Origin of the sequence: Oligoflexus tunisiensis (assembly GCF_001748245.1) — a bacterium.
Taxonomy (GTDB): Bacteria; Bdellovibrionota_B; Oligoflexia; order Oligoflexales; family Oligoflexaceae; genus Oligoflexus; species Oligoflexus tunisiensis.
Genome location: NZ_BDFO01000001.1, coordinates 399266 through 456936, shown reverse-complemented (window position 1 = coordinate 456936; position 57671 = coordinate 399266). Strand labels below are relative to the sequence as shown.

Genomic DNA, 57671 nt, shown 5'->3' with positions numbered 1-57671 from the left:
GGCGTCACTGGAAACTGCAGGGCTTTGGCGATGAGCAAATTGCTGCTGTAGTCCTGCGGGCGGGCGGACGGCCTTCCGGTTCATCGGAAGTGCGCAAGGCTTCGATGATGGTGCGCAAACTCCGTCTTGAATTTGGTGTGAAGCCTGTCATTAAAAAGATTGATACCACGGCGGGAGAATATCCTTCGCCTTCGAATTACCTTTATATGTCCTACGGCGGCCTCTTCTCAGACCCGCTGCCGGATGATCAAAAGGTTTTCTCGGCGGTGGTGCTGGGTGGTGGTTCCTACCGCATCGGAACCTCGGTGGAATTCGACTGGTGTGCCGTGAGCTGCTCGCGCAAGCTGCAGGAATCGGGCTGGCGTTCCATCATTGTGAACTGTAACCCTGAAACGGTTTCCACCGACTATAACAGTTCCGATCGTCTGTACTTTGAAGAGCTGTCCCTCGAACGCATTCTCGATATCGCCGATGTCGAGCGCCCCGTGGGTGTCGTGTGTTCGATGGGGGGTCAGCTGCCGAACCGTTTGGCCAAACCCCTGGCGGACGCCGGCCTGAAGTTGCTCGGTCACAAACATGACAGCATCGACCGGGCGGAGGATCGCAGCCGCTTTTCCGCCTTGCTGGATGAGCTGGGCATTGGCCAGCCGCGGTGGATTGCAGCCAAGGATAAAAAGGACATTCAGAAGTTCATCGAGGAAGTGGGTTTCCCGGTTCTGATTCGTCCGAGTTACGTCCTCTCCGGGGCGGCGATGAGCGTGGCCTATGATGATGAATCGCTGCAGCTCTGCTTGACCAACGCCAGCGACGTATCCCCGGATCATCCGGTGGTGATTTCCGAGTTCATCGAGGGCGCGCGTGAAATCGAGCTCGACGGTGTGGCGAAGAATGGTGAAATCCTGACGGCGATTGTCAGCGAGCATATTGAGAATGCCGGTGTGCATTCCGGTGACGCCACCCTCGTGGTGCCGGCGCAGAAACTCTATGTGGAAACCGTGCGCCGTGTGCGGAAAGCAGGCCGGGCCATAGCCCAGGGCCTGAATCTGAACGGTCCCTTCAACATGCAGTTCCTCGCCAAGGAAGGCGACATCAAGGTGATCGAATGCAACGCGCGTGCGGCCCGTTCCTTCCCCTTTGTGTCGAAAACCGTGGGTCTGAACCTGGCGGATGTGGCGACCGATGTGATGATCGGCGGCAAGCCCAACCTCGCCCGCTTCAATGAGGATGATTTGCCTTACGTCGGCGTGAAAGCAGCGATGTTCAGCTTTAAGCGTCTCGGTGGAGCAGATCCGATTCTGGGCGTGGAGATGGCCTCGACCGGTGAGGTGGGCTGTATCGGTGAAAACGTCGATCATGCTCTGCTTCTCGCGATGGAAGCGGCCGGTGTTTATCGTCCGGAAAAAGGTGTGCTGGTGAGTTCCGGAAGCGAAAAGGAAAAACTCCGCTTCCTGCCCGCCGCTCAGGTGCTCGTGAACCTCGGTCTGTCTTTGTTTGCAACCAAAGGCACCGCGAAGTATCTGCAGGATCATGGCATTCCCGTGACCGCACTCGACTGGCCAGGTGAAGGTCCCAACGATGTGATCCAGGCCATCAAGGATGGCAAGGTCGACTTTGTGATCAACATTCCGAAGAGCAGTCAGCGGCGTGAACTGACCCGTGGTTCCCTGACCCGCCAGGCGGCTGTGAAGTTTGGCTGTTCGCTGCTGACGAACATGGAAATTGTTAGCGCCTATGTTCAGGCTCTGGATCGTTGTCCGGATTTCCTGTCCAGGCATGAAGTTCTTTCGCTGCCGAGTTATCGGAGTTAACTGAAGAAAGGCCCTGATACCCATCGGGGCCTTTTTCCCCTCAGCATTCTTACCGTTTGCGGCCTTCCGGAAAGTTCCCGAAAAATCATGAAGTCTGGTTTTGCGGTCAGTAAATAGGCCTCTATTTTTATCAATCATATTAAAGCATTAAAAGACTTCCTGGAGTCCTCGGACCGCACCCCGATAACTTGAAATGTATGGAGCAAGGCATCAATTTGAAGGAAGGGCGCGGGCCCTGATTCAGGAGGAAGTATGACTCTGCAAACTATCCGTAAGATATTCTTCACTCTCATGGCCCTGTTTGCGCTGGAGGCTTATGCCGGTGAGCAAACCATCAACGACTGCGGTACGAAACAAACTGCAAAACTGCCATTGGATCAGAGTGGAGATCTCGGTCAGCAGGCCTCCGTAAGTACAGCCGCAACTGGAATGGCTCAGGGCATATTCCAGAGTGCCAGTCTCAATCGCATCGCGGGTGAGACCAATGCCTCCTGCTGCAAGATTTGCCGCAACAGTCAGGCTTGTGGCGATGACTGTGTGAACTGGTCGAAGATTTGTCATGTCGGACCTGGCTGCGCCTGCCAGCAGTAAGTGCGCCCGTCGCGTCCTTGTGCAGCCCGGATCATCCGCATGGGGTCCGGGCTTTCTTTTTTGCACCATTTCTTGCTTTTTCAGCCCGGGAACGGCAAAACTTCCCTGCAGTTCACGCATTTTCAGGGAATTTAACACCGTGGCCCATAAGATATCCGCAGCCTCCGCTCTCGATCTCCTCGCCGCTTCATCCTGCGACATGTTGGATGTGCGCTCGGAAGGGGAATTTGCCGTCGCGGCTATTCCCGGTGCGCTGAACGCGCCCATCCTTCGTAATCCCGAGCGGCATGAGGTCGGGCTTTGCTATCGGCAGCGGGGTCAGGCGGCTGCCATCGACTTGGGTTACCAGCTGGTGGGCCCGGTTCAAGAGACCAGGGTCCAGGAGTGGCTGCGCCATGTTCGCCCGGATGCGCCGCTCGTTCTTTGCTGTTGGCGCGGCGGCCTGCGCTCCAGCATTGCTGCGGAGTGGATTGAAGCCACCGGCCGCGAGGTCTGGGTGGTGGAGGGCGGTTATAAGGCTCTCCGGCATGAACTTCTTGAAGTCCTGGCGCGACCGCAGGAATTCCGGGTGATTTCGGGTCTGACCGGTGCCGGCAAAACCCGGCTGCTCGACGCCCTTCCGCTGCATGAGAAGATCAACATTGAAGAGTGCGCCGCCCATCGCGGCAGCAGCTTCGGCCGCTTTATGCACCGCACCCAGCCCACCCAGACGACCTTTGAAAACCGGCTTGCCCTTGGCCTGCGTTTTGGGCAGAGGCCAGTCCTGGTCGAAGATGAAAGCAAGGTCATCGGCAGTTTGCATCTGCCGGAAGCGATTTACGCCGCCATGATCAAAAGCCCTCTGATTATATTGGAAGCGAGTCTTGCGGAACGCTGTGAGAATATTTATCGCGAGTATGTCGCGGAGGTTTTGGCGAGCGGGGTGGAGCCTCAAAGTTTGGAACAATCCCTGATGGCCAGTACCTATAAATTGCAGCGCCGCCTCGGGGGGCTTCTGACCTCGAAGATCATCGATCAACTCCAGACCGCGTTTGCGAGTGGTGATCCGGAAGCGCACTATCGCTGGATTGAAATGCTGCTGAGCGAATACTATGACGGTCGCTATCGCCATTCGCAGGTTCATGGGTCCCGTCCTCTGCTTTTCAGAGGGACTTATGAGGAGTGTCGGGAGTGGATTTTGGAGCAGTATGTTTGATTGGGCTATGAGTCAGGGCGATGCAGCATTTGAAAGTGGAGCGCTACGTTGTCATTGTGGCAGGAAACTCTTGGATTTTCCTGGCTTTAGCCGTTGACAACCCAGGGCAAAGCCTCTAAAAATGGTGGCCTTGGCTCGTGGCGAGGTAGCTCAGATGGTTAGAGCGCACGATTCATAATCGTGAGGTCGGCGGTTCAATCCCGCCTCTCGCTACCACTAAATCTACAGAATATTTCAGCTTTTAACGTTGGAAAAAATTCTCCAGGTTAAGTAGTTGGGTTAGCCGAAAAGCTCTCCGTGTCGTATCGAAAATCGACTGGAGGGCTTTTTCATGTCTGTAATTTGACGAATCGCGAGGAATCGTTAAGCTCGCAATCGGTTAGCTTTCAAATCCAAGGAGACGGCTGGGACAGCCCACGCTGACAAACCGGAATTGACACCACCCTAAAAACGCAGGTGGGAAGTATTCCTTCCACCCACACCTTTGATGAAATTAGCGCGTCGCCGCGGAAGTGAAAAAGAGTGTTCGCCTTCTCGTGAACCATAGCGTCAGCGGAAGAACGACCAGAGCAACGAAGGCCGAGCCGAAGATAACCGTATCGGCGATGTAAGTGTGTTTTTCGGCAAACAGCCCAACCATGTTAACCAGGAAGTGAACAAGAAGCGCTGCAGCCAGACCGCTTCTCACGAACGCCACGCCACAGCCAACACCGATGGCAAACGTCGGAGCGAGAGAGAGCAATCCAATGTCAGGCACGCCGCCGACAATCGGAACGACGGTATGCAACAAAGCGAAGAGCACACTCGAAAGCACAATCGCCCATCCGGGCGACATTACCATCAGCAAAGCTCCAAGTGTTATCCACCTGGAAGAAACTTCTTCCGCAGAAACAGAGACGAGCATCTCCGCCATTTTTTGCACCACGCTCGGGGGGGCAGGAGCTTCAACCCCTACGACCCCAACCTTGGGCTCCGGGTCTGCATAGGATGAGGTATACGCGCGACCAAAGGCCTTAAGCTGGAGCGCCTGCAAGCCTACGTTCGAGCCGAGCGTAGCGAAAACAATACTTATCGTTATCACCAACTCTCTGAAGCTAAGCAGAGGCCTATCGCCTGCGGTTCTTTTTTGCATAATGGTCTTTGCAAGGGCGATGGCCAGCAAAGAACACAGAACAAGTTCTGTTAACTTCGGGATGAATTCGTCCACGAAGCCCAACTTGAAGAAAACGATCAAAATGAGCGCCGACAGAGTTGTCGTTCCCATCGCAACGCCAATGTACCGCATTGTCCGATCCCTCTCTGCTTGGCTTATCGGCCGTCTATCCTGTCCAGTTGCCAAAACAAGTCAGCTTCTGTTTCAAATACAATAGTAAAAGTCTGCCCGTCCACAACCTTGGGGTACCATCCACTTGGGTTTGCGTCGTAGTGCTTCGGATTATATGCAGGCTCGACCACCGCCAGCGTGAAGGCCCATCGCTCCACACCGTCCGTCGGATCCGTGAACAGCTCGAACTTCTGCATTGTACAGTTGTGAACCTTGGGATTAAGTGGCCCTGATGGTTCGCAGTCCTCAATCAAAAGCTCCTCGCCTGTATTCTTATTTGTGTATTTAAGTTTGTACGAACCGCCGGACTTGAACAGATCTCGCCAGCTCTTGCCAACCTCGCGATACAAAGCATCGTTGTTTTGCTCTCCGTCGGTGGCCTTATCGTACTCGTTTTTCTCCTCTTCCCTCTTCTCTTTTTTGGTTTTCTGCTTGATGGCTTTCTCGACAGCAGCCTTGAGCGCAACATCTTTTAGCGATGCAGAACCGGAAGCGGCCCCCGATGCGCCGACCCAGCCGGCAAGCATGCCGAGTCCGCCCGGTAGTGGCGCAGCGCAGCATTCGTTCGGCGCGGTGACTTCCATGTGCTCTTCTTCGTGTGCGAGGAGAAAGCTGGAACTCAGAGAAATCGACAAGACCGACATAGTGATCAAAGTTCTCATATGTAACTCCTTAGTGTCTGAACGAAAGCCTTGCAAGGACTAACTTTGGAAGGGCTCTTATAACCCGCAAGGAGAGGCCGCAGAAGCACCTAAATTGGCGCTGGGTAACTTCCTCGTTCTCCACTCTAATGAAAAACACCAGTTCGGCATGTCCGAGGCAGGGCCAAGAAGGAAAACGCAAGGGAAAACGAGCACCTCAAGTGTCGCGTTAAGCAGCTGGAGCAGGAGAGCGCAAAGAGGCGATCGGCAATGGCCGACCTAAAACTCGCAAGTGAGCATGGTTATATCGCGTCTGTATCGGAAGCTGCCGTCTTTCAGAGTTTGCAACTCGACAAAATAGCGAAGGGCAAAGACATCGCGTGAGTCGGCCTCGATGAGGTCGGCGGTTCAATCCCGCCTCTCGCTACCACTCAATCCCCAGAATTTCTTAATGGACTCAAGCAGCCTTCAATGAATGAGAGGATCCGTTTTGGGCAGCCCGAAACACGGATGACTCCTCACGGCCACCCAGTTTGAAGTAGGATAGACTGCGTTTCAATTCCTGTGATTGACCATCCAGTTCTTCGGCGGCAGATGCCGTTTCCTCAGCACTCGCGGTATTCGATTGCGTGACCTTGTTGATTTGATCGATGCCGGACGTCATTTGAGTCATGGCTACGGCCTGTGCTTTGCTTGAATCAGCAATTTGTTTGACCACCGTCGCAACGTTCAAGGATTTCTTCACGATCTCACTAAAAATTTCGGCTGTTTTCTGGGCTTCTGTAAGTCCGAATTCCACCTTATGAGTGGACGTTTCAATCAAATGGGTCGTCTCACTTGCTGCTTTCGCACTGCGATTGGCCAGGTTTCGCACTTCTTCTGCCACGACGGCAAAACCCTTGCCATGTCGCCCGGCTCGGGCCGCTTCCACGGCAGCATTCAAAGCAAGAAGGTTCGTCTGAAAAGCGATATCGTCGATGACTTTGATAATCTTTGAAATTTGCTGACTCGAGTGATTGATCTCACTCATGGCTCGCAGAGTGACCTCGATCTGACGATTGCCCTCTTCCGCAGCCGTCTGCGCAGTCAATGCCGTCTGGCTCGCCGCGACAGCGAGATCGGCGTTGATGCGGATATTGCTGCTGACTTCCGTCATGGTGCTGGATATTTCCTCCACTGCGGCGGCCTGCTCGGAAGCCCCCTGCGAGAGGGTTTGGCTCGCGCTGGATACCTGCCCTGCCCCTGCGGAGACTTGCCCTGCTGCAAGATAGGAGCGGCTGATCACATCACGCAGTGCGCTCGACATTGTCTGAAAGGATTTTCCAAGACGATCCCATTCCGACAGGATAATGATCTCCTGGCTCAGGTCACCCTTGGCAATAGCTTCCGCTTGAGAAGCCTTTTCGTTAAGCCCTTGAAGCATCTTAACAATGTCAGCATAGGCTCCCCGGATGGGACCTTGCTTTTGAAAGTCCAGTTCAAGTTTGCCGAGGCAAACCTGCTTCGCGATGGAGGCAACGTCGGCCGGTTCGCAACCCAGCTGCTCAGTTATGGATCGGGAGAGTCTGAGACCCATAACGATCGATACCAGAATGGAAGCCAAAACGATCAGGAGACTTATAATCAAGCTGAGTTGAGCGGAATGCGTCACGGCTTCGGATCTTTGGAGGATGACGGAAGAGAGATGAACCGCGACCTCGTTGAGAAGATTGATTCTTCGCGTCGTGGCATCAACCCATGTCTCGGGCGTCACAGTGAATTTTCCCGTGCTGGCCTCACTGAGGACTTTTTTTCTGATTCTTTCCAGCTCGTCAAATTCCGGCCTGGCCATGGTTTTTTCGAGGCGACCAAGTTCCTCTTTCCGGGCGACGATGGAAAATATGTAGAAAAAATCCTTCTGCGAACTAATTAAGCTGGCTGTTTTCAGCAGAGACTCACTGCTGAATCCGCCGCTGGTAAGACTCTCATTGACAAAGGCTCGTTCCTGACCCGATCGCTCCGCAAAACTCAGGAGAGCGAAATAAGCCAGCCCTTCCTTGGTCATATCGGCTTCAGTATGGAGTCTCGATATATCCGCAATCAACGCAATATACAGGCCGATCGTGTCTGTAAAAAAGTTGTATGCATCCATCCCATTGACAGTCAATGCGTCCGCATCACGACGAAATTGGTCCAGGCCACTCAGCTTGCTGTTGGCGACCTGAAGTTTCTCTTGAATATCGCCGAAATTCGCTGATTCAGCCTTGATAAATGCCGTCAATGCATTCATCTTCTCAGTCGTTTTCTGGCGTTGCTGATGCATCGCCTCCCTAAATCTCACACCTCGTGAGCCGACGAAACCTACCGAGACCGCCCGCTCTTTCTGCAGTTCGTGAACCTGATCGCTCACATGGACCGCCAGCGTTGTCAGCAAACCCGAGGATCGCGCATTCTGTAGATCCTCGTAGCGGTTGAACATCTCTTGCGTCGAAAAATAGAGTAATCCGAGAAGGGGAATCAGCATGATGATCAGGAGTTTTTGCGCCATCGTCATTCTTTTGTTCCTTCCTAGCCTTAACCAAAAAAGCGATTTGGCCTTGTCAGAGGTATCGGATAGAAGGCGCGAACTTTAATGCCCAGCCCGGGGATGGGTGAAATTAGTGTGGAAGGCAAATCATAAAGCCAGAACGTCAGAAAACTCAGAGCCTGAAGGCGGAACATCTGTCAGGACGCCCGCCATGGCCAGCATGGTCGAGGATAGGGCCATGTAGAATTTATAAGGAATGCTTGTTATCCAGACTGCCCTTACCCGGACCTGTGCTTTTGCAAACTCTGCACCCAGGCCTGGCGAAAACCTGATCGAATAATATGCCCGCCCGGAAAGGTATCGAGAGTGCATTGAAAGTGCCGGGCCAGTATTCGCGCCTGACTCATGCCCGTGATGCCATCCCGCTCACCACCGATTACAGAGATGCCGTCGGCTGGCAGGAGAGGCTCGCGATTCAGAGGATTGACGCAAGCATACGCCTGCTCCAATGCGTCCCGCTGTGCCCGCTGCTCGCTGGCAGAGCCGATGAAGCGGCTTTGCTGATCCGTTAGCGTCGCCATGCAGCCCAGAGGCGTGACGTGGATCACACAGGACAAATTCTTTTCCAGAGTCGCAATCAATGCCGAGCAGTAAGCACCCAGGCTGACGCCGGCGAGACCGACTTGTACAGAGCCCTCCCCCCGCAACCAATCATGAAGGGCAGCCACATCAAAATAGATCTGGCGCAAGGCTTCAATGGTAAAGCGAATATCCCGGGACGGAAAACGAGGTGGCAGATAGCGTCGACGCGCTTCAATGCGTGGTCCATGATAGGGAAGGACCAGAAGGATGAGGTCGAATCCAAGGTCGATGCTTTCGCGAATGGGCCACATCAATTCTTCTGCGGTGAAGTGTCCACCTGCATAACCATGCAATCCAATCAAAACCGGGCGCGGTGTGGTCGATCTTTTAAAGTAGCGGCGCGCCTGGCAGCGACGGTTGGCGACCTCCTGCCGGAATTTGTCATGAAAGCTGAGATTACGATCGAAACCAAGACGCTTCAGCTCGGGGTGAGACTCGGCCTCAGGCCAGGCCAGTTCGAAGCGGCTTTCCCAGCTCAGTTCTTCCACTTCCATCGGCCCATTCGCAACAATACGGCGTCGGGACAAGGAGGTGATCTCGCCCCTGGGGAAGAACGCGCTTTCGCCCATAGATTGAAAGACACGTTCATAGGTCTGTCCCACTGCGTTGAGATACAGTATGCGTTGCTGGGGATCCAATCCCTCGATAAACGAGGACTTCCGCATCGGGACAGGGGGCTTGAGCAGGTATTGAAAAATCCCTGTCTCGAGCCAAAGGATGGGCTGTCTTGCCAGGTTCTGGATCATGACCGAAGCACCTCCGCCTTCTTTGATTCCCGTGCAAATCACCTCATCGGACATTGGAAAAGTCTGATCGGCTGCCGGATGAGGGTGTCAGTGGAATTTCGATTTTTTTCAATACTAATTCTAACATTTCTCACTCAGATCGACATTAAAGATTTCAAAGAGCGAGTGTACCCATCCAGGACAGACTTAGCCCTTGATTTCCTGGAAGATGGCCTTACATTAAAAATCAGGAGGTTTCATGCCTGGCATTCGCACACTTATCGCATTCCTTTTTCTATTCGCAGGTCTGGAAAGCGAGCTGCGTGCGGATGCATTCCAAGTTAAGACTACAAACTATACGACCCCATCAGACCTGCCGAGCAACCTGAACAGAACCTCCGTCTTTAAAATGACAGAACCCGCGTCTGAGAGGATTCTCGGGGTTCTCTTTACGCAGATCATCGATGCGGCGCCGCCTGGCAGCACTCCCTTTGATCTTATATTTTTTACAGATTTCCCTTCCAACACCTCGAGGCGAGATGCCTGGCGCAGCTCTGGTCTTAGTCCACCCATGTTGCGTGACAGCTGAAGCATTCAACTGAAACACAACCATAGGAGGATTCCATGAAAAAGCTTTCCTGGGGCGCTCTGTTTGTCGAGCTTTCCTTGATGAGTCCATTACTGCTGGCGAAGGCATTACCCTTGAGTTTTCACCTCACAGAAGAGAGTGAACCTTCGGTTCTTACCGTGCTCGACTATGAGATGAAGAAAATGGGCGATCACGAGCTCTCGGTTCGACTGAAACCCGAAGATGCCAAAGCACTGGGGCAGATAACGTCTCAAAACCTGGGTCGCAGGTTGATTCTGAAACAGGGCGAGCGCGTTCTGGCCTCGCCGGCGATTAAAGCGGCGATTCAGGGTCCGGATTTTGTGGTGAGTACGAAGAAATAGCAAGCAGGAGAGGAACGGGCGTCTGTTGTCGGGAGGACAGCAGACGCCGGCTCTGTGACGACCGTTACGGGACCCAGCCGGGCAGCTCAGATGCCTGCTTAATCCAACTCGCCAGGTGCTCCTGGTCGAGCTGCTCGTCCTCGTAGATATCGAGGTAGCGCACATGCTTGTCCTTGGATTCGCCGGGGGGGAGTGGGCTCAGCGACGCTCCGCGGAAGAAAGCTATTTTGATATATTTCGTGAAGCAATGATAACTGAGGAACCAGCCCTGACCCTCCACGCCATAGAAAGGCGAATTCCACTTCACCGCCTTGCGCACGTTGGGCACGATGCGCACGATGAGGGCATCGAGGCGGCGACCGACGTCGCTTTTCCAGCCCGGCATGGCCGCAATATAGGCCTGCACGGGAGCATCGCCGTCACCCTTCGCGATCTGAGGGTTGCCGCCTGAGAGCAGGGTTGGCTTCGCAGATTTCTTTGCGACCTTCTTTGTGGCCTTCTTCGCAGCTTTTGCCGAATTCTTTGCAGGCTTCTTTGCAGGCTTCTTTGCAGGCTTCTTTGTGGCCTTCTTTGCAGACTTCTTCGCAGATTTTGCCGACTTCCTGGACGTTTTTTTAGCCATGGCGTTCACTCCAACAGATAGACTGGGATATTTTCAATCATTTTCCATGGAAGTAAAAGTCCGAACTTGACCCGAGAGGGTCGAAGTTGAGCCACGGCCTTGTTAGTCGCCGCCGGGTTTACCTAAAACCTCAATCGACAGGCGATCAAGGTTCTGCTCATTGGCGGGGACGACGATGCGTTCCATACGGTTGGCAACTTCTGAATTCTCGAAAGCCTGCGACCAGGATACAACAGTTCCCTCTGCCGACGGAGCCAGGACAACGGTTAAGCGATACTTTGGCTCCGAGACGTGCTGAACAACGATCCTCCTCGGTGCTTCTATTTCTGCAAACACATTTTCGTTTGGATAGTTCCTGCCATCCGGTCCGTGCATGATGAAAGACCAACGCCCACCATTCTTGAACTCGCAGACACTGAAAGTATTGGTGAATCCCGCGGGCCCCCACCACCGGGCCAGGCGTTCCGGATGGCTGAATGCTGCAAAGACTTGTTCCACGGTTGCCGGGATTTCACGGGATGTATTGAACGTCGTCATAAGCTACTCCGTTTCGGCAGGTTTTTATCAAGGTCTGGAGTTTTCCTGTCGGATGAGGGCTCAACCAATTTTAAAGAACGTCAGATCAAGTGTAAACTGTGGGTTTTACTTCATCGAGGGTATCTCTCAAACGCATGCTCTGAACTGGTCAAGAGTCGCATGAATTTCGGATGAAGGAAAATTTTATCCCGCCCAAATTTTTCTTCATATAACACTCCGATTTCACAAAGCTGCTTAAGGTACATAGAAGCCGTCTCTCGCTTTGCAATCTTTTGATCGACCAGATTCCCTATTCTGCAGTAGGGCTGCACAAAAATAGCATCCACGAGCTCTCTCGTGTAAATCTTGGGTAATCGGTGTCGAACATAAGACACGGTTTCATCGATAAGCTCTCTAATTGCTGTGATTTTTCTGGCAGTCCACTGCGCTGTCTCCGCAACCCCTGTTAGCATATAGAGTATCCAGGGCTCCCATTCCTGGTTTCGAGTGACTTGAAGCAGGAGAGAGTAATAATCCAATTTGTGTGCCAGTATGTAACGACTGAGATAAAGAATAGGCTGAGCAAGAAGTCCTTCATACGTCAGGAACAAGAGGTTCAAGACTCGACCTGTCCGACCATTACCATCCGTAAAAGGATGGATGGCTTCAAATTGATAGTGCGTCACAGCCATTCGAATCAGCGGATCTATATTGACTTCATTGTGCAAAAATTTTTCCCAGTTACTCAACTTCTCCCGGAGTAAAGCTGCGCCTGCAGGGGGGGTATAAATAACTTCACCGGTCTTATCATTGGCCAACGCAGTCCCGGGAACATTTCGGATATCCATTGGGCTTGCCTTGATAACTGAACAAACTTCTACAGCAGTTGCGACACTCAGCGGACGAACTTTGAGCGAATGATAGCCTTCGAAAAGCGCGGTTCTATATCGCAAGGCTTCTTTTGTTGCATGATCAGTTTTCTCTTCATTGTCAAAGGCAAAACAAAAAAGCCGATCTGTCGTGGTAACGATATTCTCTATTTCTGAACTATCTTTTGCTTCCAATAAAGGGATGGTATTGATGAGGACGGCTTGGTTTGGAATTGATTCACCAAGAATCTTCAGGTCTGCCAGTGCCCTTCGTGCGTCAATGCATTTTTTCAAGATACCTTTGGTTTCAATATCTGTTGAGAGTGGAAGCAATGGAAGCGAGTTGTAAAGGGACGCCGGATCAAATGACATATCTCGATAGCATCGACATATCAAGAAAATATGTCGATTAAATCAGCTTTTGTCGACATATGAATATCACTGCATAATCATTGATATATTATAAGATGGAAGGTTTCCATGGGGCCAAAGACAGAAACCGAGCGAAGCAACCAGCGAGCGACAACAAAAAAGGTGGGACACCCCACCTTCCGATAACATCAATGAAATACACACCACTCGAATCAAAGACTCAGATGAATCAACACATTCCCATACGGACTCTTGTCGCCCGCATTTAGAAGCGGCAGATTCAACACAACTTCATCATGATCATTCAAGCTGCCAAAGGCCAGGCATCCATAACGCAGATCCACCAGAAACAACTTGTCATGGATGGACAGGGCTTCAGCAGTACCAAGAACCAACTGAGCAGGCCCATTCTCCTGACTCACATAGAAACCAATCTCACCTCCCGCATTCCTGGCTTCAAACAGGATGCGACCGGACACGGAAACATCCAATACAGTCACACCACTCAGATTGTCCTGGAGCCCAATCTGCCATGTTTTTCCACTGCCATCCATGGTCGTGACATAATAGTGAGTGGCTCCCGCACTATCCTCCGCTTCGTAGACCACATGATCTGCGTCACTGATCCAGAATGGACGATAAGGAATAATGTTATAACTCCCCGTGCGCTTGACCTGCGACCAGTTGCCTTCGGCGTCCACGGTATAGATATCCGCGGTGTTTTGCCAGCCCGGCGTTTGCCGATCGGCCCAGGTTCCCTCCTTGCCCATGAACACAATCCTGCCGCTATTGTTGATGCGAACATGTCCAACATTGATGAACGGCGACTCATTGAGTCCGTCCTCGTCCAACGTTTTAACCAGCAATTTTGAAGCCTCGGGATTCTCGACATCGGTGAGCCGTATCTCCTCCAGAAGGAAATCGTAGCCGTCCTGCTTTCCGAATACGACCTGATGCTTCGTGTTGAAGTCATGAACAGACGCCATGCCATTGGCAGGGCTACTCAGAGGCTTGCTCTTGCCGAAAGCATCCAGATAAAGCGCACCTTCAGCCCAGACAACGGCTTCATTCGCTTCATTGAAAATGAAGTTGTTGATCCTGTTTTCAGTTTTCAATGAGACTTCCGGACGCCCATCTTTAAATGTCAGCAGCATATTCGCCCCACCATTCGGAGCGTAGGTGCTCGCGGCCACTTCACCCTTGTTAGTCAGGGAAACCCATCCTGAGATCGGAGCTGCCTCCAGCTCGCCAACTTTAGCGTGATCTTTCGTACTGTCGTAGAGCACACGGAAACCTGTTGCCGCTGGCGCTGTCGTTGCAAAGGCCGCGAAGGTCCAAAGCAGGAAGCGATAAGATCCAGTAAACATTATGAACTCCTTCGAGATTGAAATTGATTCTCATTCTCAGTAACACCCGAATACAAAATTTGGCAAGAGAAATTCGCCTGCAGCAGGATTCCTATCCGAATGGATCAATCTACCTGATGGAGTGATGAGTGTTTTTGACGATAATCGATGTGATGAGCTCACCTGACGCTTACGATAAAATTCGGGCGACCAGTTCAGCCTTCTCCCGGGAACAATCCAATCCCGTGAAACTTTCCAACTCCTGCATGACGAACTGAAGATGTTTCTGATAGGAAGGCGCCTCGATACGAAGCGGCCGGTGACGCAAGGTATTGAGCACCAGAAGCCAGCGACGCAGAAATGTTTTGGTTGCGTCGGTAGCATAAGCTTCCGTGAATTTTTCCCAGATGTATTCGATCGCCTCGGCGGAGGGATGGATCATATCCGGCTCATAGAAGCGGTAATCGCGCAGATCATCCAGCATGATCTCGTAGGCAGGGAAATAACGGACACGATCCGGGTGCTTTGTGACAAACTCGTGGATATGAACTAACAACAGGCTTTTGCTCAAAGAGTTTCCAATTAGAGTATCCCGCGTATGCCGCACAGGACTCAAACTGATAATGAGTGGTGAAGATCGGGGCAGAAGATTCAAAATATCCTGCAGCGCGGCACGAATTTCCTCAGCTTGCAGCAGACGCTTATGGAAGAGTTGCAACGGCTGCTTATGACAGTTGGCGACGGGTTTCCCATCCAGCTTCCGTTCATAAACCCAGGCTGTCCCAAGTGTTAAAAGAATGAAGGGTTCCTTCTCCAAGACCTCCCGTACATCAGCGGAAAGAAGACGCCATTGTTCCTGCAGCGCCGCCGCATCCACCGCATGAAACCGGCTGTGCAGATCATGATGAAAAACAGCTCCATCATGTTCCACAAACAAAGCCTCATCCAGATCCTTCCCCTCCACAGCCAGCCGCAGAAGTTTGCTCAAAGCCAAAGGATGAAAAAGTGTCCCAAAGGGGGCGTTTAAACCCGACCATTTGAAATCCAGCAGTTTTTGCCCCATATGCTCGGCAAAGCAGGAACCCAGCGTTAAAATGAGCCGGCTTTGGTCCAAAAAAAGATCAGGCGGCAGGGTTAAATCCGTTCGAAATGACTTCATAAATCCCCTCAAAATTAGCAGCGTATTATGGCGGACCCAAGTTCACATTGCAAGCGCCCGCAATCAGCCGCTAGAGTGCTGCAGACCCTTTAATCAGGAGTTTTTCTCTATGCGAAGTCTGAAGTCTATTTCTTTTCTGGCCCTGGTCGTCCTCTGTACGTCGACCGTACAGGCAGCCAGCAGCAAGGACGTGAGCCGACGCGAGGTTGGCAATCTGGTGATGGAAAATATTCCCGAGATTCCTTCCGCTTTGAAAGAGCGCTTGAACCAGTATGAAAATATCCGTTCCGCATCGGTACGTGGCTGGCTTCCAGGCGATCAGGGGCTGGTGATTAGCACACGGTTTGCCGAAGCGACTCAGCTGCATACCGTGAAAGGACCGCTGCAGTATCGCAAGCAGGTGACCTTCTTCGATGAACCGGTGGGTGCGGCGGATGTGAGTCCGGTGGCTCCGCGACTGCTTTTCCTGAAGGACAAGGGTGGCAACGAATATTCACAGATTTATCTGCTCGATTTGGAATCAGGCCGTTCCCGCATGCTGACCGATGGTGAATCACGCAATGAATCAGCCATGTGGGATCATCAGGGCCGCATGATGGCTTTTGCGAGCACCAAACGCAACGGCAAGGATACTGATGTCTATATTCAGGATTTAAGCGACCCCAACAGCCAGGCTCAGATTGTGGTGCAGGAAGGCGGCACCTGGGAGCCGGTGGAATTCAGCTGGGACGGTTCCCTTTTGCTCGTGGCGAAAGCGGTCTCAGCCAACGAAAATTACCTCTACCTTTACGATATGAAAAAGAAGAAGCTCGAGCAGCTTTTCCCGGGAGTGAAAATGGCCTTTGGGACGGCGGCGTTTGCGAAGGACAATCGGCAGATTTTCCTTTCGAACGATGGGCAAGGGGAATTCAAGACGCTTTACACCTATGACATTGCCAGGAAAACAGCCAAGCCCATCACGGCCAATATCAAATGGGATGTGAATGCGGCCCGGCTTTCCCCGGATGGCAAGACCCTGGTGTTTGAGACGAACGAAGGCGGCATCAGCAAGCTCTACAACATGGATACAAAAAAACTGTCCTACAAGGAACTGAAAGGCATTCCGGTGGGACAGATTGGAAGCTTTTTCTTCCACCCACAAAAGAACAACCTCCTTGCCATGACTCTCTCCTCGGCGAAATCACCGGGTGATACCTTTGTATACGATCTGAAGAGCAATAAGCTGCAGGTCTGGACCGAGAGTGAAGTCGGTGGTTTGAACAGGAATAATTTCGTGGAGCCCCAGCTCTTCTCCTATCCTACGTTTGATCAGGAGGCTGGCAAGCCACGTTTGATCCCGGCCTTCATCTATAAACCAGAAAATAACAAAGGCAAGCTGCCGGTTGTCATCAACATTCATGGAGGTCCGGAGTCGCAGTTCCGTCCTGGTTTCTCGGCCACCTTTCAATACTATGCTACGGAAATGGGAATCGCCGTCATCGCTCCCAACGTTCGCGGCTCGGCAGGATATGGCAAAACCTATTTGACTCTGGATAACGGCTACAAGCGCGAAGACTCCGTGAAGGACATCGGTGCGCTGCTGGACTGGATTGCAACGCAACCGGATCTGGACGCGAACAGGGTGGTGGTGATGGGTGGCTCCTATGGTGGCTACATGACCCTCGCGTCGATGACCTATTACAGCGATCGCCTGGCAGGTGGTATCGAAAATGTTGGCATCAGCCACTTCATCAGCTTCCTGACCAACACCAAATCCTATCGCCAGGATCTGCGCCGCGTCGAATACGGCGACGAGCGTGATCCCGATATGAAGGCCTTCCTCGACAAGATTTCGCCTCTGACCAATGTGAAGAAGATTCAAAAGCCTCTCTTTGTGGTGCAAGGTCTGAACGATCCGCGCGTTCCTGCTTCGGAAGCGGAGCAAATTGTAAAGGCTGTGCGGGCGAGCGGCAACGATGCCTGGTATCTGTTGGCCAAGGATGAAGGCCATGGCTTCCGGAAGAAGGCGAATCAGTCGGTTTATCTGCAGACGACTGTCATGTTCCTGGAAAAGCTCCTTTTCTCTTCGAAGGCGGCTTCAAATCCGTGAATCAGTCCCGAGGCCGGGCGACTCTAGCCTGGCCCCTTTTTCCCTTCCTTCTTCATTTCCGCATCCAGTGCCGCGATGAGTTCAGCATAGCGGGGATAGGCCTTGGAGATGCCGATCTTGGCTGGCAGCTCCTTGACTTTCACACGCTGCAGCTGCCTGGCCTGGTCGGGAGGCAGACTCATCATCAAAGGCCTTTTATAATCGAGAAGAATATCCGCACGGCCACGCTGGAGAAATTTAAAGGCCTGTTGGCGATCCGATAAATCGATCCAACGATAGCCGGACCCGGAGGCCCGGATCGTCGCCCCCCAGCCGCCGTAACCATAGCCCCCTATCAGAGCCAGGCGATAGGGCTTGAGGTCCTCCACGGTTTTGACGACAGGCTGTTTCGCATCCTTCAGCGTCCAGACGTTCAATTCCAGCACGGCCAGCGCATGCTTCGTATAGGCGATATGCTCGGGATGGAGCTCAATCCCGAGCCACATTCCCACTTCACCGCTCTTCAGCATTTTAAAGAGCCGCGCCGCAGGGTATAGCTCCGTGCTCGCCCACCGCAGACCGACCTTATTCATGACCCTTTTTGCATCATTGATCAGAAGACCGGCAGGTTCACCTTTATGCTTATACGTAAAAGGAGGGAAATCCACATAGCCGAGCTTGATGGACCGGAATTCAGTAGACGACGACAGGGTAAAACCCAGGAGAATCACAACACAAAGCGAGCACAACAGAAGGGTGATTCTGTTTCCTGGTATTCGGTTATCCTCTGCTCTCTTCATGGGCTTGCTCAGGTTGGTGCCAAGGCAAACGTCCGGCATAGACTAGCATGGGCTCCCGCTGGCTGCTGGATTATTTTTCGTGCAATGGGTTGTTGTTTCCTGGGTAAACTTTGCCTGAGTGGGCAGGAAGGAAAGGGAGCGGCTATTGCCGATTCCCGCAGCAAGCCTCAAACTTAGAGCAGGCTATGGAGCTGCCTCAGCCATGCGCTCTGCCTATGCAGCAACATCTGGAGATCCCGCGTGATCGGATGCATGACAACGAAAACCCGGCATGAGTCGATCTATTATGCATTACTTATTGCCTTGTTTTCTTTTGCCTTCACGACACCGGTCCGCGCGAACCTGATCACAATCACGGACTCCTTTGAGACAGCCGAGGTTGGTGGGCCTGATGTTGAGTATTTCGAGGACCGGGATGGCAGCCTAAGTCTTGGCGACGTCACTCAGGTTATCGCCTGGAAAAAAGTGCAGGAGCAGATTCCAAACTTTGGGTATTCGCGCTCAGCTTTCTGGTTCCGATTTTCCGTGCGGAATGAAGCCAGTGTTCCATTTCAGGGTCTGATCGAAGTTCAATACCCCATTCTGGACTTTGTCGATTTTCATGTTCTTGATGGCAACCGGCTTATCAAACAAAGCAAAAGCGGGGACATGATCCCTTTCACGATCCGCGAGGTCTTCTATCGTAATCCTGTTTTTCCTGTTCTCTTATCTTCCGAGGAGGAAGTCACGGTTTACGTTAGAGTTCAGACCGAGTCGTCGGTTCAAACGCCTTTTATTGTTTGGAATGAAAAATCATTCTGGACTGAAAATCAGCTGCCTTTCGCCATGCAGAGCCTTTATTTCGGTGTCATGCTCGCGATGGTTGTTTACAACTTCTTCATATTCCTTTCTCATAAATCGGTCAGCTACCTGCTCTATGTAGGTTTTGTTCTTTGTTACGCGCTCTTCCAAATATCACTTCAAGGTTTTGGTTTGCAGTTCCTATGGCCTGAAAGTCCTGATATCAACCGACTGAGTTTGCCACTCACGATCTCCACAGCCCTCTTCTTCGCCTCGACGTTTGCCATCAATTTTCTCAAGATGAAAGAGTGTTCCGTCTGGCTTTACCGGTTTCTCCTGGGCTTTGCCTTATTCATGGCGCTTTTGACTTTGGCGTCTTTCTTCCTGGCAAGCTCTTTGTCTGTCAGGATCGGGGTTGCATGTTCCATCCCCGTAGCAAGCCTTTGCATACTCTCAGGACTAAAATCCTGGCGATCCGGAAACCCCCTTGGTCTTTATTTCATGCTGGCCTGGATCAGTTTCCTGGTTGGGACATTTCTAGCGGCCTTGAATAAATTCGCCATCCTTGATCGCAACCTCATCACGGAATCCACCCAACAGATTGGGTCCTATCTTGAGGTGACCCTTCTTTCCTTCGCTCTGGCCTATCGAATGAACCTGATGAGCAAGGAGAAGTATCTGGCCCAAAGGCAGGTCCTGGAAGCCCAAGGAGCCCTTTATAAGGCACAAAAGGAAGCCAATGATCAGCTCACAAGCAAGAATCAGGAAATTCAGGAGATCAACCGCAACCTGGAAACCATCGTTGCCTATCGCACGCGGGAACTCAAGGCGATCTTCGACAATATCCCTCAAGGCATCGCCTCGTTGAATGAGCATGGGGTCATCTCTCAGAATCATTCCAGGCACCTCAAGGTGGTTCTGAACAAGAGTGATCTGACCGGGCAATCCATCATTGATATTCTGGCATCGACGAAACTTTCGATGGATAAGATTGATCGGGTGAAGGAAAGCCTGAAAGCCTGTGTCGGGGAGAATGAACTGAATTTTGAGATCAATGCCGGAAACTTCCCGAGGGAACTCTCCATGGAGAGGGCGAATGGAACCTCGTATTATTCCCTAACCTGGAGCCCGGAGCTAACCGACGATGGCATGGTTCACAGCATCCTGATGACGATCGAGGATGTGACGGATAAAAAGAAGCTGGAAGAGGAAAGCGAAAAGCAGCGGACCAACTTTCAGGTCGTGCAGGAACTTCTGCAATGCGATGCGGACAAATTTGAGAGATTTGCAGGTCCTTCCGGAAAGCTCCTCCAGGACAATCGACGTCTGGCTGAACAGGACACCGTTTCCATGGATGACATTCGTGTCATGTTTGCCAATGCGCATACCATCAAGGGCGGGGCGCGGACGCTCAATCTTTCCATTCTGGCGAATACTCTGCATGAAACGGAAGGGCAGTATGCTCAGCTCTTAAATGGTCAGCTCGAAATTGACAAACGCACCCTGCTGGTGGGCATCAACCGGGCCCTGGCCGTTTTCGATTCCTACATCGCAATCAACACCGGCAAGCTCGGGCGTAAGAGCAACATGAATCAGGTGATGGTGGACGTTCATTCGATGCGGGAACACTATCAGGTGCTGCATCAGCTGGCCCAGTCTTCGGGAGCCAGGGACGTGGCCGAGACTCTGCAAGGCATGCGCGACCGCCTGGGTCGCATGATTTTCAGGACAGATCGGGAGGTCCTGGAACAATGTCTTGAGCCCCTGGGAAATGTCGCGAAGGACCTTGGCAAACCGTGTCCGATGGTTGTCCTTTCCACGTGCGAGGTTCTCCTGCCACAGGACGCGGAAAACGTTTTGCGCCATATCATGGTTCATATCATTCGCAATGCCCTCGATCACGGAATTGAGGGGCCAGAGGAAAGAATGGACAAAGGCAAAAGACCGGCCGGTACTCTTGAGGTTTGTACCCGGGTGGAGGATCAAACCATGATCCTTGAGATCAAGGATGATGGTCGAGGTCTGGCCATCCGGAAACTCCGGGAAAAAGGCCTCAATAAGGGGGTTATTTCCGAGGATGCGGGATTGGATGAGATCGCAGAACTTATCTTTGCCCCGGAAATATCAACTGCGAGTGCCCTGTCACAGATTTCCGGTCGTGGCATGGGCATGGACGCGGTGAGGAAGTTTCTGACCGAGGCCGGGGGCTCAATCAGAGTTAAGTTTCTCGGGGATAGGGCGGATTATATGACCTTTGCGCTGGTCATGGAGCTGCCGCTGTTTGGGGCTCAGGTTTCAGGGCAAGAGCCTGAAGGATTGCAGAGGGCTGTCTAGAGTCTTGCCTCTCTGCACCACCCTTTAAGCCGCCCGGGCGAGGAATCGAATGCTTTCCGGGTCATCCAGAAAGCATTTGCCGAGCCTCTGCTTTTTATCCAGCTCCTCTTTCACCACTGAAATCGGAATATGATACAGCTGGATCTGATGCAGGATCTCCTGGGTATCGTAGTAGTAGGTTTTCAGAAGGTTATAGACATAGCCCATTTCCTGATCGCTGCCATAGCTTTCCTCGATCAGCCTTTCATGCAAATCAACAGCCAGCTTCATCTTGTCGCGCAGCTCCTGCAGGACGAGGGGCTTCGACATGATATTGGCCGCTCCCAGCTGAAAGGCGCGGCGTACTGTATCCGCATTCACGGCTCCGGAAATGAAGATGACCGGTATGGTGATCATTTTCTTTTTCAACTCTTCCATCAAATCGAAGCCGTCCATGTGCGGCATGCGGATATCGCAGAGCATGATATCGAAGGGGCGGGTCATCAAAAGCTGATGAGCCGTGAAAGCATCCGGTGCGTATTCACAGTCGTATACGTCCCCCACCGCGGCCTCCAGCAAAACAAAAATCTCGTAGTTGTCATCAACGACCAGACAGGCTAGTTTGTCAGCATTATCCTTACGCATCAGCGCCTCAGTGGGGTATTCGGACCCGCATGAAAGTTCTTGTTCTGGCTTCCTCTTCGCCCGGGCGGCGCGAACTTGTAGGTTCGCTGGCATCCCCTCGAAACCATGGGATAAAATTCCATGGATTTCCGGACCAAGGGCAAAGGACAGGGCGACTTTTGGCGGGTTGGCCGGGGCATTCTTACGGCATGGACGAAGGGGGAACAAGCCGATATAAAAGTGGATTCGTGCGGGTGGCATCAGCCGTGCAAGCGGAAACAGTTGGCTCTCTTCGAGGACGTCCCATGCGTAATGAACAAATTCAAATGCACCCCAGCTGGAAAAAGGTGCTCGAACCTGAGTTCCAGCAGGAATATATGCTGAAGCTGAAGGATTTCCTCAAAAAGGAAATCGCCCAGGGCAAAATCATTTACCCCAAAGGCGCGGATTACTTTCACGCCTTGAATTCCACGCCCTTTGATAAGGTGCGCGTGGTGATCCTTGGCCAGGATCCCTATCATGGTCCGGACCAGGCGCACGGACTGAGTTTTTCCGTGAAACCAGGCGTGCCGATTCCCCCGTCCCTCGTGAATATTTTCAAGGAACTGAAAGCGGATCTTGGCGTGCCGCCCTCGCATCACGGCTATCTGCAAGCCTGGGCGGAACAGGGCGTTTTGCTGCTCAACACCGTGCTGACGGTGGAGCAGGGCCAGGCGGCCTCACACCAGAACAAGGGCTGGGAACACTTCACCGATCGCATTATTCAGCTGCTCAACGAAAAGCGCGAAGGCCTCGTGTTTCTGCTTTGGGGCTCGCATGCTCAAAAGAAGGGGCGGAACATCGATCGCACGAAACACCTGGTGATTGAAACCGCGCATCCGTCGCCCCTGTCCGCGCATCGCGGCTTCTTCGGCAGCAAACCCTTTTCGAAAATCAATGAATATCTCAAATCGCGCGGGGAACCGCCGATCCACTGGCAGCTGCCGCAAAATTTGAACGCATAGAGGAACTGATGGACCAGAAGAATGCTCAGGAAAACCCTTTTGTCAGTATCGTATTCAATATCGCGCTGCCCGTCCTGATATTGAATAAGTTCAGCACTGCGGAACGACTCGGACCTGTGAAGGGCTTGATCCTGGCCTTGTCCTTTCCCATCATTTACAGCATCTGGGATTTCGCCAAAAGGCGTCATATTAGCTTTATTTCCGGACTGGGATTTATCAGCATTCTGCTCACAGGAGTTTTTACCCTGGTGCATCTGCCGGTGGAATGGATTGCCATCAAGGAAGCCGCGATACCCAGTCTGATCGGGATTGCGATCATCGTGTCGATGCGAACAGAAAGTCCGCTGGTCAAAAAACTTCTCTATAACGACAAGATTATCAATGTCGATCTGGTGGAATCGCGTCTGGAATCGACGCATCATAAGGAGTCGTTTGAACGCCTGCTGGGCCAGTCCTCGTATCTTCTGGCCGGTTCATTTCTGGTTTCCGCCATCCTTAACTTTGTGCTGGCTCGCGTAATTTTGAAAAGCCCGACCGGAACACCCGAATTCAATGAACAGCTCAGCCATATGCAGGCCCTCAGTTGGCCGGTCATTGTCATCCCGTCCATGGCCATCATGATGTTCGCGCTCTTTCGCCTGATGAAAGGCATCAAGGAATTAACGGGACTCGAGACGGAAGAAGTGCTCAAGACCCACGAAAAGCCGACAGCGCGCAAGTGAAATACGCAGTTTTTCTAGCCAGTGTGCGACTCAGCGGGGACAAGGCCGGGAGTCGCGACTGTCATAAAATCCGGAGAGCTGCAAGGAGAAATTTTTGAAGGCACCCGCTGTGAAAAATTCAAATAGGAGTTGACTTGCCAATCCGTCCTGCATGTTATGTGAAACTTCAATTGACTGCTGTTTCTTCCTCAAAAAAAACCCGCTGAGCCAGCTATACCAAAGAATGCGCCCGTGCATGGTGACTTGTTGATAAGTTTTTTTTTGAATCGAGGACGCTTCCCACAAGTGCGCAACCTGCTTTCTTTTTCCTCGGATTTTCGGAAACTTATTCACAGGACATCCACAGGAAGGCGCTATATTTAGGGGTTGACTCAGCTTGCCCACACTAGATATGCTAAATTTCGTCGGCAACAAACGGATCCCCAAAATGCAAATGGACTTGGCTTTCATAAGCAACCGACACATGATACGCGCTCAAGTTGTTGAGATATAAGTCGAACGGATGGTGAGTAAACAGTGGTACACGTACATGCGATGTTGAGCCAAGGAATCGAGGGCCGCACTCATTAAAATCCAGCGGCCGGGTGCGGCGTGCAGCCTGGGGGAGCCCATGCTCTTTCTGCCAGCAGCCGAAAACCCCAGCGGGATTCATGTTCCCGCACATGAGACACAACAATCCAGATATATATGATATTGATAGCGATGCACCGGATCGCAGGGTACTTTTTTTTCTCTGAAACCCTGTCCTGGTGCTGCTCAAGGCGTGGCTTTTGCATTGTGAGCCGTCGCCACTAAGGAAAGGCTTTAGGCCGTCAGGTCAACCTTCATAGCCCTAGCGAGGAACTGCCATGAGTCTTCACACCCCCAGCAGCACAACCACTGTCGAAGCAGATGCCAACCTTGGCCTGCGCCGTGAACGTTCCCTATTTATAAGAAAAAGGAACGGCGACAGGGAGCCGCTGAACACCACTAAACTCCGCGAATCCATTGCATCTCTGTGTCATGGTCTTCATGAAGTGGATGCGGATCGGATCCTGGAAAAAGTGGTGAATGGACTCTACGACGGTGCCACGAGCGAGGAGATCGACAAGCTCGTGAATCATACGACGGCGATGCTGATCGCCGACGAACCGGAATACTCCAAACTCGCTGCGCGCCAGTTGCATCAGTTTATTCTGGATGAAGTGGCCAAGTTGAAGGTCCGCAGCTTTTCGGACTCCATTCAGCATGGCTATCAGGTTGGTCTCCTGGCCGAGACAACCTACAATTTTGTGATGGAACACCGCGAGCAGCTCGACCATGCGATCGATCACCGCCGTTCGGAACTCTTCGAATACTTTGGCATCCGTACCGTTTATGACCGCTATCTCTTGAAAGATCCGGAAAAGCGCTGGGTTTTCGAAACCCCACAGTTTTTCTTCCTGCGCGTCGCCTGTGGCCTGTCCCTGACAGTGACGGAAGCGATCGAATTCTATGATCTGATCTCTTCCTTCGCTTACATGCCGAGCACGCCGACGCTGTTCAATTCCGGCACCCGGCGTCCGCAGATGAGCTCGTGCTACCTCCTGGATTCCCCACAGGACAGTCTGGAATCGATCTATGATCGATACAAGGATGTCGCGATGCTCTCGAAATTCGCGGGTGGCATTGGTCTGGCTTATCACCGCATTCGGGCCCAGGGCTCCCTGATCCGCGGCACCAACGGCAAAAGCAACGGCATCATCCCTTTCCTGAAAACTCTCGACTCATCGGTTTCGGCCGTGAATCAGGGTGGCAAGCGCAAAGGTGCGGCCTGTATTTATTTGGAAACATGGCACGCCGATATTTTGGATTTCCTGCAGCTTCGCGACAACACGGGCGATGAGCAGCGCCGCACGCACAATCTGAACCTCGCCAACTGGATCCCCGATCTCTTTATGAAGCGCGTGGAAAGCGACGGCCAATGGTCGCTCTTCGATCCAGCCGAAGTTCCTCATTTCCCCGACCTCTTTGGTGAAGCCTTTGAGGAAGCTTATCTGTCTGCCGAGCGCGAAGGCATGGCCAAGGCCCGCATCAGTGCGCGTGAGCTTTATGCCGCGATGATGAAGTCGCTGGCTCAAACCGGGAATGGCTGGATGACATTCAAGGACGCCAGCAATAGAAAATGCAATCAGACCGGGAAAAGTCCAGCCAACGTTGTGCACCTGTCGAACCTCTGTACCGAAATCATCGAGGTCACCTCGCAGGACGAAACCGCGGTGTGTAACCTGGGTTCGATCAACCTGGCCAACTATGTCGAAGACAAAGCCATCAATTATACCAAGCTGCGTGAGAATGTCCGCGTAGCTGTGAAATATCTGGATCGCGTGATCGACATCAACTTCTATCCGATCGCACCGGCCGAGTCCTCGAACCACCGCTGGCGCCCCGTCGGCCTGGGTCTGATGGGTCTGCAGGATGCCTTCTTTAAGCTGCAGCTGCCCTTCGACTGCGAAGCCGCGCGTGAAATCTCGCGCCGCGTCCAGGAGGAAATTTACTACGCTGCGCTCGAGGAATCCTGCGCACTGGCCAAGGAATTCGGCCCGCATCCAGCTTATAACGAAACCCGGGCCGCCGAAGGCAAACTGCAGTTCGATCTGTGGAATGTGACCCCATCGGATCCCGCTCGCTGGCAGGTTCTGCGCGATAAAATCAAGGCTCATGGCCTGCGCAACTCGCTTCTGATCGCGATCGCTCCGACCGCCACCATCGCTTCGATCTGCGGCGCCTATGAGTGCATCGAACCCCAGGTGTCGAACCTCTTCAAGCGCGAGACGCTGTCGGGTGAGTTCATCCAGATCAATACCTATCTGGTGAAAAGCCTGAAGGAGCTGGATCTCTGGAATGAGTCGATCCGTAACAAGATCAAGCTGGCCGAGGGCTCCATCCAGGGCATCGACGAGATCCCCGAGACCGTCCGAGCCATCTATCGGACCGCCTGGGAAATCCCGCAAAAGTCCCTGGTGGACATGGCTGCCGATCGCGGAGCGTACATCGATCAGAGTCAGTCGCTGAACCTCTTCAGCGAAAGCCCAACCATCGGAAAACTTTCTTCGATGTACAATTATGCCTGGAAAAAAGGTCTGAAGACGACGTATTATCTGCGTTCAAGACCAGCAACCAAAATCAATAAGACTACAGTGCAAACCACTGCTGTTGCAGCGATAGCCTGTTCTCTTGAAAACCCTGATGCCTGCGAAGCCTGTCAGTGAGGAGTGCGTAGAATGCTGTTAAGTCCTGGGATGGATTTGACCCTAAGACCGATGAAGTATCCTTTGTTCTATGAAATGTACAAGGATGCCATCAAAAACACCTGGACGGTTGAGGAAGTCGACTTCACGACCGATGTGGGTGACCTGCGGGACAAACTGTCCGACGCCGAGAAACATTTGATCAAGCGCCTGGTGGCTTTTTTCGCCACGGGAGATTCGATTGTATCGAATAATCTCGTCCTGAACCTATACAAGCATATCAACTCTCCCGAAGCGCGGATGTATCTGTCGCGTCAGCTCTATGAAGAAGCTCTTCATGTGCAATTTTATTTGACGCTGCTCGATAGCTATCTGCCGAATGACGAGGAACGCAAGGCCGCCTTTGCTGCCATCGAAAACATTCCTTCGATCCGGCGCAAAGGGGAATTCTGCTTCCGCTGGATCGATTCCATCAATGAGCTGCACAGCCTGAAAACCCGGGAGGATCGCCAGAAGTTCCTTCTGAACCTCGTGTGCTTTGCGGCCTGCATTGAAGGACTCTTTTTCTTTGCCGCCTTCGCCTATGTCTACTTCCTGCGTTCCAAGGGCCTTTTGCATGGCCTCGCGTCAGGAACCAACTGGGTGTTCCGCGATGAAAGCTGTCATATGAATTTTGCCTTCTCGGTGATCGATCAGGTGCGCCGTGAAGAGCCGGATCTCTTTGATGACGGTCTGCGCCGCGATATTACCCGGATGGTCGACGAAGCCGTCGAATGCGAGATGGCCTTTGCTCAGGATGTGCTGGGCTTTGGAATCGCTGGTCTTTCGGAAAAGGACATGCGCTCGTATCTTGAATATGTTGCCGATCAGCGCCTTGTTACGCTTGGCATTGCCCCTGTTTATATGTCCAAGAACCCCTTTGGTTTTATGGAACTGCAGGACGTGCAGGAGCTGACCAACTTCTTCGAACGACGCGTGGCAGCCTATCAGGTCGGTGTCACCGGCGAGGTGAGTTTCAACGAAGACTTCTGAGTTCGTTTTCCAACCCAGGCGTCTGGATCTTCATCCAGACGCGTCCATTCCCTCTCATCCATCCGGTATCACGAAACAGAAAGTCGAACCCTTGCGGGGTCGCGACCGCACCCATATCGTTCCCCCATGCCACTCACAGAGATTCTTGCAGATGGCCAGACCCAGTCCGGATCCATGCTGCCGATCCTGGGCTTTTGTCTGGGTTCTTTGCATGAAAATATAAGGCAAATGCTGTTCTTCAATACCCCGCCCCTGATCGACGATCTGAAACAGCACAGCCGGAACTTCCGATCCAGGGAGCTTGGATTTCTCGGCGCGAATTTCTATCTGCCCGCCGACCGCTGAAAACTTGATGGCATTGCCCAGAAGATTCTGCAGAATCTGCGACAGATAAAGAGCGTGCGCCGTGACAGTTAAGGCGGCGTCCACTTTCAGCTGCATCCTGATTTGCTTCTGCGCGGCCAGGACCTGAAGGGCCTCACAGCATTCCTTGATCAGCTCCCGTACAGACAGCTGACGACGCTCCCGATGGGCCGCCTGCAGCGCATCATCCTGCAGCCAGTGGCCCAGCAGCTGCAGACCTTTGTTGGCCTGGCGTAAAATACGCTGCAGGGCCCCAGCGTTTTCAGCGGGTGCCGTGTGCAGCAGATTTTCGACTGTGGCCTTGATGATACCGAGTGGGGATTTCAAATCATGAGCCAGGATATCTTTCGCGGAAAGCGTCGAAAACCCGGCTTCAGCCCCCAGCATGTTTTGGAGGACGTGGCAGTGATGCTTCAGCTTTTGCAGATTATCCGGCGTGATCGGCTCGGAGGCCGGCTGAGACGCCAGGATATGCCGAAACTTTTGCGCGACTTCGAAGACTTCCGGCAGACCCACCATAAGCGCAGGCTCGCAGAGATTATCCGCCAGCAGCAGAAGAGCCTGACGAATGCTGGTCCCATCGACGGCCGTTCTCAGCTGCTCAAGATAGTCCTGGCATTGCTGCAGATTTTCACGGGCTTCCGCGATAAAAATCTGTTTCATCCGCTCATCCCAGGCCGCCATAACTTCACGTCTTTTTGACCCCTTGCAATGTCCCGTGCTAAAATTCTCTCACAGCTTGTATCCCATTCAGGAGACCTATCCCGTGAAAGCCATACACGCTCTGTTTTTTTTCTCCGGCATGACTTCACTGATCTATGAAGTCATCTGGGTCCGCCTGCTGACATTGACATTCGGAGCCGCAGCATTTGCCGTGGCCTCCGTGTTGCTCGCCTATATGGGGGGACTCTGCGCCGGATCCTGGTGGCTGGGACGGCGCGCTGATGCGATAAAAAACAAGCTGCTCATTTATGCAGCACTTGAAATCTTTATCGGGCTTTATGCCTTGATCCTGCCCTGGGTTCTGAATCACACGGGTTCTCTTTACGTTCTGATTTTTCAGCATTATGAGCCTGGCTTTTACGCGATGAGCATCATACGCCTGCTCTGCTCCACGCTGGTTCTGGGCATTCCCACGTTCTGCATGGGCGGAACCCTTCCTCTCCTGGCCGCTGGAATTCAGGACAATGCATCAGGTCATGCATCCCGCCAGGTGGCTTCGCTCTATTCCATTAATACACTGGGCGCAGTATTCGGCTGTTTGCTCGCCGGTTATGTATTTATTCCGCAACTGGGCCTGAACGGCACGACGTGGTTTGCCTCTTTCTGCAATGTCTCCATCTTTGTTCTTGTGGTGGGTTGGCAAAAAAAGTTTGGCCTCACGCCGGTCACCCCTTCCGCGAAGCCTGCGAAAATCAATGAGACAGTGCCCCTGCCACGGGAAATACGTCTCGTGGTCTTCAGCTGTCTGGCCATTTCGGGGTTATGCTCCATGGCCTATCAAACCATATGGACCCGACTGATTTCCATGGTGATCGGCACGACCGTTTATGCCTTTACCGTGATTTTGGCCGCTTTCCTGCTCGGTATCGTGCTGGGCAGCTGGCTCTATCGCGGCTGGTTTGCCCGTAACTCTCTGCTGGCTCTGGCCTGGGCCCAGCTCACCGTCGGGCTTTTTGTGCTGTTTTCCATGCCCTACTTTGATGAGCTGCCCTTCCTCTTTCTAAAACTCTTTGCGGAAACCCGGGAGAACTGGATTCTCTATCAGACCGCGCGGATGCTTTTTGTGCTGGCGATCATGATAATCCCTACGACCTGCTTTGGCCTCTCGTTCCCTCTCGTTGTTGGCATCTGCAGCCATCGCGAGGAAGGAACCGGTCGTACGGTCGGCAATATTTATGCCGTGAATACCGTGGGGGCGATCATTGGGTCCTTTATCGGCGGCTTTGTTCTGATCCCCTTCCTAGGTCTTCAGAAAAGCCTTATGATACTTTGCCTCATCAATACTCTCGCGGGATTCGTTCTTTTATCCTTGCATCCTGCTCTGCAATTGAGGCCGCGTATCATTCATATTGTAACAGCGATGTTGGGCCTTTTTCTTTCCGTGTTTTTACTAAGGCCCTGGAACCTGCATTATCTCAACAGCGCACCTTACGTTTATGCCACTGATTACAATAGCACGAGCAGTGTGGCGAATTTGAAAAAAATTCTCAACTCTTATGAACTTCGTTTTTTCAAAGAGGACGCCACAGCCACCGTTTCCGTCTTTAATATTTCCGGCACGCTGTCCCTGGCCATCGACGGCAAGACTGATGCGTCAACAGGTGGAAACGCCGATATGTCGACACAAATTCTGCTGGCGCATCTACCCGCGCTGCTGGCGCCCAGAACGGATGAGGCGCTGCTGGTTGGGCTTGGCAGTGGCGTCAGCCTGGGTTCGCTCTTGAAGTATCCCGTGTCTCATGTGGATGTTCTGGAAATCTCCCAGGCGGTCGTCGAGGCCTCGGATCATTTTCAGGATTACAACTCGGCCCCTTTACAGGATCCGCGGGTGAATATGATCGTCGGTGATGGACGCCATCATCTTCTGCGCACAAAAAAATCCTATGACGTCATCATCTCGCAGCCTTCCAATCCCTGGATCACCGGCGTTTCCAATCTCTTCACCACGGAATATTATCGTCTGATGTCCGGGCGTCTTTCACCCGATGGTGTGGTCTGTCAGTGGATTCCGTCCTATCATATGACCGAGGAAATGCTGGCCGTCATTCTCAAATCCTTCCATGGGGTCTTTCCTTACGTCACGCTCTGGACCAGTTCCGTCCCGGGTGATCTCTTCGCCATTGGCTCCAACGCTCCGATCCAGGTTCGATTCCCGGCCTATTTGCAGAATTTGGAACGGCCGGCCATCCGTCAGGACCTGGCACGCATACAGATGGACAATCCCCTGCTTCTCGCCAAAACTTTCAAATATGGACAGGAACAGTTTGGAGCTTTTGTGCAGGAGTTTGGCAAAAATCTTCCCGACAACAGTGACACCTTCCCGATCGTGGAGTTCATGACCCCACGCTTTCTCTGGAAGCAAAAGGCGGCTCACAACCTGCATCGTTCCGAGCAGCTGAAGGGGAATCTTTCCACTCTGCTGGCCTATATCCGCTTTGAAAAGGACACCAACCGTGAGCATTTCACGGAAGGGGCCATGCAGATCATGAGCCAGTAGCCAGGTTCCGGATGAACTTGATTTCGGTCTGGCAGCCCGGCAGGTGGAAGGCTATCTTGCGCCCGTTCTGCCCGCCCACGTCGGCGGCCACAATGGGAATGCGCAGCTGGGCCAGGCAGGATTCGGCCAGATCTATGTTTTTATCACCAATCGTAAAGCTTCCCACCAGATGATCCACGACCGCGGCGCCTCCATAGATTTCGGCACGCAGCCGCGATGGAGCTGAGCCCATATCAACCAAAGCCTGAACCAGATCGGGAATGGCAAAAACACCATATTTCAGGCGATTTTTGCGGTCGCTTTCCGATGAGGGTTCGGGCAGCAGATAATGGTTAACGCCTGCCAGGAGTTTGGCGGGATCATAGAGGACCACAGCAATGCAGGAACCCAACACGGTGCGAACCACACCGCGGCCCGAGAGAGTCGCCAGGCGACCCGGGAGAAGAAAGATTTCTGTCATGCAGCCAACATCGACTTGAGATCCACTATCAAAACGGATTGACCATTGTATCGGGCCACGGTTTTGAAGAGATGATGCTGTCCGCCTTGCAGGACCGATTTGTCCGAGACGTTCTCAAAATCCTGCGCCTGCAGCGAAATCACCTGACGTGGCTTTTGAACGCGAAAGGCAAAGCTTTGCTCTTCAGACTCACAGATTACCGCACAGATGTGAGCATCATTCGCCTGTTCATCCATGCCAGAGCCCAGATCCATCACAGGCAGAGCCCGATTGCGAACCACGATGATGCCTTTCAGACCCTTTTGAGGATGCGGCAGAGGGTTCAGGTAGTGATCGGACACGATTTCCTTCACTTCATTCAGATGAATGGCAAAAAGTCGATGGTTCTGTTCCAGCAGCAAATATTTGCCGATTTCCGCCTGAAATCGCTCGTCGGCCGGCTCATGCTGAGGAGCGGGTTCGGCGTTCGCTGTTTCGGCATCCGTTTCCTCAAAAAGTCCCCAGCCCTGGGGTGCCTGCACCCTGGGAGGAAAAGCTGTGGCTTTCAGCTGATCGAGATGCTGGCGACACGCTGTATCATGCCCGGGCAGATCCTCCAGGGTATCCGCCAGAATATTGAAATAGATTTCTATGCCATTCAGCAGTTCACTGAATCCCTGATCGGTTTCCGGTCCTCCCTGCAGATTCCCGAGGACTTCCTCCATCTCATGGAGCAGGGCGGCAAACGTGGAGAATCCCACGGCCTGGGCGGAACCTTTCATATTGTGAATGACGAGAAGGGCCTTTTTCAAAGCGGGGCTGGGATTCTCCCCTATACTGGCCGCGCATTCCCTGAGGGTCTCCAGATTGCCTTCGGGATCCTCGACGAAGTGCTTGCGCATCTGATCAAAAAGCTTTTCCGATTCGTCACGATCGCTCATACCATTCCATCCTTTAAACTGCTTCGCGCACGGGATCCCCGGCCAGATCAATCATATCCGTCGGTGACACGACATAGGCAATCTTTCCATTGCCAACCAGGGCTGTGCCATCAAATCCGCGCATATGCCCCACCAGCCGATTGAAAGGCCGGATGACGGCATCGAACTGTCCGAGCAACTGATCGACCATCAGCCCGATCTGCTGATTCTGGTTGCTAATCACAACCACCACCCGATTGTCACAATCCGCCTTGGAAGGCCGGAAGGTCGGATCCGCGGGCCGACAGAGTTCCTTGTACGAAGCCACTCGGGTGGCACGTCCGCGGAACTGGAAACTGAGGTGATTCTTTAGCGGCGTCACCTCTTCCGATTTCAAGGTATGGATGGAACTGACGCTCTTCAGGGGAACCGCGTAGAGCGCACCACTGGATTCCAGCAGTATGGATCGCTCGACGTTGATGGTCTTGAGAACCGGGATCGTCAGAATCAATTTGGTGCCGACCCCAGGTATCGATTCAATGGCCGTGGTTCCATGACAGGCCTGAATTGCTGTTTGAATCGCGTCCATGCCCACCCCACGGCCGGAGATGTTGGTCACCCGTTCCGCGGTGGAAAATCCAGGGCGAAAAATCAAATGGATGATTTCATCATCAGACAGTTGCCGGGCTTCCTTCTCCGTAATCAAATTCTGATTCAGGGCTTTTTCCAGGACCCGCTGGCGGTCGATCCCATGGCCATCATCCTCCACGGTCACGCGAATGGCTTCCGGAAGGTTTTCCGCTTTGATCGTAATCCGTCCCTTGGAGGACTTGCCGAGACGCTGACGTTCTTCCGTCGTTTCCAGACCGTGATCCAGGGCATTGCGAACCGCATGGGAAAGACAGCCGCTCAGGACATTGGCGATTGACTTATCCACGGAGACATCCTCGCCCATGATTTCAAGGCTGATGTCCTTCTTCAATTCTGCACTCACCTGACGCACAATGCGGGGCAGTTTGGCAAAGACCTTTTTCATATCCACACGCCGCACTTCCATCAGCTGAAACTGCATCCGCTCGGAAAGTTTATCAAGGGTCTGCCCAACTTCCTTGGCGCTGTGCATGGCGGCATCGCTCAGATAACCTGGTTCACGGGACAGCATATTAAAGGCATTTTTCACCGCGATAAGTTCGCCCGCCATCTCCATAAAGGAGTCGAGCTTTTCCGTGGGCACATAGACGCCATTGTCAAAATCCTGATCCGGACGAGACTCGTACTTGTCCGCAGCCCTGGGCAGAAGCTTTTCCCCTTCTCCCTGCTGCCGGGTCAGGGCTTGCAACAGGCGAATGGCCTCTTCCACATCGGGCTGGGTTCCATGCCCTTCGATCGCTTTGATCTGCAGACCCAGAAGGTCCGTGCCGTGCAGAAGCCCATCAATGATGGCGCCATTGGGTTTGATTCCCTGCGCCTTCAGATGACTCAGAAGACCTTCGATGGCATGGGCCAGCGGGGTCATGCACGCGGCTTTTTTGATCGCCCCGGAGCTGCCTTTGATCGTATGAATCTTGCGAAAGAGTCGATCGATTTCACTGTGGCATACGCGCTCATCTTCCAGCTTAAGCAGGGATTCATCGACACCGGAGAGCAGCTCACGGGCTTCATCCAGGAACGTGGCGAGAAGGCTCTCGGACTGCCGGATCTCCTCGCGGAGCTTTTCCATATACCGGGTTGCAAAATTGCGCAGGAGCGTGGCGATGCTTTCGTGATGAAAGGGCTTGTCGATGATATCCGAAACGCCCGCCCGCAAACTGTCCACAGCCCGCTGCCGGTCGGCCCTGGCCGTGACCAGTACAAAAGGCAAATCCGAATGATTCGTGCGCACGTGCCGGCAAAGTTCGATGCCGTCCATCTGCGGCATCACCAGATCCGCAAGAATCACGAACACCGTTTCATTTTGCAGCTGAGCGAGGGCATCCGCTCCATTGGAGGTGGATATATAGGAAAATCCAGCCTTGCTGACACTCTCTTCGATAAGAGCCAACCAATCGGGCTCGTCTTCCACGATAAGGACTTTGGCCTGAAGTGTTTCCGCTGTCACGTTCCAGCCTCCTGCTGACAGGATTCATCTGCATTGGAAGCGCCCAGGCGGGCCTGTTGGATGCGTTCCGAAAGCGTCGCGAGTCCGGCGACATCGATGATCAAGGCAACCTTGCCGTTGCCCATGACCGCGGCACCGCCCAGACCTTCGGTCGAGCCGACCGCCGTGCCGATGGGTTTTAAGACAACCTGGGTTTTGCCCAGCACCCGATCCACCTGCAGCGCCACCTTCCGGCCCAGAGCTTCGATCAGAATGACAAGACCCTGCGAATCCTGCTCGATTCCCACGTAATCACCGAGACGAATGAAGGCATAATGAACGTCCTTGATTCGCGCCAGCTGACAACCTTCCTCGAGCGGGACGATATCCACGGCCTGTGACTCGAAAAAGCCGATCACCACTTCCAGAGGAAGGATAAAGGGATTGTCACCGACGGTGACCACAATCCCATCGGTGATGGCCGTGGTCAGAGGCAGGCAGAGACGGAACAGGGTACCCTGACCGGGAGTGGACTTGACCTCAATCGTTCCATTGATGGCCGTGATATTGGCTTTGACGACATCCAGACCCACCCCACGCCCACTGACGTCGGTAACCTTTTCTGCCGTCGAAAATCCTGGCGAAAAAAGAAAGTTATGAATATCCTGCTCGGTCAAGGCCTCAGTATTCGCATCCGGCGCCAGCAGGCGTCGATCGATGGCTTTTTTAATGACGCTCTGTCTGTCAATTCCATGACCGTCGTCCGCGACCTCGATCAGAACCAACTCTCCTTTACGGAAAGCTTTCAGGGAAATCGTGCCTGCCGCTTTTTTATGCGCCGCCAGGCGTTTCTCCGGGCTTTCGAGCCCATGGTCCACTGCATTGCGGCAGAGGTGCATGAGCGGATCGGCAATCCGTTCCACCATCGCACGGTCGATTTCCGTGTCCTCGCCCTGCACTTCAAACTGAACCGACTTGCCCAGCTTATGGGAGACATCCTTGATGGAGCGCTGTAATTTCAGGAACGTGGAGCGGAGGGAGATCATACGCATCGACAGCGTGCGTTCATGAAGTTCTCGGACGCTCTTGTCCAGCTGCGCGATCAGGGTGCGCAATCTTTGATCCAATGAGATATGACTGAGGCTGGCCGCGATCTGACTTTTGATCACGACGAGTTCACCAACCATGTCCATCACGGCATCAACCCGGGCGGAATCAATCTTTAAAGCCAGATTTGCTGGCTTGGCATGATTTTTGTGATCCGCAGGCTCCGGCTCGGAAACGGTCTTCACAGCCACCAGATGCGGGGACTTCCGGACTTCGGAGCTGTTCTCCACTGCACTACGAATCTGCAGCAGGGTGGTCCGCACCATTCCAACATCCCAATCAGCATCCGTTTGAGGCGCATGCTCAATGGTCCGCAGACGCACACGCATGGCATCATTGGCTTGTAAAAGCGCACGGATGCCATCGTCGGTAATTCTTTCCGGATATTTTCGGAAAGCCGCGAGACAATCTTCTGCGGCATGAGCAAACTGGGCAAGATCCTTACAGCCAATCGCTGAGGCCGAACCCTTCACTGTATGATAGGCCCGAAAGATGTCCGCCAAAGCTTCGACGCGGCGATCAACGTCTTCCAGGCTCATAAGTGATTCCTCGCAGGCCTCCAGAAACGAGGATGCCTCTTCAACAAATGTTTGGCGCAAACAAGCCATATCGTCAATTTCGTTGTTCTGCGCCAGCTTTCGAGCAGCTTCCATGACAGCTCCACAATCTGCGTGTCCATGGGCTACCTCGGTACATACTTCGTTTTCTTTAGCTGTTCCATTTGTGAGCATGTTCCCAGAAAAACTTAAATTGGTATCAGTTGATACATAAATAAGCAGACTCACCAAATCGTTTCGAAAAAGCAGATGGGCCTGGCTAAGGAAAAACGAAACCCTGCCGAGAGAACCCGCAGTTGTTGATTCGTAGTGCCTTGATGGAGGGTAAAGCATGCGACATGATCCGGATCAGCCGGAGAGCAGCGATGAGAAGAGGACTTTTTCCGCACAAAAGTCCATGGGTCAAAAGTATTTGGGGTTTCGTCTTGATGATGAAATATTCGGCTTCGAACTTCTGACGGTTCGTGAAATCATTCGGATGACCGACGTCACACCCATACCAAGATCACCGGCTTTCATTCGTGGAATTATCAACCTGCGCGGGAAAATCATCCCTGTTGTGGATTTGCGAAAGAAATTCTGCCTGCCAGCGCACGAGGACACGGACGTCACCTGCATCATTGTTGTTGATATCGGCAACACGGAGACGGGTGTGGTCGTGGATCGCGTGGCTCAGGTTCTTTCGTTTGATAGCCATGAGATAGAGGATTCGCCTTCGTTCAGTGGCAAGGGCGATACTGACTACATAAAAGGCATCGGCAAGCGCGACAATAAGGTCGTGGTCCTGCTGGATGTCGCCAAAATTATGGCAGCCGATGAGATTGATGAGTTGGTCAATCGGGTCAAAGGCATGCAACCCAAAACAGGAACATGATAAGGAAAAGTCCCGTGAGAAATATGAGTTTGAGCGCAAAATTGTATCTCGTTATCGGAGTTCTGTCGATCGTCACGTTGATGATCGGAGCCGTTGGCTTAATAAAACTCTCAGGTATGAATGATCGTCTCGTAGGAATCATTGACAAAACCTCCCGCCGCATCGAGCTTGCCGGCGTGATGAACCAGGAATTGATCGCGATTCACCGCGCAGAAAAAAACGTCATTCTCTCAGAAACCCAGGAGCAGATGGACACCTGGGTGGCAAAGGCCAAGGAGCGCCGGGAAGCCCTGACCAAAACAGAGGATGAACTGAAGCGTTTGGTGGGTGAGGTAGGTCGGCAGAAGCTCGAGGTCTTCGACAAGAAATTTACGGACTTTGTGAACGTTCATGAGAAAGTTGTGCAGCTGGCCCTTGCCAATTCCAATATTAGAGCCCGAAACATGTCGGCGCGGGAAGGTCGGGAGGCTTTCAATCGTTCCGACAAAGCTCTGCGTGACTACATTCGAATATCCAAAGGTGAAAAGGCTCTCCTCGCCTCCGAATTGATGGCGGATCTTTTATCGATAATCCGAGCGGAAAAAAACCTCATTCTTGAATCGACCGAAGAACGCATGGATTATTTTGAAGGCGAAGCCGACCGCATTGCAAGTGTTATTGAACAAAAACTCAAGAACCTCAGCATGGGTGGAACAGGAGAAGAGCAAAGGCTCCTGGAGAATTTTGAACGTGAATGGGCCAACTTCCTGAAAGTTCATCAAGCCATTCGCAAACTATCGCGTGAAAACACCAACTCCAAAGCGTTTGAATTATCCACTGGCCAAGGACGGCTGGCTTTGGATGCTGCTGAAGCAGCTCTCAAGGAACTTATCGACAGAAACCGTGAGAATATGGCCGACGATAAGAAAGCTGCCGCAGACAACTTTGACTCCGCATTCCTGCTGATGGTCCTGATGAGTGTAGTGGGCATCGCTTTTGGTCTTGCGTTTGGCTATCTTGTGGTGCAGGGCGTCACCAAGGTCCTCAAACAGGTCTTCGGAGGTTTGCAAAAATGCAGCACCGAGGAACTCGAGGGTGCCAGCGCCACCCTGCATTCCATCATGAATAGTCTGAGCGATGGATCCCAGCAGGTTGCTTCGGCCTCCACACAGGTTTCCAATGCGTCCCAGGCCCTGGCAGAAGGCGCCAATGAGCAGGCCGCTTCCCTCGAGGAAACTTCGAGCTCCCTGGAAGAGATGGCTTCGATGACAACGCAAAGCAACAACAACGCACAGGAAGTCAACAGCCTGATGATGAAGTCGGGCGAGCTGATCAATCAGTGCCAGGACTCGATGAACCGTCTGGTCAAGGCGATCGAGGAAATCAAAAGCTCCTCGGATGAAACCGCCAAGATCGTCAAGACCATCGATGAGATTGCTTTCCAGACCAACCTTTTGGCCTTGAACGCAGCTGTGGAAGCGGCACGTGCTGGTGACGCCGGTCGCGGCTTCGCAGTTGTGGCGGATGAAGTCGGCAACCTGGCGCAAAGAGCCAGCGAGGCGGCTCGCAATACAGGAACGCTGATTGAGCAGTCGGTGAAAAATTCCGAGCGTGGCGTGGGCGTGGCCCAGGATACGGCCAAGGCTCTGGAAACGGTCATCAGCAGCTCGCAAAAAGTTGCCGGTCTGATCGCCGAGATCGCTGCTTCCAGCAAGGAGCAAAGCCAGGGTATCAGCCAGATCAACCAGGCCGTCACCCAGCTCGATTCCGTTACGCAGCAGAACTCGTCAGCCGCGGAAGAATCCGCTGCCGCCTCCGAGGAACTCAATGCCCAGGCGGATCAGCTGCTGCAGCTGGTACGCAATCTGGAACTTCTGGTGGGTGCCGCTCATGCAGCAGCGGAAGCCGCCTCTTCATCACGCGCCAGTCACCATGCTCCCGCTCGTGTGGCCGCTCCGAAGAAGGTTATTAACCTCAAAGGTGACCGTCGCGCGAACACAAATCCGAAATCAGCCAACTGGCACAAGTCCGACCTGAAGCGCAACGTGGATCGTGAAGCGGAAAAACAGCTTCCGCTGGATTCCAATGATGAAAAAGAAGTTGTAGGTTTCTGATAGAGTCCAATTTTCAGCTGCGGGCTCAGGCCCGCAGCTTTTGGTGACACATGGCAGCGAACGCTTCTTCCAATCGACATTCAGCCCCCTCTGAGAGCGAGTTCTTCAAGCTTTCAGCAATCCTGAAACGTCTGACCGGTATCAATCTGCCATTGAATGAAAAGAATCTGGCGCTGATGTCCAGCCGCCTTCTGAAGCTGCGCAACGAAGGAATTTTCTCCTATCGTGATCTGCTGACAGCGATTGAGAGTCATGACAATCGTATTCTGCATCTTTTCGTCAGCGCGATGACCACCAACACCACGCATTTTTTTCGGGAGGAGGAGCATTTTCAGATCCTGACCCGACTCATTAAGGATCAGGTTCAAAGCCTCCCGCGTGGCAGCCAGCCCGATATTCGCGTCTGGTGTGCGGCCAGTTCCACCGGCGAGGAACCCTATGCGCTGGCCATGGTTCTGCATGATCTGCAAAATCAATGCATTTTTACGCCGAAAATTCTGGCCACCGATGTTGACTTCAAGGTTCTGGCGAAAGCCAGAACTGCCATATACAGCGAAAAGCAGGTGGAAAATGTTCCACCGGGTTTTCTGGATAAATACTTCACCCGTTTTCAGGAAGATGGCGCGCGCTGGTACCGTGTGGACGACTCGCTGAAGTCCATGGTCCAGTTCGGACGTTTCAATCTCCTGAAGAATTATCCCTTTCGTTACAAGTTCGATGTGATCTTCTGCCGCAATGTGCTGATCTACTTTGAAAGGGAAACCGTTCAGTACGTCATCCGCCAGATGACGCAGGTTCTGCAGCCCGGCGGGCATTTATTCCTTGGGCATTCCGAGGCTGTGGCTGGCATGTTTCCTGGACTCAAACGCGCAGGCCCCGCCGTCTACCGATGGGAGCCGACATGAGCCGGAAAGTGAGAGTCCTGATCGTAGATGACTCGGCCGTGATTCGCAATATGCTGACCGCCCTCCTGAGTGAGGACCCTGGCATCGAGGTGGTGGGCACGGCGATTGATCCTTACGCCGCCCGACGCAAGCTCCTCGAATTGCGGCCCGATGTGATGACGCTGGATGTGGAAATGCCGCGGATGGACGGCCTGACCTTTCTGCGCAAAGTCATGGTTCATATGCCCACGCCCACCATCGTCTTTTCCAGTCTGACTCACAAGGGATCAGAAACCGCCATGCGAGCCTACGAGGTTGGGGCGGTGGCCGTCCTGACCAAGCCAGTGTTCAGTGCTGCGAAAGACCTCAAGCCCTTTGCCACGGCGATCGCATTGGAAATCAAGATGGCTGCAAGTGCCAACCTGGATGCCATTAAAAAAAATCGGACCATGCTGAACGCACCGCGACAGGCGCCGAGCGCCATGGCCAGGACCACGCACCAGGTGTTTGCCATCGCCTCCTCCACAGGGGGCACCGAGGCCTTGAAAACCCTGCTTTCGCAGTTCTCGGCTGATATACCAGGAACGGTGATCGTGCAGCATATGCCGCCGGGTTTCACAACGGCCTTTGCGGGACGCCTGAATGAATTGATGCCATTTGAGGTTCGCGAAGCGCAGGATGGGGATCGTGTGATTCCAGGCCGTGTTCTGATCGCGCCGGGCAACTTTCATATGGAAATGGCCCGCTCGGGTGCCTTTTATTACGTGAAGTTAAATCAAAATCCTACGGAAAACAGTGTCCGGCCAGCGGCGGATGTGCTGATGCGTTCGGTTGCAGAAACGGCTGGGCGGAACGCCATTGGCGTTGTCCTCACCGGCATGGGCAAGGATGGGGCTCAGGGCCTCAAGGCCATGCATGATACAGGCAGCTATACCCTGGCTCAGGATGAGGCCAGTTCCGTGGTCTTCGGCATGCCCAAGTCAGCGATTGAAGCCGGGGCCGTGGATCGTGTGCTGCCTCTCAAGGAAATCGCCGCGCATATGATGATGAAAGTCAAGGAAAGGGAGGTCGCATGATGATCGAAGGCAAAGTCCGGGTACTACTGGTTGAGGATGAAATGGACAGCATGGATCTTTTGCAGGAGACCCTGCTGAGCATGGACGGGCTGGCCTGGAATTTCTATACGGCAGCCAACGGCCGCGAGGCCCTGGACATACTCCAGCAGACGACGCTCGATCTGGTGCTCGCGGATATTCTGATGCCGGAAATGTCGGGTCTTGAAATGCTGCATCATATGAACGAAGCCGGCATCTGGATTCCCTGCATCTTTACGACCTCCCTGCAGCGCCGCGATACGGGTGTGGAAGCCATGCGCCTGGGAGCCTTTGACTTCATTGAAAAACCGCTGTCGCGGCGCCTCATGGAGGATCCCATCCACAAGGCGATTTATGTGAGCCGTGCGTTTCAGCAATTCAAAGAGGATCATAAGGGAACGTCGGGCTCCGCACCCAATCCTGCCACACTCGAAATTCTGAAACTCCGGGCCATGCGATTTCAAAACCATGCCGGCGAATGGTGAGCGGCCTTCCCGGTCCTTTCTTACTTTTTGGGAAGAGGGGTCCAGTAGCCCGGAGTCTGCCGATAAGAAGTCGGGAGAATCCATCAAGGAGCGAACGTGCCGGGCAAAAGGATAATGCTGGCCACACTGCTGCTGCCAACACTGGGGCAGGGTCAAAACCTCGATCCGCGCACACCGATCGTGGACGACTTTGTCGAGCAGCGTGCGCAAAATCCCGGCCTGTACCAGTCACCTCCCATCAACCATATCGTTCCTTCGCGCAATACCATCACCTATGCCGGACAGTTTGAAGAGGTGAACCTCAAACTGATGGAAAAACCGGAAGGTTTGGATGACGTCAATCCCAACAATGTTGTGACGGTCACCGGTTATAAACTGGAACCGCACCTCGCCCTTTCCCTGAAAAACATAGCCATCGGGTTTTCGATTGAGCGCTCCAGGCTGGCCGAAGAATGGACATACAGCGATACCAACTATACCTATGAACGCAAACAAAAATCGACGCTCGAAACGAGTGGACTCGGTCTGAATCTGGCCTTTCTGCCCTTTCCCAAGCTGCATAAAAAATTGCGGCTGGCCATGATCCTGGGTGGCAAGAGCCTGAATGTGAAGCATGGCCTGAGCTATGTGAAATCACAGAATGGACCGGTCTCAATCCTGGGCAGCGACATGCAGAGCTTTCGTTATACGGTCAATCATTACGAGGCCGGGCTGAATCTCAGCTGGTTTGTGCTCAAACGTTTTGCGATCGTGCCCTGGATGGATTATGCCACCTACGATATCAAGGGGGCACAGACCATCTTCAACTCCGATAAATACGCCAGTGGCGAGCTGAAATCGGTCATGGAGAACGATCTCAACCTCTTTTTCATGAGCTATCCGAAGTTCCGCTATGGATTGGACTTTGCGGTGCAGGTGCTGGGCCTTGAGGTGAGGATCGGCGGACTGCTCGGAACGCTGGCGAACCTGAACAAATCCGTCGATTACATTGAAGATAATTCGGTGACGATCAGTGTGTCGGTCGAGCAAAAAGGCAATTAGGCATCCAGGCCCACGCCCTTGTTTTCCTTGACACGCCGCACGATATCGCTGGTCGACAAACCCTCGACAAACGGGATGCGTTCCACCCGGCCGCCATGGGCCTGCACGACATCAGCACCTACAATCTGATGGACTTCATAGTCAGCGCCTTTGACCAGAACATCCGGCATGATGTCCTGGATCAGACGGGCCGGCGTATCCTCATCGAAGGGCACCACAAAATCCACACACTGAAGAGCTGCCAGAAGCCGCATGCGTTGATCACAGGAGATGATCGGCCGGCTGGCTCCTTTCAGTTCACGCACGGATCGATCGGTATTCACACCGACCACCAGCACATGACCCCGGGAACGAGCCTCCTCCAGATAGGAAATGTGTCCGGCATGCAGGATATCAAAGCAGCCGTTGGTGAAGACAACTTTCTGCGTCCGCTGACCGATGGGTCCAATGGCCGCTTTCACATCACGGCTCTCCATGACCTTGCTTGTGGTCTGGGTAAAACCAAAGTGATGCGCACTGTCCTCGTGCTCCAAAGCCTCGATCAGTTCATGACGAAGGATGGGCTGCGTGCCCCATTTTTCCACGACACGACCCGCCGCAGCATTGGCAAGACGCATGGCTTCAAACAGCGAGAGCTTCGCGCCAAGCCCGAGAGCCATGATGGAAACCACCGTATCACCGGCACCGGACACATCAAAGACTTCACGGGTGACAGCTGAGAGCTGCTGTTTTTCCCCGCTCGGGCCTTCCAGCCCCAGCATGCCCTCGGCCCCCAGGGTGACGAGGATATTTTCAATTTGATAGTTCTTATAGAGCTGATCCGCCAGTTCCACAGCCGGAATCGACGGCTGGTTGTCAAGACCGAGGGCGTCGCAGGCTTCCTTGCGATTGGGTGTCACCAGCGTGGCGCCCGCATACTGTGTGTAGTCCTTGCCTTTGGGATCGATCACGACAGGAACTTGACGCTGCCGGCCCAGCTGAATCAGGCGCTGCAGAAACTCGCGTGGCAGACCGCCTTTGCCGTAATCACTGAGCAGCATCACATCCCAGTTTTGCTTTTCCACATATTGATAGAGTTCATCCTGCATCCATTGAGGGATGGAGCGCACTTCCTCCCAGTCCACGCGCACCAGCTGCTGATGATTGGCGGTAATGCGTGTTTTTCGAACAGTCGGACGCTCGGGATCGGTGAAGACGCCCTTGATATCGACGCTGTCCGTTTTCAGAAGTTGTTTGAGCTGATCGGCGGCGCCATCGTTCCCGCAGACCCCGACCACCATGGCTTCGCCACCGGCCAGTTGAATGTTGCGGGCCACGTTCGCCGCACCACCGGCGGTGATGGATGTCTTGCGCACCAGGTGCACCGGGACCGGCGCTTCCGGCGAGATGCGATTGACGACGCCATCCAAATATTCATCCAAAATGAGATCGCCAATCACGGCCACACGCACGGATTTCTGATCCCAGGCAAGCTTAGGTTTTGTCCACATTCAAGTGTCCTCGTCAGCGGGAATGGTCCATTCACAGGAATATTTATCCATACTACCAAAGCCAGAGCAAGTCAAAGTCATGACACAAAGGCATGTGATCGTCAGGCCTTTGACTCCGGCAAAGCTCGCCCAATGACGAGTTCTTGGCGCTGTCAAGTTTTAGATAATGATTTGCCACGCTTAAAATGTGGCACGACGGTTGCAATCCAAGCCTTGCCGACAATACCTTGAAGAAGGCTTCCGACCCATGCGCACTCTGTTTGCCGCATTACGACTGCTTTTGCCTCTTGCGCTCATCCTGCTGAGCGGCAACGGGGTGCTGCTGTTCGGGAAGCAACGCTACAGTCAAATCGTATTGCCATTTCCCGAGGAACGCGTCTTTACCTATCGCTATGAACCGGCCGAGCGCGCCCTGGTTCTCGAAATTCAAGGCACCCATACCAGCGAACTCGAACCCGTGTTTCATTATGATGAAACCGTCGTGCGCCGGGTTTTCTTCAAGGATCAGGGTGGCCAGGGCACGGAAGTGAAAATGATCCTGCGCGACGATGCGGTGCGGGTGATGGTCAACAGTTTCCAGGAACCCTTCCGTATCACGGTTGATTTCTTTGATGCCGATTACAGGGAAAGCCATGACCCCACCACGGGTCTGCCTCTGGTACCGGTGGCCAGGGCTTCGGCCGGCGATGACCAGCCCACTTTAACCGAGCTGGCGCCCGAGGCGTCCACTCCGGTTCCAGCGGCCAACTCGGCTTTGGCGGAGCCGACCGGCAAACGCCGTCTTTTGCAGCCGCAACCTGAAGCCATTCGCACGCCTCAGGAGCTGGTGGTCAAACTCAATGATACCACGGGTGGTCTGGGGCAATCGTGGAAAACCTATCCCCCCTACATCTATCGTATTCAGATTGCGACCTTCAAAACCGGCAAAAGTTATGAAGGCTGGCTCAAAAAAAATGCCGGCAAGGCCATGACCTCCACCGAAGCCATGGCTCAGTATGCCGGCCAACTCTTTGACTTTGGTCATGAAAATCGTGCCCTGATCGGCTACCAGAAGGTTCTGCATGATGATCCCACTGTGTTCGATCACAGCGCGGAACACATCTGGAAACTGGCGGAAATTCATCTGGGTCAAGGCAACCTGACGCTGGCTGATGGCTACTATGAAAGCCTGCAGCAAAAACATCCCGACAGTCCCCTGGCTGCCTTCGGAGCCATGCGGCGTCTCGATATCAAATCCATTCGAGCGGTTCAGCAGGGCAAGGCGCGCGACGTCGCCCAGCTCAGCAAAGGTCTCGAAACCATTCCGGTGCGTGATAATCCAGGCCTCGCCGCCCTGTCCGCTCTGCGCCGCGCCTACTGGCAGATCGATGCAGCCTCCATTCAAAAGCTGATGCCACTCTTTGATGAACCCCCGATCGTCGGTCCCAACATCATGATGCGTCTTGAAGAAACCCGGGATGGTTCCGACAGTCCACGCACCGCCTTCATGATCGACAGCATCGTCCTGGCCAATCGTCTGAAGACGGAGGTCTGGAATGCCGAAACCGCAAAAATCGCCGGTGAGTACTTCGACCGTTACAAGGGCAAGGCCACGGAACCCTTCCGTCCCCTTCTCCTGAAACGCTGTGAAGACAGTATCCTCGTGAGCATCGAGAAGCATCTGAAAGCGCAGGAATACGTGGATGTGATCTCCGTCGTGGAAAGCCTGCCCAAAAGCATGGATGAGCTGAAAAAAGTCACGTCGGTGAGCTGGGCTGCAGCGGAATCCTATCGCCGCATGAAGCAGCCGCTTCCGTCCCTGCCCTACTATGAAAATGCAGCCCGAACCACCGACAACAAACCGGATCAGTTCCGGGCCTGGTTCTGGCATATGCAGGCGGCGATGAAAAGTCATGATAACGAGACCGCGCGCAAGTCAGGCAAGGACACGATCGATCGCCTGCAGAAGAGTCTCAGCCAGGCGGATCGCCACGCCTGGGAAAGCTGGAAGGCTCTGACAGCTGAAGAAAAGGCGGTCATTTACGCTGAAATCAAGCCCGACCTCGAGGCAAACCTGACCGCTCCTCAGCTCGTGCGGACTCCGCCCCGGATTCTGCTTGAAACCTGGAATCAGCAGCTGGCCACGGAAACCCCCACTTCCGGCTCTCCCGTGGGTGGGAATCGCGCAGAAGACCAACCCACCGCGCGCATGATTTATCTTTTTGCCGATCTCAGCAAGCGCTTTGAACAGCTCAGCATGGATCCCGAGCGCAAGGCGGCCAAGCAGCTGCTGCGCCGGATCAATCTGAAATCCGCGCCTCCGAACAAGGATGCGCTGCGGGTCTGGACCAATGAACTCACGGCACTGGCCGAAGAGTTCCGTCGCAATAACGATTATCTGGAAGCCGGTCGTCTCTATACCCTGACCGGCACCGAAAACAATCAGTGGGAAGGCCGCGCTGAGGCTCTTTATAAAGGCGGACTCCTGCTCTATCGATCAGGCCGCCGGGACGAAGCCATGGCTGCCTTTCAACAAGCTGCCGATGACGGCAACAACCTCTTGTATGCCGAGCTAGCTAAGAAGCGTTTGGAGCAAATCCAAAGATAGGAGTCTCTGATGAACATGAAAAGCAACAATGGTGCGATCGCTCATGATGTTGAGGAAAAAGTCAGTTCCCATGACTACCTCAATTACATGAAGGACAAACAGAGTCGCGAAAAGCAGCAGCAACAGCAGAAGCAGGCTGCTGCCCCAGCGCCTCAGGCCAATTTCATCTTCGCCGATGAAAAAATGCTGCGCATTCGTGAAATCATCAAGCAGATCGCTGATGCCAACGTCCCTGTGCTGATCACGGGTGAATCCGGAACCGGCAAGGAAGTGATTGCGCGCATGATCCACATGAGCAGCAATCGCAAAGTTGACCCCTTTGTGGCCATCAACTGCGCGGCCCTGCCTCCCAATCTTCTGGAAAGCGAGCTCTTTGGCTTTGAAAAAGGGGCCTTCACCGGCGCTCATCAGCAGCATATCGGCAAGTTCGAACAGGCCAACGGCGGCACGCTGCTTTTGGATGAAGTGACGGAAACCGATCAGAATCTGCAGGCCAAGCTTCTCCGCGCCCTGCAGGAGCAGGAGATCGAGCGTATCGGTGGCAACGGACCCATCAAGGTCAATACCCGCATTATCGCCACGACCAACCGTGACATCACCCGTTCGGTGAAGGATGGCCGCTTCCGCCAGGACCTCTTCTACCGCCTCTACGTGATTCACCTGGAAATTCCGCCCCTCCGTGAGCGCCCCAAGGATGTCGAGGTCCTGACCCGTCACTTCCTGAAGGCCTTCAGCATCCAGTTCAAAGGTGAGCCGGCAACGCTGACCGCGGATGCGATGCAAAAGCTTCTGAAATACACCTGGCCCGGCAACGTGCGCGAGCTGCAGAACGTGATCCAGCGCGCGGTTCTGATGGCGACCAGCAACACGATCACCGCCAAGGAATTCGTGCTCGAACAAAAGAAAGTGGATGATGATCTGGAATGGGTCAAGCATCTGCCGATCGGTCGCAAAATGCAGGAAGTGGAAACCCAGTTCATTCTGGAAACCCTGCGTACGCATAATGGCAACCGCACGCACTCCGCGAAGACTCTGGGCATCAGCCTGAGAACTCTGCGCAACAAGATCAACGAGTTCAATCTTGAAGGTCTGGAAGTGCCACAGCCCGCTTCAGGAAAAGCGCTATGAGCAGCTTGATCGGGGGCATGTTCACCCGCTCCGACCAGATAAAGATGGCAGCGTTGGATCTGCGTCTGGAGCGCCAGCATGTTCTGAACAGCAACGTGGCCAACGCGGAAACTCCTGGTTATCGCGCCCTCGGCTTTGACTTTGAGGAGCAACTGCAGGCGCTGGCAGGCGGTGACGAGGAAAACATGCCGATGAAGGCTGTCGATCCCCGGCACTTCCGCAGTGATCTGGTGGAAGCGGACGGGACCCTGCAAGCTGAAGTCTATGTGCGTCCCACCGAAAGCGTCGGACAGGACGGCAACACCGTGGATATCGATCAGGAGATGGGCCAGATGGCACAAAACCAGATCCTTTACAAAGCCACCGTGGAATTGATCAATAAGAAATTGGCGACTCTGAAATATGCCATCGCCAACGGAGGTCAGGTATGAGTTTCTTTAAAGCCATGGATATCAGCTCATCCGGCTTGGCCGCTCAACGCATTCGCATGAATGTCCTGTCATCCAACCTGGCCAATGCCAACACCACGCGCACACCGGAAGGTGGACCCTATCGGCGTGAGGATGTGGTGTTTGCGGCGAATCCAGCCAGCGGCAATCCCTTTGAAGGATTTTTGGATGAAGATGCCGGCACGCAGCTGAAAAAGGTGCAGGTCGTGGACATTCACAAGGACACCAAGGCACCCCGTCGCGTGCTGGATCCCTCGCATCCTGATGCGGACGCCGATGGTTATGTCGCGATGCCCAACATTCAGGTCATGAGCGAGATGGTGAACATGATCGCCGCAACCCGGGCCTTTGAAGCCAACACCACAGCTCTGAATGCCTCGAAAAGCATGGCCAATACGGCTATCGAAATTGGTCGCGTTTAATAGGAGACGGGAGCGATGCAACGCATTACCTCATCGCTGCGCTTCGGTAGTGAAATCCTGGGCGAGCTGCGCGATCTTAAAGCGCAAAAACAATTTGAGAGCGCCGGCCAGGGTGATGAAAAGCCCAAAACCAGCTTCATGGATCATTTGAAAAACGCCGTGGAAGAAGTGAACCAGGGTCAGATGGAAGCGGATAAAAAAGCCGTTGACCTCGCCAACGGCAAGAACACCAACATTCATGAAACCATGCTGGCGGCTACCCAAGCCGAACTGTCCTTTAACCTGATGGTCCAGGTTCGCAATAAAGCGCTGGAAGCCTATCAGGAAGTCATGCGCATGCCTGTTTAATCTGCTGAGGGGTGACCATGGAAAAAATGAATGACTTTTTCAGGAACCTCAGTCAACGCCTGGGGGCCTTTTGGCAATCACTGAATGGACCTAAAAAAATCGCTGTGATGGCTGCCCTGGCCCTGCTCCTCGGCGGCCTTGTTTCGCTGTTTTTTGTCGGCGAACGCAGGGAGATGGCCTATCTTTACCCCAACCTCTCCGAACAGGACAACAACGAAATCGCCTCTGAGCTGCGCAAGCAAAGATTTTCAGACTTTTTCATCGATGACAAAGGGATCAAGGTCCCGGCGGATCAGGTGATGCCTTTGCGCTTGAAACTGGCTCAGGAAGGTCTGCCGACTCGCGGCATGATCGGCTGGGAAAAATTCGATGATCAGGATTTCACCCGCACCGAATTCGAGCAGAACATCAACCGACTGCGTGCGATTCAGGGTGAACTGGCCCGAACCATCAGCTCCATCGACGGCATTACGTCAGCCCGTGTGCATATCGTCATGCCCAAAAAAGCCCTCTTTCAGGAGGATGAGCAGGAACCCACGGCCGCCATTTACATTAAGACCCAGCGCGGCAAGGAACCCAGCCAGAAACAAATCCGCGGCATCACGCATCTCGTGTCACGCTCAGTGGAGGGCATGAAGCCGGAAAAGGTAACGATCATCGACCAGGAAGGCAAGATGCTGACCAAGATTGAGTCCGATGATCCCACGACCAAGCTGACCCAGGAAATGACCGCCTATCGCCGCACGATTGAAGCGGAGATGATGAACAAGATCAAAACCCTCGTCGGCCGTATCGTGGGCCAGGATCGTGTGGATGCCAAGGTGGATGTCGAGGTCGACTTCACCCAGGAAGAGCAGACCATCAGCGATATCGACCCGGACAAGGTCGTGGTGATCTCCTCCAATGTGAACAATCAGGAAATGGCCGGCAATGGCCTGAATCCCACCGGTATTCCCGGCGCCAAATCCAATGTTCCGGGCGAACAGGAGGAGCTGGTCGTCAATTCCAATTCCACCAAAAGCAAGCGAGCCAGCGAACGGGTCAACTACGAGGTCTCCAAGACCAAGCGCCATAAGGTGATGCCCGTTGGCAATATCAAGCGTATCTCGGCGGCGGTGATCGTGGATGGAACGCAGATCTATCCTTCCGATGGCACGGCACCTGAATTCCAGCCACGAGCGGCTGAGGAAATGCGCAAGATCGAGGACCTCGTACGCTCCGCCATCGGCTTCAGGGAAGGCCGGGATGAGGTCAAGGTTCACAACCTGATGTTCGAACTGGCCGCCACCCAGGTGCAGGCCATCAAGGAGAAAAAGCAGGAGAACCGGAAGTACATTTCCACCCTGGTCGTCTCCTCGGTCATCGCTCTGGCTCTGGTCTTCTTCTTTGCCTTCATCGTCCGCCCCTACTTCCGCTGGCTGTCGTATGATCCCGAGCGCAAGCGCAAGGAGGAGATCGTCGAGGAATTCAAGCCGGACCTGGAGATGGGCAGTATTCAGAACGTGCAGGTGAAAGAGGACGTGCCCTTCGAGAAGCTTTCGCCCCAGGAGCAGATCCTTTATCTGGCGAAGCATGAGCCGGCGCGAACAACGGAAGCCTTGCGTATCCTTTTGAACCCTCATCAATCCACGCACTGAGGCTTGAAACATGCTGAACCATACCAATAACCGCAGCCACGGGCGCTTCATCAAGAAGGATGACCCCGTGCGTGAGGTGATGAACATCAGCGAATTCAACCTGATGGAAATCTGTGACAAGCCGGTGACCTATCACGATAACGCCAATGCCAATATCATCCACAATAAACTCCACGCGGAAGAGGATTTGGCGGAAAGTGTACGGAACTCCTATGAAATCAATATGAGCTTTCCTCATGAGTCCCGGCCGGTCATCCGTCCTCTCGACTTCACCGACGAGTGGAAGAAGCAGAAAAAGCGCATGGCCAATCGTCATCACCGGCTTTACGAGGAAGAGGAATTCGAGCTGGACGTGACCAGCCTTTTGAAAGAGAAGAAGATCGATTTCAATTTTAATAAGGCCACCTTCCGGGTCATCGAGACCCCGGTACGGGAGAGCAAGGCGGACCAGAAGGAGGCCACCCCTCCGGTCAATCTCTTTCCTCAGGCCATACCCGTGAAAACAACGTCGGCTCCGGAACCCCAGGCCCCGTCCCGGCCGAGTGCTCCCAGACCGGCTGCCGCTTCGACTCCTGCCCCCGTGCAGGAAACGGCCGCGCCTGGAACGGATGCCGAGGATTTCGTTCCCTATGTCCCGACAAAGTCCATGTCCCAACCCGAAGCGCCGGCTCCCAAAGTGGAACCGGTCCGCCTCAGTGAGGAGGAGCGCGAACGCCTGCGCGAGGAGGCCCGGGCCGAGGGCTATCAGCAGGGCTTCTTGCAGGGTGAGGAAAAGGGAACCTTGAGCTCTCAGGATAAGATCCATGCCATCACCAATGAGCTGGCTGCCATCATGGAAAATCTTCAGGGCATGCAAAAATCCATCCTGACCCATGTTCAGGAAAATTTCCTGATGATCTGCCAGAGCTTTCTCGAGGCTCTCCTGCATCGTGAATTCAAGGTGAATCCGGAATCCTTCGGCGCTGTCATCGAACGGGCGATTGCCGATGCCCTGCCCGAGGATGACTTCGTCATTCACGTCAGCCCTCAGGCTTTCCAGGATCTCAGTCAATGGTCCAATCCCGAGATGCGCAAGCGTCTCAAGGTCGATGAGCGCCTGCAGAATGATCATTTCCGGGTGGAAGGCAAACATGCCGTTGTCGATGGTGATCTGCCGAAGATTATCCGCGACCTTCTTGATCAGGCCGATATTCAACTGTTTGAAAGCAAGGAAAAGGCGGGTTAATGCAAGATCTGCGCAATCTGCGGCGTCTCGATGCGGGTCATCTGAAGACCAGTTTTCAGTCCATTCCCTGGTCCTTTCATGGCAAGGTTGCGGAAATCGTCGGCACCCTGATCGAAGCCACCCTTCCCGGCTGTCACGTGGGTTCGATCGTCAGCATCAAAGCCAACGATCGCAAGGATCCCATCATCGCCGAGGTGGTGGGTTTCCGTCGGGATCGCGTTCTCCTTCTGCCCTATTCGCACTTGAACGGTGTATCGCCGGGTTCCACCATTCAGGCCGTGCGTTCGTTCACCCAGGTTCCTGTGGGCGAATTTTTGCTCGGGCATGTCATCGACGCCTTTATGAATCGGCTCGACGGCGGCACCATGGTGATCCCCGAGTCCAGTGAAGTCTTTGAAATCGATCGACCCGCGCCGAATCCCATTGAGAGGGCGCGTATCGAACGCCCCCTGAGCCTCGGCATTCGGGCCATGGATGCCCTGCTCACCTTTGGTGAAGGCCAGCGCATCGGGATCAGTGCCGGCTCGGGTGTGGGAAAATCCGTGCTCATGGGCATGATCGCCAAACATAGTGAAGCTGATGTGAACGTCATCGCCCTCATCGGCGAGCGCGGTCGTGAGGTGCGCGAATTCATTGAACGCGACCTGGGACCGGAAGGGTTGAAGCGTTCGGTGGTGGTGATCGTCACAGGCGATCAATCCCCGCTGATGCGCATTCGTGGAGCCAAGCTCGCCCAAACCATCGCCGAATATTTCTCGGCCCAGGGCAAACGGGTGATGCTGATGGTGGATAGTCTGACCCGCGTGGCCATGGCCCAAAGGGAAATCGGCAACGCCGTGGGTGAACCTCCGACCACCAAGGGTTATACGCCTTCGGTCTTCTCCCTGCTCCCGAAGCTTTTGGAGCGTGCCGGCCCCCAACCTGAGGGCAGCGGTCCCATCAGCGGACTCTATACCGTGCTGGTGGATGGCGATGATTTCAACGACCCCATTGCCGATGCCGTGCGTTCCATCCTGGATGGCCATATCAACCTCACCCGTGAGCTGGCCATGAAGGGTCATTTTCCGGCCATCGACATCACCTCCAGCGCCAGCCGTGTGATGACCGATATCGTTTCCCAGACCCACTGGCAACAGGCCAACTATTTCCGGGAACTCCTGGGTGCCTATAACAGCAGTCTCGATATGATTCAGATCGGTGCCTATCATCCCGGCACCAACCCCAAACTCGACGAGGCGCTGCGGATCATGCCTTTGATGGAAGCCTTCCTGAAGCAGGGCATCCATGAAGCGACCCGCATGGACGATGCCATGAACGGACTGCGACGCGTGCTCTCGGGCATGTCGCATAAAGGCGGCTGATAACCATGACCAAGCCCAAACAGAAAATGCAAAAGCTCCAGCCCTTGATCAAGATCCGCAAGCTGCAGCTCGATCAGGAGACCGCCGTACTTAATCGGATCCAGCTGAAACGCGAGGAGGCAGCCGAGGCTCTCATGCAGTCGCAGCGGACCTATATTGAGGGTGTGGAGAAATTGAACCGCGAACGCCAGAGTTCCGAACGCAAAATGCTCACGGCCCTGGAGCTGGGCGTGGATTATGCCAAGGCGCAATGGTATCAGCGGCTCATGACCCTGCGCGCCGTGGAAGAGGAGGAGCGTCATCAGCGGCTGATGGTGGCGGAAGCCCAGAAGCGCATGAAGATGCTCGAACACCTCGATGAACGTTATTTGGAACAGCATATGAAGCAGATGAAGATCCAGGAACAAAAGCAGCTGGATGAGTTTGCCATCTCGATGAACCGGCGCAAGGAATAGGAGTGAGCCATGTCCACCGCCGCTCAGCTTTTGACCCGTTACAGTATCCCGTCCATCATTCTTATGAAAGTGGCGGTGATCAGCTACGTCATGCTCGGTGACAGCCAGTTCATTACCTTCGGGGATAAACCTCTCTGGGGCCAGACGGAGCAGGCCGCCGTCCCGGGGGAGACCGCCGTGCCCGAGGTTCCCGAGGCGCCGGCGGATGAGACCGAGGTCGTGGAGAAGAAGCGTCGCAGCTTTCTCGATGATCTGCTGAATCTGCCGAAGATCAATACCGAAGGCATGAGCAAGGATGAAGTGGGTCGCTACTTCACCATGCTCGAACGCAAACAGAGCCAGGTTGAAAACCGTATTCATATCCTCAGCACCCGCGAAGCCCAGCTCAAGAACCTGGAAAAATCGGTCGACGAGAAAATCAAGAAACTCGAGGACGAGATGATCTTCTTCCAACAGACTCTCCAGAAGGAAAAGGAGCTGCAGGGCGATCGCCTCAATAAGCTCGTCGAATTCTATCAAAAAATGGAGGCCAAGAAGGCCGCGGCGGTCTTTGAAAAACTGGATAAGGATCTCGTGGTGTCCCTCTTCAATCGCTTTCCCCAAAAGCAGACCACCCAGATTCTCGCGCTGATGAATCCGGATCGATCGGTGGAACTCTCCGAATACTATGGCCGCATCAAATCCGCGAAGGAGTATGAACTCCTCAAGGAAATCAACGTCGCACTGCGCGGCCAATTTGAAGAATGCAAAGGCCTGCCTAAAAACGTGCCCTGAACTCTCTCCTTGTTCCCGCGCGCTGTCCGTGGCATATTTTCAGCCCATCGCCACTCGACGCGCGAGGTTCAAATGAAAATCATATTCATGGGTTCACCCGAGGAAGTCGTGAGTCCGCTGCGGACTTTGATGGAGCATTGTCGCAGCAGCGCTCAGGATGCACTTCTGGGCGTGGTGAGTCAGCCCGCTCGTCCGGCTGGGCGCAAGCAGGTTTTGACCGATCCTCCTGTGGCTGCTTTTGCCAAGGAGCAGGGATTAACGGTTTGGCAGCCGGAAAAAGCGAGCGCAGCCGAATTCCTGGATATCCTGAGGCAGGCGGCACCTGATATCATCATCACCGCCGCCTACGGGCAAATTCTCAGCGAAAATTTCCTGAAAATACCGAAGCGGGCCACGATCAATATTCATCCCTCGGCCCTGCCTGCCTACCGTGGCGCGACACCGGTTCCTGCCGCCCTGCTGGATGGGCTGAAGGAAACCGCTGTGACCATCCTCTTTACGGTCAAAGCGCTGGATGCGGGAAACATCATTCTGCAGGAAAAGTTCGCCATTGAACCTCAGGAATATGCCGCCAGTCTAACTCACCGGCTTTTTGCCGCCAGTGGTTCCCTGCTCCTCCAGGCGCTCGACCGCTTGCGTGATCCTGACTTTATTGGCACGCCACAGGATCCCAGTGCTGTCACCTTCTGTAAGAAGATTGCCAAGACAGACGGTCAAATTTCCTGGGGACAACCTGTGGATAAGCTTGTGAATGAATTTCGAGCCTACAAGCCCTGGCCAGGATCCTTCTGCTTCTGGCAGGATGCCAGGGTCGTGATCGAGGATATGGAGCCGGCCAGTGCGGATGTTCCGCGTCTTGAGCCTGGTGTTTTCCGCCTGGACCGCAAGGCCAAGGCGCTGTTGGTCGGAACCGGCACGCATCCGCTCTGGATCAGGCAACTGAAGCCCGCCGGTTCCAAATCTTTGGATGCCATGTCCTTTTGGAATGGCGCACGGATTCAGGATGAGGGGAGGTTTTACTGATGGCCCCAATTGAACCCAAGCGGGTCGCCCTGGCCTTATCCGGCGGCGGCCGCACTTTGAAGAATCTGGTTTCCCAGGAGTCGCGCCGGTCCTACCGCATCGCGGGCGTGATCAGCTCACGCGAGGATTGCACCGGCGTGGACATTGCCCATGAGCTGGGTCTCCCGGTCTTTGTCGGAACTTTCGGAAAAAATGCCGGTCCTGACCTTCGAAGCGAACTCGCGCAATGGCTGCGGGATGAAGAGATCGATTGGATCGCTCTCGGTGGCTTTCTCAAGCCCTTTCCCAGCATTCCTGGTTTTGAAAATCGGGTGATCAACATTCATCCGGCGCTTTTACCCCAGTATGGTGGCAAGGGCATGTATGGAATGCATGTACATCGCGCCGTGCATGGAAATCGGGACGTTGTGACGGGCGCCACCATTCACTTTGTGAACGAACATTACGACGAAGGTTCGATCATTGCCCAGATCCGGGTGCCGATCGAAGGACTTGCCGATCCTGAGGCGATCGCAGCCAAGGTCTTTAGCAGCGAATGTCGACTTTATCCGGAAGTCCTTGATCGTTTGTGCCGAGGTTCGCTACCCTTGGCCGACGGAACCATTTTCACGATGGAGGCCTGAAATGCGAGGCGAACAACTGAATGATCTGAACTTTATGGAAAAAGTCTATCGCTTTGAGGACCGGCAGGCTGGTGTGAGCCTGATTTACGACCCCGATGATAATATCTACACGTACAATGCCTATTGTTTGGAAACCCATATCATGAAAGAATTATTCACTGTTGAGCAGGAATATCTTGATGATGCGCTCGATCTGATCAACGCCGAATTCGGGAGTTGGGAGCTTGTTGACCTTTCTGGAAAAAGTTCGGGTTGCGGGAGTTGCGCGGCGAAATAAATCTTTCATGCCTCTCTGCGGGCTGTTGGGGCTCCTTCTCACCAGCCCTTCTCTTTCTGCAAAAGAAGCCACACCGCCCCCACCCCGCCTGCCGCAATGTGAATTGATCTCCAAAGGCCCCGGTGTCGCCCTGCAGACTCAGGAAATCCGTCTGCACAATCTCCTGAATGAATTTCTGGAGTCGATCCGTGACGACCGCTGGGAAAAAATCCAGGGTTTGTTTCATCCCAGGGCTAAAAGAACCAAGGATCTTGGCGAAAAGATCCAGGCGATCCTGAAAAATCGCTATAACACGCCCTGGCAGTTTTCTGTCTTCCGCGTGTGGCGTATTACCATTCCCAACGCACGCAAAGCCATCCTCGATTCCTGTCCGGAAAGCGGCGGCGCGACCCTCATCGCGCAAAATGGTTATGAAACGCAGTACGCAGTCTGGCTCCAGATTATGGGGCAGAACGAACTCGGTCGCATCATGCTGTCCGTGGCTCCCGACAAGGGTCGAATGTATGCCACCGCCCTGCGGCTTCAGCAATGGACCCAGCAAGGTGAGGATGCAGAGGTCTGGGTGCAACGTGCAGAAGAGCGATTCAAAGCGAATCAAAAGATTCCTGCCTACTTCGCTCTTGATGTCGCGCAAAAACTTCTCGCCGGCGAGGATCTCCTGATCTATCCCCGCCAACGTCAAATCATTGACGCAAGGAACGGCATCGTATCGCAAGCGGAACTGGTTAAAACTCTGAACGATACCTTAAAGGTAAATAGCATCGCTTATATCGGCAGTCTTTTGACCAAGGAAGGAACCGGCATCCTCATTCGCGAAGTCGTGGAAAAGCAGGAAGTCACCAGTGTTCTGCAGGAGCGCTGCCTCACCCGCGCGGAAGCCTTGATAAAACTGGGCTGGC

50 protein-coding genes and 1 tRNA gene (2 of these 51 running past the window's edge) are annotated in these 57671 nt (G+C 53.7%); 33 read left to right on the top strand and 18 right to left on the bottom strand.

Translation table 11 applies throughout. The features are described from left to right. The 4 genes from carB to OLTU_RS02060 all read left to right on the top strand — a co-directional run. Positions 1-1808: the 3' portion of a carbamoyl-phosphate synthase (glutamine-hydrolyzing) large subunit gene (carB, locus tag OLTU_RS02075; protein WP_141731103.1), read on the top strand. The gene continues 1510 nt to the left of window position 1, outside the view; only the last 1808 of its 3318 coding nucleotides appear in the window; its start codon lies off the left edge, out of view; its stop codon occupies positions 1806-1808. Between the two features lie 252 nt (positions 1809-2060). Further along, a complete protein-coding gene (locus tag OLTU_RS02070; RefSeq protein ID WP_141731102.1) occupies positions 2061-2399 on the top strand; it encodes a hypothetical protein in 339 nt (112 codons plus the stop codon). Between the two features lie 139 nt (positions 2400-2538). Beyond that, entirely contained in the window at positions 2539-3594 is a 1056-nt protein-coding gene (gene mnmH / locus OLTU_RS02065; protein WP_176736259.1) for a tRNA 2-selenouridine(34) synthase MnmH, read from the top strand. Positions 3595-3733: 139 nt separating this feature from the next. After that, a tRNA-Met gene (locus OLTU_RS02060) sits at positions 3734-3810 on the top strand. Positions 3811-4087: 277 nt separating this feature from the next. Here OLTU_RS02060 and OLTU_RS02055 read toward each other — a convergent pair. The 4 genes from OLTU_RS02055 to OLTU_RS02040 all read right to left on the bottom strand — a co-directional run bounded on the left by OLTU_RS02055 (position 4088) and on the right by OLTU_RS02040 (position 9453). Further along, positions 4088-4858: a CPBP family intramembrane glutamic endopeptidase gene (locus OLTU_RS02055; protein WP_218109788.1), complete on the bottom strand. Its 771-nt coding sequence runs from the start codon at positions 4856-4858 to the stop codon at positions 4088-4090. Between the two features lie 44 nt (positions 4859-4902). Beyond that, positions 4903-5580 carry a hypothetical protein gene (locus tag OLTU_RS02050; protein WP_141731099.1) on the bottom strand — a complete coding sequence of 226 codons (678 nt, stop codon included), beginning with the start codon at positions 5578-5580 and terminating at the stop codon, positions 4903-4905. 436 nt (positions 5581-6016) lie between these two features. Next, positions 6017-8092 carry a methyl-accepting chemotaxis protein gene (locus OLTU_RS02045; protein ID WP_141731098.1) on the bottom strand — a complete coding sequence of 692 codons (2076 nt, stop codon included), beginning with the start codon at positions 8090-8092 and terminating at the stop codon, positions 6017-6019. 251 nt (positions 8093-8343) lie between these two features. Further along, positions 8344-9453: an alpha/beta fold hydrolase gene (locus OLTU_RS02040; RefSeq protein ID WP_141731097.1), complete on the bottom strand. Its 1110-nt coding sequence runs from the start codon at positions 9451-9453 to the stop codon at positions 8344-8346. Positions 9454-9691: 238 nt separating this feature from the next. Here OLTU_RS02040 and OLTU_RS02035 point away from each other — a divergent pair, with 238 nt between their 5' ends. Both OLTU_RS02035 and OLTU_RS02030 read left to right on the top strand, forming a co-directional pair. Next, positions 9692-10021 (top strand): hypothetical protein, encoded by a 330-nt coding sequence (locus tag OLTU_RS02035; RefSeq protein WP_141731096.1) that lies wholly within the window; start codon positions 9692-9694, stop codon positions 10019-10021. Between the two features lie 35 nt (positions 10022-10056). Continuing rightward, on the top strand, positions 10057-10383 hold the full coding sequence (locus OLTU_RS02030) for a hypothetical protein (protein WP_141731095.1): 327 nt from the start codon (positions 10057-10059) through the stop codon (positions 10381-10383). Positions 10384-10447: 64 nt separating this feature from the next. Here the strand turns inward: OLTU_RS02030 and OLTU_RS02025 are convergent, their stop codons facing one another. The 5 genes from OLTU_RS02025 to OLTU_RS02005 all read right to left on the bottom strand — a co-directional run bounded on the left by OLTU_RS02025 (position 10448) and on the right by OLTU_RS02005 (position 15267). Next, on the bottom strand, positions 10448-11005 hold the full coding sequence (locus OLTU_RS02025) for a DUF1801 domain-containing protein (RefSeq protein ID WP_141731094.1): 558 nt from the start codon (positions 11003-11005) through the stop codon (positions 10448-10450). 102 nt (positions 11006-11107) lie between these two features. After that, positions 11108-11542 (bottom strand): SRPBCC family protein, encoded by a 435-nt coding sequence (locus tag OLTU_RS02020; RefSeq protein WP_141731093.1) that lies wholly within the window; start codon positions 11540-11542, stop codon positions 11108-11110. Positions 11543-11652: 110 nt separating this feature from the next. Beyond that, entirely contained in the window at positions 11653-12762 is a 1110-nt protein-coding gene (gene fic / locus OLTU_RS02015; RefSeq protein ID WP_141731092.1) for a protein adenylyltransferase Fic, read from the bottom strand. 212 nt (positions 12763-12974) lie between these two features. Continuing rightward, the gene (locus OLTU_RS02010; RefSeq protein ID WP_141731091.1) at positions 12975-14129 is read right to left on the bottom strand and encodes a hypothetical protein; all 1155 of its coding nucleotides are present in this window, start codon (positions 14127-14129) and stop codon (positions 12975-12977) included. Positions 14130-14298: 169 nt separating this feature from the next. Next, a complete protein-coding gene (locus OLTU_RS02005; protein WP_141731090.1) occupies positions 14299-15267 on the bottom strand; it encodes a GSCFA domain-containing protein in 969 nt (322 codons plus the stop codon). Between the two features lie 109 nt (positions 15268-15376). Here OLTU_RS02005 and OLTU_RS02000 point away from each other — a divergent pair, with 109 nt between their 5' ends. Then, positions 15377-17356, top strand: coding sequence for a S9 family peptidase (locus OLTU_RS02000; RefSeq protein WP_218109787.1), 1980 nt, complete (start codon positions 15377-15379; stop codon positions 17354-17356). 23 nt (positions 17357-17379) lie between these two features. Here the strand turns inward: OLTU_RS02000 and OLTU_RS01995 are convergent, their stop codons facing one another. Continuing rightward, a complete protein-coding gene (locus OLTU_RS01995; protein ID WP_218109786.1) occupies positions 17380-18066 on the bottom strand; it encodes a transporter substrate-binding domain-containing protein in 687 nt (228 codons plus the stop codon). Between the two features lie 321 nt (positions 18067-18387). Here OLTU_RS01995 and OLTU_RS01990 point away from each other — a divergent pair, with 321 nt between their 5' ends. Then, on the top strand, positions 18388-21249 hold the full coding sequence (locus tag OLTU_RS01990; RefSeq protein WP_218109785.1) for a 7TM diverse intracellular signaling domain-containing protein: 2862 nt from the start codon (positions 18388-18390) through the stop codon (positions 21247-21249). 24 nt (positions 21250-21273) lie between these two features. On the opposite strand, the gene OLTU_RS01985 is transcribed toward OLTU_RS01990, so the two are convergent. After that, positions 21274-21873 (bottom strand): response regulator, encoded by a 600-nt coding sequence (locus OLTU_RS01985; protein WP_176736258.1) that lies wholly within the window; start codon positions 21871-21873, stop codon positions 21274-21276. 284 nt (positions 21874-22157) lie between these two features. Between OLTU_RS01985 and ung the strand changes: the two genes are divergently transcribed. Then, the gene (gene ung, locus OLTU_RS01980) at positions 22158-22856 is read left to right on the top strand and encodes a uracil-DNA glycosylase (protein ID WP_141731086.1); all 699 of its coding nucleotides are present in this window, start codon (positions 22158-22160) and stop codon (positions 22854-22856) included. 8 nt (positions 22857-22864) lie between these two features. Further along, positions 22865-23578: a VC0807 family protein gene (locus OLTU_RS01975; protein ID WP_141731085.1), complete on the top strand. Its 714-nt coding sequence runs from the start codon at positions 22865-22867 to the stop codon at positions 23576-23578. Between the two features lie 30 nt (positions 23579-23608). On the opposite strand, the gene OLTU_RS01970 is transcribed toward OLTU_RS01975, so the two are convergent. Further along, on the bottom strand, positions 23609-23911 hold the full coding sequence (locus OLTU_RS01970; protein ID WP_141731084.1) for a hypothetical protein: 303 nt from the start codon (positions 23909-23911) through the stop codon (positions 23609-23611). Positions 23912-24426: 515 nt separating this feature from the next. Here OLTU_RS01970 and OLTU_RS01965 point away from each other — a divergent pair. Continuing rightward, entirely contained in the window at positions 24427-26808 is a 2382-nt protein-coding gene (locus tag OLTU_RS01965; RefSeq protein ID WP_141731083.1) for a ribonucleoside-diphosphate reductase subunit alpha, read from the top strand. Between the two features lie 12 nt (positions 26809-26820). Then, a complete protein-coding gene (locus OLTU_RS01960; protein ID WP_141731082.1) occupies positions 26821-27819 on the top strand; it encodes a ribonucleotide-diphosphate reductase subunit beta in 999 nt (332 codons plus the stop codon). 54 nt (positions 27820-27873) lie between these two features. Here OLTU_RS01960 and OLTU_RS01955 read toward each other — a convergent pair whose 3' ends face one another. Continuing rightward, entirely contained in the window at positions 27874-28845 is a 972-nt protein-coding gene (locus OLTU_RS01955) for a sensor histidine kinase (RefSeq protein WP_176736257.1), read from the bottom strand. 103 nt (positions 28846-28948) lie between these two features. Between OLTU_RS01955 and OLTU_RS01950 the strand changes: the two genes are divergently transcribed. After that, positions 28949-31402 (top strand): fused MFS/spermidine synthase, encoded by a 2454-nt coding sequence (locus tag OLTU_RS01950; protein ID WP_141731080.1) that lies wholly within the window; start codon positions 28949-28951, stop codon positions 31400-31402. Here OLTU_RS01950 and OLTU_RS01945 read toward each other — a convergent pair. The 4 genes from OLTU_RS01945 to OLTU_RS01930 are packed head-to-tail and all read right to left on the bottom strand — an operon-like array spanning position 31389 to position 36598. After that, positions 31389-31862: a chemotaxis protein CheD gene (locus tag OLTU_RS01945; protein ID WP_141731079.1), complete on the bottom strand. Its 474-nt coding sequence runs from the start codon at positions 31860-31862 to the stop codon at positions 31389-31391. The genes OLTU_RS01950 and OLTU_RS01945 overlap by 14 nt on opposite strands. Beyond that, positions 31859-32782, bottom strand: a complete 924-nt coding sequence (locus tag OLTU_RS01940; protein ID WP_141731078.1) for a chemotaxis protein CheW — start codon at positions 32780-32782, stop codon at positions 31859-31861. Before OLTU_RS01940 ends, OLTU_RS01945 begins: the two co-directional genes overlap by 4 nt. A 13-nt stretch (positions 32783-32795) precedes the next feature. Continuing rightward, on the bottom strand, positions 32796-34859 hold the full coding sequence (locus OLTU_RS01935; protein WP_141731077.1) for a response regulator: 2064 nt from the start codon (positions 34857-34859) through the stop codon (positions 32796-32798). Continuing rightward, positions 34856-36598 carry a chemotaxis protein CheA gene (locus OLTU_RS01930; RefSeq protein WP_176736256.1) on the bottom strand — a complete coding sequence of 581 codons (1743 nt, stop codon included), beginning with the start codon at positions 36596-36598 and terminating at the stop codon, positions 34856-34858. Before OLTU_RS01930 ends, OLTU_RS01935 begins: the two co-directional genes overlap by 4 nt. A 235-nt stretch (positions 36599-36833) precedes the next feature. Between OLTU_RS01930 and OLTU_RS01925 the strand changes: the two genes are divergently transcribed. From OLTU_RS01925 to OLTU_RS01900, 6 genes are all read left to right on the top strand, one after another. Then, positions 36834-37376 carry a chemotaxis protein CheW gene (locus OLTU_RS01925; RefSeq protein WP_141731075.1) on the top strand — a complete coding sequence of 181 codons (543 nt, stop codon included), beginning with the start codon at positions 36834-36836 and terminating at the stop codon, positions 37374-37376. Between the two features lie 29 nt (positions 37377-37405). Further along, entirely contained in the window at positions 37406-39469 is a 2064-nt protein-coding gene (locus tag OLTU_RS01920; RefSeq protein ID WP_218109784.1) for a HAMP domain-containing methyl-accepting chemotaxis protein, read from the top strand. A gap of 176 nt (positions 39470-39645) precedes the next feature. After that, positions 39646-40374: a CheR family methyltransferase gene (locus OLTU_RS01915; protein WP_218109783.1), complete on the top strand. Its 729-nt coding sequence runs from the start codon at positions 39646-39648 to the stop codon at positions 40372-40374. Continuing rightward, entirely contained in the window at positions 40371-41429 is a 1059-nt protein-coding gene (locus OLTU_RS01910) for a protein-glutamate methylesterase/protein-glutamine glutaminase (protein ID WP_141731072.1), read from the top strand. Before OLTU_RS01915 ends, OLTU_RS01910 begins: the two co-directional genes overlap by 4 nt. Further along, on the top strand, positions 41426-41932 hold the full coding sequence (locus OLTU_RS01905) for a response regulator transcription factor (RefSeq protein ID WP_141731071.1): 507 nt from the start codon (positions 41426-41428) through the stop codon (positions 41930-41932). Before OLTU_RS01910 ends, OLTU_RS01905 begins: the two co-directional genes overlap by 4 nt. A 96-nt stretch (positions 41933-42028) precedes the next feature. After that, complete coding sequence (locus tag OLTU_RS01900) at positions 42029-42973, top strand: hypothetical protein (RefSeq protein WP_141731070.1); 945 nt, start codon at positions 42029-42031, stop codon at positions 42971-42973. Here OLTU_RS01900 and rfaE2 read toward each other — a convergent pair. Further along, complete coding sequence (rfaE2, locus tag OLTU_RS01895; protein WP_141731069.1) at positions 42970-44463, bottom strand: D-glycero-beta-D-manno-heptose 1-phosphate adenylyltransferase; 1494 nt, start codon at positions 44461-44463, stop codon at positions 42970-42972. The genes OLTU_RS01900 and rfaE2 overlap by 4 nt on opposite strands. 247 nt (positions 44464-44710) lie before the next feature. On the opposite strand from rfaE2, the gene OLTU_RS01890 reads away from it, so the two are divergent. From OLTU_RS01890 to OLTU_RS01825, 14 genes are all read left to right on the top strand, one after another. Next, on the top strand, positions 44711-47050 hold the full coding sequence (locus tag OLTU_RS01890; protein WP_141731068.1) for a tetratricopeptide repeat protein: 2340 nt from the start codon (positions 44711-44713) through the stop codon (positions 47048-47050). Positions 47051-47065: 15 nt separating this feature from the next. After that, on the top strand, positions 47066-48178 hold the full coding sequence (locus OLTU_RS01885; protein WP_218109782.1) for a sigma-54 interaction domain-containing protein: 1113 nt from the start codon (positions 47066-47068) through the stop codon (positions 48176-48178). Then, positions 48175-48609 (top strand): flagellar basal body rod protein FlgB, encoded by a 435-nt coding sequence (gene flgB, locus OLTU_RS01880; RefSeq protein ID WP_141731066.1) that lies wholly within the window; start codon positions 48175-48177, stop codon positions 48607-48609. The genes OLTU_RS01885 and flgB overlap by 4 nt, the downstream gene beginning before the upstream one ends. Next, positions 48606-49049, top strand: a complete 444-nt coding sequence (gene flgC, locus OLTU_RS01875) for a flagellar basal body rod protein FlgC (RefSeq protein ID WP_141731065.1) — start codon at positions 48606-48608, stop codon at positions 49047-49049. The genes flgB and flgC overlap by 4 nt, the downstream gene beginning before the upstream one ends. A gap of 15 nt (positions 49050-49064) precedes the next feature. After that, positions 49065-49397 carry a flagellar hook-basal body complex protein FliE gene (gene fliE / locus OLTU_RS01870; protein WP_141731064.1) on the top strand — a complete coding sequence of 111 codons (333 nt, stop codon included), beginning with the start codon at positions 49065-49067 and terminating at the stop codon, positions 49395-49397. Positions 49398-49414: 17 nt separating this feature from the next. Next, entirely contained in the window at positions 49415-51034 is a 1620-nt protein-coding gene (gene fliF, locus OLTU_RS01865) for a flagellar basal-body MS-ring/collar protein FliF (protein ID WP_141731063.1), read from the top strand. Positions 51035-51044: 10 nt separating this feature from the next. Further along, positions 51045-52259, top strand: coding sequence for a FliH/SctL family protein (locus OLTU_RS01860; protein ID WP_141731062.1), 1215 nt, complete (start codon positions 51045-51047; stop codon positions 52257-52259). Next, positions 52259-53620, top strand: a complete 1362-nt coding sequence (locus OLTU_RS01855) for a FliI/YscN family ATPase (protein WP_141731061.1) — start codon at positions 52259-52261, stop codon at positions 53618-53620. The genes OLTU_RS01860 and OLTU_RS01855 overlap by 1 nt, the downstream gene beginning before the upstream one ends. Before the next feature lie 5 nt (positions 53621-53625). Then, positions 53626-54075 (top strand): flagellar FliJ family protein, encoded by a 450-nt coding sequence (locus tag OLTU_RS01850; RefSeq protein ID WP_141731060.1) that lies wholly within the window; start codon positions 53626-53628, stop codon positions 54073-54075. A gap of 9 nt (positions 54076-54084) precedes the next feature. Then, complete coding sequence (locus tag OLTU_RS01845; RefSeq protein ID WP_141731059.1) at positions 54085-54849, top strand: MotE family protein; 765 nt, start codon at positions 54085-54087, stop codon at positions 54847-54849. Between the two features lie 72 nt (positions 54850-54921). Further along, positions 54922-55872 carry a methionyl-tRNA formyltransferase gene (gene fmt / locus OLTU_RS01840; protein ID WP_141731058.1) on the top strand — a complete coding sequence of 317 codons (951 nt, stop codon included), beginning with the start codon at positions 54922-54924 and terminating at the stop codon, positions 55870-55872. After that, a complete protein-coding gene (locus OLTU_RS01835) occupies positions 55872-56495 on the top strand; it encodes a formyltransferase family protein (protein WP_141731057.1) in 624 nt (207 codons plus the stop codon). The genes fmt and OLTU_RS01835 overlap by 1 nt, the downstream gene beginning before the upstream one ends. A 1-nt stretch (position 56496) precedes the next feature. Continuing rightward, positions 56497-56772: a tyrosine-protein phosphatase gene (locus OLTU_RS01830; protein WP_141731056.1), complete on the top strand. Its 276-nt coding sequence runs from the start codon at positions 56497-56499 to the stop codon at positions 56770-56772. A 7-nt stretch (positions 56773-56779) separates the two neighbouring features. Further along, a protein-coding gene (locus OLTU_RS01825) for a hypothetical protein (RefSeq protein ID WP_141731055.1) crosses the window boundary here: on the top strand, positions 56780-57671 show its 5' portion. 122 nt of this gene lie beyond the right edge of the window; only the first 892 of its 1014 coding nucleotides appear in the window; the start codon lies at positions 56780-56782; its stop codon lies off the right edge, out of view.

Excerpts from the sequence above, each read along its gene's own strand:
- OLTU_RS01905 (WP_141731071.1), top strand. The coding sequence starts at position 41,426 with ATGATGATCGAAGGCAAAGTCCGGGTACTACTGGTTGAGGATGAAATG.
- OLTU_RS01860 (WP_141731062.1), top strand. The coding sequence starts at position 51,045 with ATGCTGAACCATACCAATAACCGCAGCCACGGGCGCTTCATCAAGAAG.
- OLTU_RS01960 (WP_141731082.1), top strand. The coding sequence starts at position 26,821 with ATGCTGTTAAGTCCTGGGATGGATTTGACCCTAAGACCGATGAAGTAT.
- OLTU_RS02000 (WP_218109787.1), top strand. The coding sequence starts at position 15,377 with ATGCGAAGTCTGAAGTCTATTTCTTTTCTGGCCCTGGTCGTCCTCTGT.
- OLTU_RS01850 (WP_141731060.1), top strand. The coding sequence starts at position 53,626 with ATGACCAAGCCCAAACAGAAAATGCAAAAGCTCCAGCCCTTGATCAAG.
- flgC (WP_141731065.1), top strand. The coding sequence starts at position 48,606 with ATGAGTTTCTTTAAAGCCATGGATATCAGCTCATCCGGCTTGGCCGCT.
- OLTU_RS01910 (WP_141731072.1), top strand. The coding sequence starts at position 40,371 with ATGAGCCGGAAAGTGAGAGTCCTGATCGTAGATGACTCGGCCGTGATT.
- fliE (WP_141731064.1), top strand. The coding sequence starts at position 49,065 with ATGCAACGCATTACCTCATCGCTGCGCTTCGGTAGTGAAATCCTGGGC.
- OLTU_RS02045 (WP_141731098.1), bottom strand. The coding sequence starts at position 8,092 with ATGACGATGGCGCAAAAACTCCTGATCATCATGCTGATTCCCCTTCTC.
- OLTU_RS02035 (WP_141731096.1), top strand. The coding sequence starts at position 9,692 with ATGCCTGGCATTCGCACACTTATCGCATTCCTTTTTCTATTCGCAGGT.
- flgB (WP_141731066.1), top strand. The coding sequence starts at position 48,175 with ATGAGCAGCTTGATCGGGGGCATGTTCACCCGCTCCGACCAGATAAAG.
- OLTU_RS01890 (WP_141731068.1), top strand. The coding sequence starts at position 44,711 with ATGCGCACTCTGTTTGCCGCATTACGACTGCTTTTGCCTCTTGCGCTC.
- OLTU_RS01835 (WP_141731057.1), top strand. The coding sequence starts at position 55,872 with ATGGCCCCAATTGAACCCAAGCGGGTCGCCCTGGCCTTATCCGGCGGC.
- OLTU_RS01855 (WP_141731061.1), top strand. The coding sequence starts at position 52,259 with ATGCAAGATCTGCGCAATCTGCGGCGTCTCGATGCGGGTCATCTGAAG.
- OLTU_RS01965 (WP_141731083.1), top strand. The coding sequence starts at position 24,427 with ATGAGTCTTCACACCCCCAGCAGCACAACCACTGTCGAAGCAGATGCC.
- OLTU_RS02055 (WP_218109788.1), bottom strand. The coding sequence starts at position 4,858 with ATGGGAACGACAACTCTGTCGGCGCTCATTTTGATCGTTTTCTTCAAG.
- rfaE2 (WP_141731069.1), bottom strand. The coding sequence starts at position 44,463 with ATGTGGACAAAACCTAAGCTTGCCTGGGATCAGAAATCCGTGCGTGTG.
- OLTU_RS02010 (WP_141731091.1), bottom strand. The coding sequence starts at position 14,129 with ATGTTTACTGGATCTTATCGCTTCCTGCTTTGGACCTTCGCGGCCTTT.
- OLTU_RS02030 (WP_141731095.1), top strand. The coding sequence starts at position 10,057 with ATGAAAAAGCTTTCCTGGGGCGCTCTGTTTGTCGAGCTTTCCTTGATG.
- OLTU_RS01885 (WP_218109782.1), top strand. The coding sequence starts at position 47,066 with ATGAAAAGCAACAATGGTGCGATCGCTCATGATGTTGAGGAAAAAGTC.
- fmt (WP_141731058.1), top strand. The coding sequence starts at position 54,922 with ATGAAAATCATATTCATGGGTTCACCCGAGGAAGTCGTGAGTCCGCTG.
- OLTU_RS01915 (WP_218109783.1), top strand. The coding sequence starts at position 39,646 with ATGTCCAGCCGCCTTCTGAAGCTGCGCAACGAAGGAATTTTCTCCTAT.
- fliF (WP_141731063.1), top strand. The coding sequence starts at position 49,415 with ATGGAAAAAATGAATGACTTTTTCAGGAACCTCAGTCAACGCCTGGGG.
- OLTU_RS01940 (WP_141731078.1), bottom strand. The coding sequence starts at position 32,782 with ATGAGCGATCGTGACGAATCGGAAAAGCTTTTTGATCAGATGCGCAAG.
- OLTU_RS02050 (WP_141731099.1), bottom strand. The coding sequence starts at position 5,580 with ATGAGAACTTTGATCACTATGTCGGTCTTGTCGATTTCTCTGAGTTCC.
- OLTU_RS02070 (WP_141731102.1), top strand. The coding sequence starts at position 2,061 with ATGACTCTGCAAACTATCCGTAAGATATTCTTCACTCTCATGGCCCTG.
- OLTU_RS01985 (WP_176736258.1), bottom strand. The coding sequence starts at position 21,873 with ATGCGTAAGGATAATGCTGACAAACTAGCCTGTCTGGTCGTTGATGAC.
- OLTU_RS02005 (WP_141731090.1), bottom strand. The coding sequence starts at position 15,267 with ATGAAGTCATTTCGAACGGATTTAACCCTGCCGCCTGATCTTTTTTTG.
- OLTU_RS02020 (WP_141731093.1), bottom strand. The coding sequence starts at position 11,542 with ATGACGACGTTCAATACATCCCGTGAAATCCCGGCAACCGTGGAACAA.
- OLTU_RS01955 (WP_176736257.1), bottom strand. The coding sequence starts at position 28,845 with ATGAAACAGATTTTTATCGCGGAAGCCCGTGAAAATCTGCAGCAATGC.
- OLTU_RS01925 (WP_141731075.1), top strand. The coding sequence starts at position 36,834 with ATGCGACATGATCCGGATCAGCCGGAGAGCAGCGATGAGAAGAGGACT.
- OLTU_RS01975 (WP_141731085.1), top strand. The coding sequence starts at position 22,865 with ATGGACCAGAAGAATGCTCAGGAAAACCCTTTTGTCAGTATCGTATTC.
- OLTU_RS02040 (WP_141731097.1), bottom strand. The coding sequence starts at position 9,453 with ATGATCCAGAACCTGGCAAGACAGCCCATCCTTTGGCTCGAGACAGGG.
- OLTU_RS02025 (WP_141731094.1), bottom strand. The coding sequence starts at position 11,005 with ATGGCTAAAAAAACGTCCAGGAAGTCGGCAAAATCTGCGAAGAAGTCT.
- OLTU_RS01945 (WP_141731079.1), bottom strand. The coding sequence starts at position 31,862 with ATGACAGAAATCTTTCTTCTCCCGGGTCGCCTGGCGACTCTCTCGGGC.
- OLTU_RS01990 (WP_218109785.1), top strand. The coding sequence starts at position 18,388 with ATGACAACGAAAACCCGGCATGAGTCGATCTATTATGCATTACTTATT.
- ung (WP_141731086.1), top strand. The coding sequence starts at position 22,158 with ATGCGTAATGAACAAATTCAAATGCACCCCAGCTGGAAAAAGGTGCTC.
- OLTU_RS01930 (WP_176736256.1), bottom strand. The coding sequence starts at position 36,598 with ATGGAAGCTGCTCGAAAGCTGGCGCAGAACAACGAAATTGACGATATG.
- OLTU_RS01845 (WP_141731059.1), top strand. The coding sequence starts at position 54,085 with ATGTCCACCGCCGCTCAGCTTTTGACCCGTTACAGTATCCCGTCCATC.
- fic (WP_141731092.1), bottom strand. The coding sequence starts at position 12,762 with ATGTCATTTGATCCGGCGTCCCTTTACAACTCGCTTCCATTGCTTCCA.
- OLTU_RS01830 (WP_141731056.1), top strand. The coding sequence starts at position 56,497 with ATGCGAGGCGAACAACTGAATGATCTGAACTTTATGGAAAAAGTCTAT.